The organism is Micromonospora sp. NPDC050276 (assembly GCF_044459545.1).
Classification (GTDB): domain Bacteria; phylum Actinomycetota; class Actinomycetes; order Mycobacteriales; family Micromonosporaceae; genus Micromonospora.
This window is the reverse complement of record NZ_JBITJA010000006.1, coordinates 55899-110171: the sequence shown is the minus strand read 5'-3', so window position 1 is coordinate 110171 and position 54273 is coordinate 55899. Positions and strand designations below refer to the sequence as shown.

Sequence of the window (54273 nt, the reverse complement as noted above, 5' to 3'; positions counted from 1 at the left end):
TGGGGGCCAAGCGCACTCCGGACCTGATCCCGCTCTGCCACCCGATCGCCCTGCACGGGGTCACCGTCGACTTACGGCTGACCGCCGACACCGTGGAGATCACTGCCACGGCCCGCACGGCGGACCGGACGGGGGTGGAGATGGAAGCCCTCACGGCGGTCGCCGTCGCCGGTCTCGCCCTGATCGACATGGTCAAGGCGGTCGACCCGGCAGCCTCGGTGGAGGCGGTCCGGGTGCTGCGCAAGGAGGGCGGCAAGACCGGTGAGTGGGTCCGTCCGGAGGACCGGCCGTGATCCGGGGCCGGGTGATCGTCGCCTCCAATCGGGCCGCGGCCGGTGTCTACGCCGACACCAGTGGGCCGCTGCTCGTCGCCGGCCTGCGCGAGCTGGGCTGTCAGGTCGACGATCCGGTGGTGGTGCCCGACGGTGAGCCGGTCGGCGACGCGTTGCGGGCCGCCCGCGCCGACGGTGTCGACGTGGTGCTCACCAGCGGTGGCACCGGGGTGACCCCGACGGATCTGACGCCGGACGTGACTCGGCGCCTGCTGGACTACGAGATCCCCGGCATCGCCGAGGCGATCCGCGCACACAGCCGTGACCGGGTGCCCACCTCGGTGCTGTCGCGGGGTCTGGCCGGTGTCGCCGGCCGGATGCTGGTGGTCAACCTGCCCGGCTCGACCGGTGGTGCCCGCGACGGCCTGGCCGTTCTCCGGCCGATCCTCGGGCACACCGTCGACCAACTACGCGGCGGCGACCACTGACCGGTGCACGCCAGGCTGGGGCGAGTGTCGGTCCGTGCCGATAGGCTCGGTCGGTGAGCACGGAAACCGCACCCACCGCGGATCGGGTCACCGCACCGCCGCCGGCCGGCTGGGCGGAAGCACGGTCGCGGGTCTACGCCGTCGGTCTGGCCGCCGCGCTGCCCGCCGTCGTCCGACCACTCGTCGACACCGACGGGTCGACCCTGGCCGAGCCGTTGACGACCCGCACCGACCTGCCTGCGTTCCCGACCTCCAGCGTGGATGGCTGGGCGGTGCGCGGCCGTGGCCCGTGGCGCGTCATCGGCCGGGTCCTGGCCGGCAGCACCCCCGCGCCGCTGACCGAGGACGACACCACCGTCGAGATCGCGACCGGTGCCATGGTGCCCGAGGGCGCGACCGCCGTGCTGCGGGTGGAAGAGTCGACGAGCGCCGACGGCCTGGTCAGCGGCGTTCCCCGGGAGACGCCCGAGTGGCGGGAGCCCGGCGAGGAGGCGTACGCCGATGAGGAGCTGTTGCCGGCCGGCACGCCGGTCGACCCGGCGGTGATCGGCCTGGCTGCCGCCTGCGGGCACGACACGCTGCGGGTCCGACGGGCGCTGCGCGCCGCGCTGCTGGTCTTCGGCGACGAGTTGTTGACGGCGGGTCCGCCCGCGGCCGGGCGCGTCCGCGACGCGTTGGGTCCTTCGGTGCCGGCGTGGCTGCGGCGCTACGGCTGCCAGGTCCGCCCGTCCGACGTGGTCGGCCCGGTGGCCGACACGCTGCCCGCGCACGTGGCGGCCCTGCGTTCGGCGTTGGCCAACGCAGATCTGGTCTGCACCACCGGCGGCACGATGAACGGCCCGGTCGACCACCTGCACCCGACCCTGGAGGCGCTCGGCGCCGACTATGTGGTCAACACGGTGGCGGTTCGCCCGGGGTTCCCGATGCTGCTGGCCCGGCTGACCGGCCACGACGGGCGAGCCCGGTTCGTGGCGGGGCTGCCGGGCAACCCGCAGTCCGCCATCGTCGCGCTGGTGTCGCTGGTGGCCCCGCTGCTCGCCGGCCTCCAGGGTCGCACGATGCCGGTGCTGCCGCAGGCCACGTTGGCCGAGGCGGTGCCCGGCCGCGGTGACCACACCCACCTGGCGTTGGTCCGACTGGACCGGGCGGCCGGCACCGCGTCCCCGGTCCGGCACGTCGGGTCGGCGATGCTGCGTGGCCTGGCCGGCGCGGACGGGTTCGCCGTCATCCGACCCGGCACCAGCGGCGAGCCGGGCGACCGGGTGCCGATCGTGCCACTGCCGTTGTTTCCCGGGGAGCGTGCGTCGTGACCGCACCAACGATCACCTTCGGCGAGGTCACCGACCAGCCGCTCGACCTTGCCGCGCACGAGGCGGCGGTCGCCGACCGCCGGGCCGGGGCCGTGGTGTCCTTCCAGGGCGTGGTCCGCGACCATGACCACGGCCGCCAGGTCACGAGCCTGGAGTACGAGGGTCACCCGAGCGCCGCGCAGGTGCTGCGCGAGGTGGCCGCCGAGATCGCCGCGGAACCTGACGTGTACGCGGTGGCGGTCTCGCACCGCGTCGGCTCCCTGGCGATCGGTGACGTGGCGCTGGTCGCCGCGGTGAGCACCGCGCACCGGGCGGCGGCCTTCGCGGCCTGTGCCCGGCTGGTCGACGAGGTCAAGGCGCGACTGCCGATCTGGAAGCGGCAGGTCTTCACCGACGGCACCGAGGAGTGGGTCAACTGCCCCTGACCGCTCAGCGGTGGCCGTTGACCACCACGGCCCTGGCGAGTCGGTCGCCGTAGAACGCTGGCTCCGCACCCGGACGCCACGGCAGCGCGGCGACCAGCACGATCAGCGCGATCGCGAGCGAGTTCTCCATCAGCGCGCCGAAGAGGCCGTCCTGGTAGTGCGACATCTCCGGCAGTTGGTGTTCGTACGGCCAGATCGGAGAGATCAGGAAGAGCAGATAGAGCCCGATCGCGGCGACGCCGTGGCGGAGCCCGGTCAGCGTCGGGTACCAGATCGGCGGGCGGAGCCCGTTGACCCCGGGCAGTCCGCCGAACACCGGATTCTGGCCGGTGCGCTGCGGCATGCTCCGACTCGCCTCGCGGCGGCGTACGGCGGCGTCGGCCAGCACGATGATCGCCGGGATGACCCAGACCAGGTGGTGCGTCCAGGAGATCGGGCTGATCACGTTCGCGGTGAGACCAACCAGCGTGAACGCGGTCAGCTCGTCGCCGTCGGCGCGGGAACTGGCCGCCCGGGACAGGCCCAGCGCCAGGATCAACACCGAGAAGGCGAACCAGAGCAGTCCGGGGGTCTCGATCGAGTCGTACAGCCGGGCGAGCAGGCCGGCGAGGGACTGGTTGGGCGTCATGTCCGCCGCGCCAACCCGTTCGGTCTGCCAGAGCACGCTGCCGAAGTACGTCCGCGACTCGTCACCGACGATCGCGAAGCTCCCCACCGTCACACCGATCGTGGTGCCGATGGCGGTGGCCGCCACCCGCCACTGACGGGTGATCAGCAGGTAGGCGATGAAGAGCGCCGGGGTGAGCTTGACCGCGGTGGCCAGGCCGATACCGGCACCGGCCCAGGCTCCGCCGTAGACGAAGCGCAGCAGCGGGCCGTCGGACGCGGCGTAGTGGGTGCCTCGGCGGGAGCGCCACCGAAGACCGATCAGGTCGGCCATGATCAAGGCGAACAGCAGGATGTTGACCTGGCCGTAGCCGAGTGTCTCCCGGCCCGGCTCGATGGCGACCGCGAGCGGCACCGCCACAGCCACCGTGAACCACAGCGGCCACCCCAGCCGGTCCACGATGGGTCGGAGCAGCCCGGCGAGCACCAGCGCCAACGCGGCGATGCTGGCGGCGGCGTTGACCATGCCGGCCGCGCCGATCGGGAGCTGCGCCATCGGCAGCATGACCAGCCCGGCGAAGGGTGGGTAGGTGAACCCGAGTGTGGTTCCGGGCGCGATGAACTCGTAGAGCTCGTGACCGCTCGCCCACCACACCACGGCACCGTGGTAGATCTTCATGTCGAAGAAGTTGTACGGCCGCCCGAAGGTGCCGATGGCGAGCCATGCGGCATAGGCGACGGCGGCCACTATGGCGCCCCGTACGACGTTCCTGCGATCGATCCCGCGCGTCACGCGGTCGATCCCGCGTGTCACACGTTGGATTGGGGCGAGGCGGTCCGCCCGTCTACCGACAGCCGTCGGCATGGCGTGGCCACCCCCGTACCAAGGTCGTCCTACCCGTCCAGGTCCTGCACGGAGCCTAGAACGGCGCCTCACGTCAGTGCCTCCCGCGTTATGCGACCGTGTCCGATCCCACACATGTTTTTGACATTTCCACCGCGTTAACGCCTACCGGGTGGTTCAGGTAATTCGTGGCCTTAGCGGGGGTGGGGGTGAGACAAAGACGCATCGACGCAGGTCAGCCGGGGAGTCGACGTGCGGTGGACGCCGACCGGACGGCGATCCGGGCCTCGCGTCGGGCGGTACGGACGGCGCGTTGCACGGAACGTCGAGAGTGGCCGATGCGATGACCGGTCCGCCACCGCAGACCCGGCTTGCCGCCGGTGTCGGCCGCGGCGAGCAGCAGGCCGCCGAAGAGCCCGAGGTTCTTCAGAACGTGAATCTGGTTGTTGTTCTTGGTGGTTGGGTCGTCGTTGTTCCAGAAGGGATGCCCGGCGATGGTCACCGGCACCAGCGTGCCGGCGAGGACCAGCGCCGCAGGTCGGCTGAACCGCCCGCTGGCCAGCATCAGACCGGCGCTGACCTGCACCGCCGCGTTGAGCCGGATCATCGTCTCGGTGTCGGTGGGGAAGCTCGGGTGCGCCTTCTTCAGCAACGGCGCGACCTTGTCGGTCACCGGTTTGGCAGCCACGGTGAGCCGGCCGGGGTTGCGGAGGTTTCGATACCCGCTGACCACGAAGATGCCGCTCAACATGGCACGGGCGAGGGAGCGTACGGGCGTCATGGATCAGTCATACCCCGTCGCGGCGTTTGCTACCCGGGCAACCGCAGGATCGGATCGGTGTTCGTACACGTGCGCCACGCCGAATCGAGCGACCGTCACGGATGGACCGGCGCTGAGGGGTAACGTCGCGCGGGTGACCACGCTGCGGCTACGCCCCGAGGACCCGGCCGACGCCGGCCCGGTCCGCCGTGTGCTGGCCGCGGCCTTCGCCCGCCCGGACGTGGCGACGCCGCCGGAGGTCAGCCTGGTCGACGAGTTGCGCGGCACCACCGCCTGGTTGCCGCAGCTGGCCATGGTCGCCGAGTACGGCGGTGAGGTGGTCGGTTACGCACTGCTCACCCGGGTGCGTCTGCGGCCGGAGTGGGGCTCGGACGTGCCCGTCCTGGCACTCGGCCCGGTCGCGGTCGCGCCGCACCGGCAGCGTGTCGGGCACGGCACGGCGGTCGTGCAGGCCGCTCTGGACGCCTCCACCGAGTTGGGCGAGCGGCTCGTCGTCGTGCTCGGTGACCCGGCCTTCTATCGCCGGTTCGGGTTCGGCCCGGCGAGTGAGTTGGGCCTGACCGGTCCGTGGGCCGGTCTCGGTGAGCCCTGGCAGGCGCTGGTGCTGCCGCCGTCCACCAGCGAGGAGGGGCCTCCGCCCCGCGGCGAGGTGCTCTTTCCGGCACCCTGGTCCAGGGTCTGACCGGTCTCAGGCCGGCTGCGTGCGTAGGTACCGGCCGAAATGCGGGACCGTGAAGGCGACCGTCCCCCGCTCACCGGAGTAGATCAACCCCTTCTTGATCAAAGCGTCCCGGGCCGGGGAGAGGCTGGCCGGTTTGCGGCCGAGGGCGCGGGCGATCTCGGCCGTGGGCACCGCGGCGTCCATGTCGTCGCGGACCACCGCTCCGGACTCGCCGTCGACCGCGGACATCGTGGCCATCGCCCGCATGTACTCGCGCTCGGCGGGAGTGGCCCGTTCGAAGCGGGACCCGAAGAACCCGACGGCCAGCTCGGCTTCCGCCTCTGGCGCGGCGACCTGCACATCGGCGGCGGTGATCGGTGAGCGTGGCGCGTGGTCCCAGGTCGCCTTGCCGTACGCCTGGACGAAGTACGGATAGCCGCCGGACTTCTCGTAGAGCAGGTCGAGTGCCTTCTGCTCGTACTCGACCTCCTCCCGCTCGGCGGGCGCGCAGAGCGCCCGGTCGGCGGCGATCCGGTCGAGCCGGTCGATGCGCTGGTAGCGGAACAACCGTTCGGAGTACGACTTCGCTGCGCTGAGCACCGCCGGCAGGTGTGGAAGGCCGGCACCTACGACGATCAGCGGCGCGCCGAGCTGGGACAGCTCGTGACAGGCGGCGCAGAGCGCCGAGACGTCCTCCGGGCCGAGATCCTGCATCTCGTCGATGAAGATGGCGATGCCGGTGCCGACGTCACTGGCCACGGCGGCGGCGTCACTGAACAGCTCGACCAGGTCGATCTCGATGTCGCCGGAGTCGGCCCGGCCACTCGCCGCCGGCACGTCGATGCCGGGTTGCCACCGGTCGCGCAGCTTCGTGGCGGCACCGGCCCGGCCGGTCGGAGCGGACCGTTGGGCGAACGCCTTGAGGACGCCGAGGAACGCGTCGATCCGGTCGGGCGCGCGGTGGCGGGGGGCGAGCTCCCGGACGGCCATGTGCAGCGCGGCGGCGACCGGGCGACGCAACGACTGATCCGGTCGAGCCTCGATCTTGCCACTGCCCCAGAGGCGGTTGATCGCCTGCGACCGGAGCGTGTTGAGCAGAACCGTCTTGCCGACGCCACGCAGCCCGGTGAGCATCAGGCTGCGCTCGGGTCGGCCCCGCGCGATGCGTTCGAGCACGATGTCGAAGACGTCCAGCTCCCGCCCCCGCCCGGCGAGTTCGGGCGGACGCTGGCCGGCGCCCGGCGCGTACGGGTTGCGGACCGGATCCACGCATCGCAGAGTATCGGGCCATCTAGCTGCGAGGCTAGACATGGATAGATGGGGCTACCGGCGTGTCTCGACCGTCGACAACAAACTAGGGCTGTCTAGCGTCCACGCTAGACAGCCCTAGTTTTGGCAATCGGCTACCGCTTCTTCAGGCAGAGCACGTAGTCGAACAGGTCGATCGAGTTGTCGTGCACGTAGTTCGCGGTCGCCTGCGGCGCGAGCGTCTCGCACCGGTCTCCGTCGGTGGTCGCCGGAATCCGCAGCAACACCTGGTAGGTGTTCGGGCCGCACGGCACCTTGCGCAGCTCCGCGTCGTCCTCGCTGCCGTCGTTCACCACACAGTCGCCCCTCGCGAACTCCTCGTCCGGGGTCGGCGCGGCCGACGGCGGCGCATCGCTCGGCAGGGCGGGAGGAAGGGCCGGCGCACTCGTCGACGGGGTACGCGTGGCGTCGCGGCCGGCGTCGGCGACCCGCCAGACCGCCCAACCGGCCAGGCCGAGGCACGGACAGAGCACCAGCAGCACCACCAGCACGATGATGAGGGCGACCTTGCCGCCGGTCTTCTTCGCTGGGGCGGCGGGCGGCATCCCGTAGCCGCCGGGAGGCTGCTGACCCCACGGCCCGGCGGGCTGACCCGGCATGGGTCCGGCGGGCGGGAACGGCCCGGCGGGCTGACCCGGCATGGGTCCGGCGGGTGGGAACGGCCCGGGCGGCGGGTAACCCGGGCCCGACGTCGGCGGCGGCGCCCACATCGGCGCCGTCGGCGGCTCAGCGCCGGTCGGCGGCGGACCCCACTGCTGCCGGGTCGGGTCCTCGGCGGGCGGCGGGGTGCTCCACTGGGGCACGGTTGAGTCGACCGGCGGCGAGCTGTCGGGCCCGGTGGGCGGGCGCTGGTACGGGTCGTCCGGCTGATCGGATCCCGTAGGTCCGTAGGTCGTCATGTCATCCCCGGGGGTGGGTGGTCTCAGCGTTGCTTGAGGCAGAGGACGAAGTCGAGAGTGTCCAGCTCACTGTCGAAGAAGTACCAGTTGGTGTAACCCTCGACCTTGCCGCACTTGGCCTCGGCGTCCCGCTCGCCGCTGGTCGGACCGTCGATCCGACTCAGCACCTCGTACGATTTCGCGGCGCAGCCGCTGATCAGCAGCTTGGGCTTGCCGCCGGCCGCGCCCTCGTTGCGAACGCACTGGCCGACCTTGGCGAACCGGGGATCGGCCGACGACTCCGGGGCGGCGGCGCTCGGTGCGGGCTCGACCGCGTCCGCGCTGGGCTCACCGGCGGCTGCCGAGCTGCTCGGCGCGGCTGCCGGCGCCGGGTCGCTCTGTCCACGGCTGAACCAGAACGCGCCGGCTACGGCCACCACCAGCAGGACCACGGCCAGGACCGCGATCAGCGGGCCCCGACCACGCCGGCCCGGTGCCGGATCACCGCCGTACGGCTCCTCGGGCCGGTACGGCTGCCCGCCGTACGTCGGGCTCGCCGCAGGCGGCTGATACGCGCCACCGTACGGCGCGGGCTCGTGGCCGTACGGGGTTTGCGCACCTCCACCGTAGGGCGCACCGGGCACCCCACCGTAGGGCGTTCCCGAACCGCCGCCGTAGGGCGCGGCGGGTGGGCCGCCGTACGGGCCGGGTTGGCCCGGCGCGGCGGGCGGATACGACGGGACCGCCGGCGGGTAGGGCGCGGGCGGGTAGGGCTCCTGCACCGGGCGTCCGGGCGTCTCGTCGGGTCGTTGCCCACGCCACGGCCCCGGGTGCCCGCCCCCCGGCTGTCCGTAGTTCGTCATGCCGCCCTCCTGCACGAGTGGTGAGAGGCCGGCCACCAAAGCGCGACGCCGACTCCGAGGTCACCGTAGCGTGGTCCACTGATGAGCTCACCTCCACCGAGCGCCACAGCCCTCGCCGGGCGTCGCGCCAGCAGCACCCCGACCCTGATCTGGACCGCGTTGATCGTGGTGTACCTGCTCTGGGGGTCCACCTACCTGGCCATCCGGATCGCCGTGGAGACGCTGCCCCCGTCGCTGTCGGCCGCTCTCCGGTTCGCCGTGGCCGGCCTCATCCTGGCGGTGGTGCTGCGGCTGCGTCGAGGTCCCGGCGCACTGCGGGTGGACCGACGGCAGCTCGGCTCGGCCGCGCTGGTCGGAGTGCTCCTGCTCGCCGGCGGCAACGGCCTGGTGGTGCTCGCCGAGTCGGGGCCGGCCGGCGTGGCCGTGCCGTCCGGGATCGCCGCGCTGCTGGTGGCCACGGTGCCGCTGCTGGTGGTGCTGTTGCGCTCGGCCACCGGGGACCGGCCGCCGCTCTGGACGTTCGCCGGGGTAACCCTGGGCTTCGTCGGCCTCATCCTGCTGGTGCTGCCCGGCGGCGGTTCGGCCGCGGTGCCGCTGCTCGGGGCGTTGACCGTGGTGGCCGGGGCCGTCTCCTGGTCGGCCGGGTCGTTCCTGTCCGGACGGATCCGGATGCCCGCCGACCCCTTCGTGGCCACCGTGTACGAGATGGTGGCCGGTGCCCTGGTGTTGGCCGTCATCGCCGCCGGCCGGGGCGAGTTGGCCGACTTCCACCCGGCGGCGGTCAGCACCCGGTCCTGGCTGGCACTGGGTTACCTCATGGTGGCTGGCTCGCTGGTGGCCTTCACCGCGTACGTCTGGCTGCTGCAGGCCGCACCCATCTCGCTGGTGTCGACGTACGCCTACGTCAACCCGGCGGTCGCGGTGGCGCTCGGTGCGCTGCTGGTGGCCGAGCCGATCACCCCGCAGGTGCTGCTCGGCGGTGCCGTCATCGTCGCCGGGGTCGCTCTGGTGGTGAGCACCGAACGGCCCCGTCGGGCGGGCACGGGATCGCGATCGGGGGCCACGCTGGTGAGCGACCGCCAGTAACGTCCGGCGGATGTCCGCCGCCGCGCTGGTGCCGCTCACGCTGCTCGGTGCGCTGGTCGGCCTCGTCGTACCCCGGTTGGCCCGGTGTTTCACCGCCGTGCCGGTCCGGTCGCGACCCCGACGCGACCCCCGGGCGTTACTCGGTCCGCTGCTGGCGGCGAGCGTGTTCGCCGGGCTCGCGCTCGCTCAGGCCGACGACCCGGCGCTGCCGGTCTTCCTCGTGGTCGCGGCGGTCGGGCTGGTGCTGGCTCGGGTCGATCTCGTCTGCCTGCGGCTGCCCGACCCGCTGGTCCTCGGTGCCGGTTTGCTGGCCCTCGGGGGTCTGACCGCTGCGGCGCTGCTGTCCGGCACTCCCGGGCGGCTGGTGGGCGCGCTGGGCGGTGCGACCGTCGCGGGCGTTACGCACGTGCTGCTGGCCCTGCTGCCGGGCTCACGACTGGGCTTCGGGGACGTGAAACTCGCCGCGGTCCTCGGCCTACCGCTCGGCTGGCTGGGCCGGGACGCCCTGCTGGCCGGGCTGCTCCTGCCGCATGTGCTGCACGGCGGACTGGTGCTCGGCCTGCTCGCCGCCCGAAAGGTACACCGGAACACCCTGCTGCCCCTCGGCCCAGCCCTGCTAACCGGCGCCTGGCTAGCCGCCCTCCTCAACTAGCCCCCACACCCGCCCCCCAACCCCGCGCCCCCCAACCCCGCGCCGATCTTGCACTTTCTGTGGCGACATAAGGCGCATTCCCCGCAAAACGGCAACCGAAAGTGCAAGATCGCCGGAGCTGGAGCTGGAGCTGGAGCTGGAGCTGGAGCTGGGGCTGGGGCCGGGGCCGGGGGTTGAGGTGGGGGCCGGGGCCGGGGGTTGGGGTTGGGGCTAGATCAGGCGGAGTTGGCGGTCCTTGGGGCGGCGGGGTTCGGTTTCGCCGAAGCGTTCGAACAGGCCGGCGTCGATGGCGCTGAGGAACGGCGAGGGGGCGCACTCCCGCTCTGCGCCGTGGCGGGTGCGGCGGGCGGCGTGACTGACGTACAGCCGGTCTTGGGCCCGGGTCAGACCGACGAAGAAGAGCCGGCGTTCCTCGGCGACCGCGTCCTCGTCGGGCGTCGCGCCCGGCCAGCGCAGCGGCAGCAACCCGTCTTCGACGCCGACCAGGAAGACCACCGGAAACTCCAGGCCCTTCGCGGCGTGCAGGGTGAGCAGCGTGACCGCCTCGGCGCGCGGGTCGAGCGCGTCCACCTCTGCGCCGGTGGCCAACTGGGACAGGAAGGTCTCCAGGTCGTCGCCGCAGCGGCGGGCCAGCGGGGTCAGCAGGTCCACGGCCGAGCGGACGTCCTCGGGACGCACCGCGCTGCCCGTGCCGTCCAGGGTGGGCACGGCGAATCGCTCCGCGACCACCTGACCGGCCAGCCGGACCCGGGCGGCCAGCGCGCCGTCCAGCCCGTCGGCGTGCCGCAGCTCGCGGGCGATGGCCGTCACTCCGGGCCGGTCCCGCAGCCGGTCGTGGGACCGCTTCTGGACAGGGATGTTGGCCCGGGCCAGCGCGTCCACGATCGGGGCGGCCTGGGCGTCGGTGCGGTACAGCACGGCGATGTCGGAGAACGACAGCGAGGTGGACCGACCGTCGATGCGGCCCGAGTCCAGCGAACGGTGTGACAGACCGCCGACCAGGTCGTCGACGGTACGCACCACGAAGTCGGCCTCCTCGGCCACGGACGCCGCCGGGTAGCGCCCGACGAGCGGTGCCTCCGGGTCGAGCCGCGCCGGGTCCAGTCGTCGACCCCGGACCAGCGAGGACGGTGCGATGGCCTGCACGGCGGCGGCCAGGATCGGGGCCGACGAGCGGTAGTTGCGGTTGAGCCGGACCAGGCGGGCGTCGGTGAAGTCCTCAGAGAAGCGCAGGAAGTAGCCGACGTCGGCACCCCGGAACGAGTAGATCGCCTGGTCCGGGTCGCCGATCGCGCAGAGGTTGCCGTCGGCGGGGCTGAGCAGCCGCAGCAGCTCGTACTGCACCTCGTCGACGTCCTGGTATTCGTCCACGAAGATCCACCGCCAGCGGTCCCGGTACCGCTCGACCAGGTGCCGGTCGGCCCGCAGCAGCTCCACGGGCAGGGTCACCAGCTCGTCCAGGTCGACGAGGTCCTGCTTGCGGAGCAGCGTCGTGTAGGCGGTGCTGTCGTCGCCGGCCTCGGACCGGGCCGCCGCCCGCTCGGCGTCGTCGGCGATCCGGAAGTCGGTCGGGAGGCCCGCCGCGTCGGCGTTCTCCCGCAGGATGGTCAACCCCAGCGCGTGGAACGTACCCACTGTGACGTCCTCGGCGACCGGGCCGAGCAGGCCGTCGAGGCGGTGCCGTAGCTCCTCGGCGGCCCGGCGGGTGAACGTGATGGCGAGGCAGTGCTCGGGAAAGACGTTCAGCTCCGCACAGAGGTACGCGATCCGGTGGGTGAGTGTCCTGGTCTTGCCGGTGCCGGGACCGGCCACGATGAGCAGCGGGCCGCCGGGTGCGGAGGCGGCCACCCGCTGCATCGCGTCCAGTCGGTCGAGCAGGCCGGTGCCGACCTCCTCCATGCCGGAGAGCATCGGCTCGAACGGCTCGTGCGGCGATGGCGGCGGCGCGATCGGCGGTGCTGGTGCCGGGGCCGGCTTCCGCTTCGGCTCCGCCTTGGCCGCCGCCGGGCGCTTGGCCGTGGCGCGGGGCGCCGGCTCCGAGGGCCGCCGCTGCGCTGGCACCGGTACGTCGAACAGCGTCTCCTGCGCACCCAGCTCAGCCGGGTCGAAGAGCGTGATCACGCCGTACTCGCCGTCGTAACCGGGCACCCGGCGGACGTCGCCGCGCCGCAGCCGCCCGATGCCCTCCGCGAGCAGTTCACCACCGGCCTGCGCGATGTCACTGAGCGGCGTGGTGGTCAGGATCTCCAGCTCGGGTCCGAGTGCGGCCAGCAGCTCGTTGAACCGCCCCTCGACCTTCTTGGATCGGGCACCCACCTTGTTGATCTCGCCGAGGATCTCGGCCAGCGGCACCAGGTGGGTGACGTCCCGGGCGTGTGCTGGCCGGTGCCCCTCCGGGCGGTCGGCCAGCTCCTCGATCCGGCTGAGGACACCCACGGTGAGCGGCTTGCCGCACTCGGGGCAGCGCCCCTCGGCCGCCCGGGTGCGCTGCGGGGACCAGTTCACCCCGCACAGTCGGTGCCCGTCCGCGTGGTACTTGCCCTCCTCGGGGAAGAACTCGATGGTGCCGGCCAGGCCGTCACCGGTCCGCAGCGCCTCCCGAACCGCGAAGTAGTCCCGTTCGGCGGTCAGCACGGTCGCCTCCCGGCCGAGCGCCGGCGGCGAGTGCGCGTCCGAGTTGGACACCAGTTGGTAGCCGTCCAGGCTGCCGACCCGCCAGTTCATCGCCGGATCGGAGGAGAGCCCGGTCTCCACGGCGAAGATGTGCTCGGCCAGGTCGGCGTAGCAGTCCGCGATCGCGTCGAAGCCGGACTTCGAGCCCAGCGCGGAAAACCAGGGCGTCCAGATGTGCGCCGGCACCAGGTAGCCGTCCGGGCTGGCCTCCAGGGTGATCTCCAGCAGGTCGCGGGAGTCCAGTCCGAGGATCGGCCGGCCGTCGGAGCCGAGGTTGCCGATCCGGCCCAGCGCGGTGTTGAACCGGGCCACCGCGTCCAGATCCGGCAGGTAGATCAGGTGGTGCACCTTGCGGGTCCGGTCGTCCCGCTTGTAGATGGTGGAGATCTCCACGCTCAGCATGAACCGGACCGGGTCCGCCTCCGTCGCTCCGGCCAGCCGGGGTGGCAGCCGGCGGGCGATGTCCCGTTCCGCCTCCGGGTCGAGCCGGTAGAGCCCCGGCTCGGCGGGGCGCAGCGTCTCCCGCAGGTGGTCGTACCAGGCGGGGTGGGTGAAGTCGCCGGTGCCGAGCAGGCCGATGCCCTTACGCCGGGCCCACCACGCGAGGTTCGGCAGCGTGAGGTCGCGGCTGCACGCGCGCGAGTACTTCGAGTGGATGTGCAGGTCCGCGACGAATGGCGGGAGGCCACCGGGGGGTACGGCGCTGAACGGGGGCACGCCGCATCCTGTCACGCCCGCCGCGCCGGTCGCCTGCCGCCACGCGCGGACGTGACGTCCGCTATGCCGAGCGCAGCTCGACCAGACTGATCTGCGGCTCCGCGCCGACCCGGACCGGCGGCCCCCAGAAACCGGCGCCGTTGGTCACGTAGACCTTGGTGCCGTCGACCTCGCCGAGCCCGCTGACCACCGGCTGCGCCAGCCGGACGGCCAGGTTGAACGGCACCATCTGCCCGCCGTGGGTGTGCCCGGACAGTTGCAGGTCGACGCCGTACCGGGCCGCTTCCTTGGCCGCCAGCGGCTGGTGCGCGAGCAGGACCACGGGGCGGCTCGGGTCGCGGTCACCGAGGGCGGCGGCGAAGTCCGGCCCGGCGGCGAGGCCGGTGCCCGCCCCGGTGAGGTCGTTCACGCCGGCCAGGTCGAGCACACCACCGCGGGCCTGAATCTCCTGCCGCTGGTTTTGCAGCACCCGCAGGCCGAGGCGGTCCACCTCCTGGACCCACTCCTCCACGCCGGAGTAGTACTCGTGGTTGCCGGTGACGAAGAAGCTGCCGTAGCGGGAGCGCAGGTCGCGCAGCGGCGCGGCGGCCGAGCCGAGTTCGGCGACGGAGCCGTCGACCAGGTCACCGACGACCGCGACGAGGTCCGCGTCGAGCCGGTTGATCGCGGCGACGATCCGCTCGGTGTGCGCCCGACCGCGCAGCGGGCCGAGGTGGATGTCGGAGACGGTGGCGATGCGCAGACCGTCCATGCTGCGGGGGAGTTTGGCGAGCGGGATCCGCACCCGGTCGAGGTGGGGCGGGCCGAGCGCCGTGCGGATGCCGTACCCCGTGATGCCGGTGGCGGTGAGGCCGGCGAAGATGGCGGCCCCGCGGGCCAGCAGCAGCCGGCGGGCCGGGTCGTGGTCCGGTGCGGCGACGGCGCCGGCGGCCGGCGGCTCGGTCGGCCCGGCGGCACCGACCAGCACCGGCTCGGGCGCGGCGGTGGTCGGCTCCGCGGCAATCACCCGGCGGCGCAGCACCAGCCGGGCGACCAGCATCGGGACTTCCAGCACCACCAGCATGACCAGCAGGTAGAACATCAACGCGAGCCACAGGTAGCCCGGCCAGGCGAGCCAGTAGAGCCCGGCCTGCGTGCCGGCGAGGGTGACCGGCACGAGCAGAGCCAGCACCAGAGCGGCGATGCCACCGATCCGTCGCCAGCGGCCCGGCGTGGTGGTGTCCCGAACGAGGCGCTTCCACAGGTAGAGGTGGATGAGACCGGTGACCAGCGCCAGGACAGCCACGAACCCCAGAACCGCCATCATGTGTGCGCCTCCCTCAGCCGCCCGCGAACGGGGGCAGGACATCGATCGTGGCCCCGGCCGGCAGGGGTGCCTGACGATCATGACAGGTGACGCCGTCTACCAGGAAACTCGCCACCCGCAGCACCGCGGCGAGTCGGTCGCCGTGTCGCTGGGTCAGCTCAGCCGTGAGGTCGTCGAGTGACCGCCCGGCTGGCAGGGCCTCCTCGGCGCGGCCAGCGGCGGCGCGGGCACCCGCGAAGTAGCGGACGGTCAGCGGTGTCGACTCCACGCTCAGCCGCCGATCGCGGACATCGGGCGGGTCGGCTGGAGGAAGGTGGGGTCGTCGATGCCGTGCCCGGCACGCTTGCCCCACATCGCGGTGCGCCAGCGCCGGGCCAACTCGTCGTCGTCCGCGCCGCTGCGGAGCGCGGCGCGCAGATCCGACTCCTCGGTGGCGAAGAGGCAGGCACGGACCTGGCCGTCCGCGGTGAGCCGGGTGCGGTCGCAGTCCCCGCAGAAGGGGCGGGTGACGCTGGCGATCACACCGACCCGGGCGGGGCCGCCGTCGACCAGCCAGGTCTCCGCCGGTGCCGCCCCGCGCTCGGCCGGGTCGGGGCTGAGGTCGAAGGTCGTACGCAGGGACGTCAGGATCTCCTCGGCGGTGACCATTGTGTCCCGGGCCCAACCGTGTTGGGCGTCCAACGGCATCTGCTCGATGATCCGCAGTTGGTAGTCGTGGTCGAGGGCGAACCGGAGCAGCGCCGGCGCCTCGTCTTCGTTGACGCCGCGCATCAGCACCGAGTTGATCTTCACGGGGTTGAGCCCGGCGGCGGCCGCCCCGGCGAGCCCGGCCAGCACCGCGCCGAGGCGGGGACGGCGGGTGAGCGTGGTGAACCGGGCCGGGTCCAGGGTGTCCAGTGAGACGTTCACCCGATCGAGGCCGGCCGTGCGCAACGCCGGGGCCAGCCGGTCCAGGCCGATGCCGTTGGTGGTCAGCGAGACCCGGGGGCGGGGGTCGAGGGCGGCGACCGCCGTCACGATGTCGACCAGCCCGGGGCGGATCAGCGGCTCACCGCCGGTGAACCGCACCTCGGTCACACCGAGCCGCTCGACCGCCACCCGGACCAGCCGGACGATCTCCTCGTCGGTCAGCAGCTCGGGGCCGGCCAGCCAGGGCAGCCCTTCCGCCGGCATGCAGTAGGTGCAGCGCAGGTTGCACTTGTCGGTGAGGGACACGCGCAGGTCCCGGGCGACGCGGCCATACCGGTCGACGAGGACGCCGTCGGTCCCCGGGGCGACGCTCACCTGTCGACCGTAGCGCGCTCGACCCGGCCCAGGACGGCACGGGCGGACTGGACGACCGCATCTCGGTAGCTGCCACCGAAGAGCGCCGTGTGCACGAGCAGCAAATGCAGCTGATGCAGGGGGACCCGCTCGCGCCAGCCGTCCGGAAGCGGCCAACTTTCCCGGTAGGCGGCCAGCACCCGATCGAGGTAGGGGATGCCGCCGAAGAGGGCGAGCTGGGCGAGATCCGTCTCCCGGTGCCCACCGTGCGCGGCCGGGTCGACGAGCCAGGCCCGATCGTCGGCCCCCCACAGCACGTTGCCCGGCCACAGGTCGCCGTGGATGCGCGCGGGCGGCTCGTCGCCACCGAGCCCGTCGATCTGGCCGATCACCTGCTCGACCAGAGCGGCGTCGGCGCTGCCCAGTGCGCCCCGGTCGAGCGAGCGTCGCAGGTAGGGGACGAGGCGCCGCTCCGCGAACCACGTCGACCAGGGCCCGTCGGTGGGGGTGTTGTCCTGTGGAAGCGACCCGATGAAACCGGGCCAGGTCGCGCCGAAGGTGGGTGCGCCCGCCCGGTGCAGCCCGGCCAACTCCCGGCCGAGGCGGTCCGCGGCCTCCGGCGTCGGCTCGCCGGGCTCCACCCAGTCGAGCGCCAGCAGCTCCGGCAATTCCACGATCACCTCGGGTACGCCCACCGCGCCGGCTTCCCGCAGCCAGCGCAGGCCGGCGGCCTCGGCGGCGAAGAAGCCCTCCGGCACCGGTCGGTCGGCCCTCTCGGGCCAGGACTTGGCGAAGACGGAGTGCCCGTCGTCCAGGGTGAGTCGGGCAGCGGCGCAGATGTTTCCACCGGCAACCGGCGTCTCCCGGAGCCGCTGATGGGTCCGGAAGGTCGGCAGGTGTGCCGGGTGTGCGCGCAGGTACGCCAGGTCCATCAGCGCACGGTAACCGCTCCTTACGACAGCCAGGTGTCGGCCGACGACATCGGCGCTCTTTTCGCACCCGTAGGTGCGGCCTGAGCAGGGATAACACGCTCAGTAACTGTGGATAAGCCGTGTGTCGTCCACAGGGGCGGCGGAGCCGGGCGTCCCCGCCGCAGGCTTCCGGCATGACCTCGACCGAACGCCCTCAGCTCGCCGTCCGCTCACCCGCCGATCTGATCGCCGCCGTGCCCTACCTGCTCGGCTTCCATCCCACCGACAGCGTGGTCGCCGTGGCGCTGCTCGGCCGACAGATCATCTTCGCCGCCCGTGCGGACCTGCCCGACTCGTCGACCGATCCGGGCGGGCTGGCCGGGCACCTGGCCGGTGTGATCCGCCGGCAGGGCGCGGAGGCCGCCACCGTGGTGGGTTACGGGCAACCGGAACGGGTCACCCCGGCCGTGGACGCGGTACGCGACGCGCTGAGCGTCACCGGGATGCACGTGCTCGACGCGCTGCGGGTGACCGACGGCCGCTGGTGGTCCTATCTCTGCACCGAGCCCGACTGCTGCCCGCCCGAGGGCCGCCGATACGACCCGACCGCCAACCCGGTGACCGCCTCGGCGGTCTTCGCCGGCCAGGTCGCGCTCCCCGACCGGGACGCCCTGGTGGCTCAGGTGGCACCGGTGGACGGCCCGGCCCGGGATGCGGCCCGCGCGGCCACCGCTCGCGCCGAGCGGAGACTGGCCGAGCTGATGGAGCAGGCGCCCGAGGGTGACCTGCTCGGCGGTCGGGCGCTGCGCTCCGCCGGGGTGGCGGCGATCCGCGAGGCCCAGCGTCGACAGCGGCGTGGTGAACGGCTCGACGACGACGAGGTGGCCTGGTTGAGTCTGCTGATGACCCACCTGCCGGTCCGCGATCACGCCTGGGAGCGCACCGACGGTCGGGACCGGGACATCGCCCTCTGGACCGACGTGCTGCGCCGCGCCGAGCCGGAGGTGGCCGCCGCTCCGGGTGCGCTGCTGGCGTTCGCCGCCTGGCGCGCGGGGCAGGGCGCGCTGGCGGCGGTCGCGATCGAACGCACGCTCAGCCTGCACCCCGACTACTCACTCGCCGTGCTGCTGGACGACCTGCTCCGGCGCGGCGTGCCCCCGTCCGAGCTGGACGGCTGGCCGTCGGTCGGTATGCCCGGGGTGATCCGGCCCCGCAAGCGGAGCCGACGTGGCCGCCGCTGACCGACCCCACCCACGCGGTAATACCGTCGGTGCTACCAGAATTGGTAGGCTGGAGGGCATGACCGTGAAGCGCTCCGTGAGCCTCCCCGACGACGTGGCGGAGTGGCTCGACCAGCAGCCCAACGTCTCGGCCGCGATCACTGCGGCGGTCCGGGTCCAGATGGCCCGCGTGCACCTCGACGAGGTGCTGCGGCGAGCCGGCATCGAGGCGACCGAGGCGGGCCGGGCGAGGTGGCGGGAACGGCTGGCCACACCCATTCCGGCGGACGCCCTGGCCGAGGGGCGCCGGATGTTGGGACGCGCCGGATGAGCGAGCGGATCGCGGCCGTGTTCGACGCCTCGGCGTTGACGGCCTACGTCGAGGGCAACGTCTCGGTGGGGGAGCTGATGCTGGAGGTCGCCGAGGAGGGTCGGCAGGTGGCCGTCCCGGCGACCTGTCTGGCGGTCGCCTTCGCGCGTGTGGGCGACGAGATCGAAGCCGCGCTACTGGCCCTGATGATGACTGCCCCGATGATTCGCCTGCTGCCGCTCGACGCCGACGACGTCCGGGACACCGGCATGCTGGCTCGCGGCGCAGACGGAGACATCTCGTTCGGCCATGCCGCCAGTGCGGCGCTCATTCATGAGGCGCACTACGCGACAGTGCGACCCAAGACGGCGGCGAAGGTGCTCCCCACCAACTGGAGCATCCTCGACCTGACCTGACATGGGCAGAATGCGGCCGACACGTCCGGCACCGGCTGACGCCGACACCGTCGCCGCCGCGCGTCGGTCAGGGAGTGGAGAGCGGTAGGCGGACGGCTGGCGGCAGTGGCGTTCGCGTGGTACTTGTCTGGAATGACTGAATCATGAATGCCGCGAAACGACGGGCGGCTGCCAGGCGCTTGGCAGTTGACTCGGCTCGGATGCCTTCGTTTGCCATCAGCGCCAGGATCAGGTCCTCGAGAACGAAGTCGCCCCGAAGCTCTCCTGTCGCGCGTGCGCGATCGACGAGTTCGGCCAGCATGCGCAGTGTTCGGGTGCGATCGGCGGCGAAGCCGGCTTCCTGGGGCAGTTGACTGATGAAGGCGCGGGCGAAGCCTCGATCGTGGGCGTGCGTCTCCATGAGCTTCTCCACCACCAGGCGGAAACCCAGCCAGGCGTCGGGCTGAGCGAGTCCCTCCTCGACTATTACCGAGCACGCGGTCATCTGTTCGGCGAATGCCTCGGCGAGCAGCGCGTCCTTGGTGGGGAAATGCCGGTAGATCGTGGCGGCGCCGACGCGTGCCCGCCGTGCGATCTCCCGGATCGGCACGTCTAGGCCGTTGGTCGCGAACGCCAGTCGAGCGACGGCCAGAATCCGATCCCGGTTGTCGCGCGCATCCGACCGCTGGGCTTGTCTCACTTCGACCGTCACCGGTCTCACTTTAGCTAACCGGACGGGGTGCTCCGTTACGGTTCGGCTCATGAGAGCTGTCGTATTCACCGAGTTCGGGCCGCCCAGCGTTGTGCACGTCACCGAGGTCGTGGCCCCGCACGCCGGGCCGGGTGAGGTCCGCATCGCTGTCCGGGCGTCCGGGATCTCGACGGGGGAGGTACGCATTCGCTCCGGGAAGCTGGCCGACGTGGTTCCCGTGACGTTCCCGTACCGAACCGGCTTCGAGGCGGCTGGCGTGGTCGACGAGGTGGGTGACGCCGTTACCGGCGTCACCGTCGGCGATCAGGTGTTCGGCATGGCCTCGCCGGCCACCCGTGGCGCGAACGCCGACCACGTGGTGCTGAGCGCATGGGCCGGTAAGCCCGCCGCGTGGAGTTGGGCGGAGGCGGGCGGCGCTGCCGGCAGCGTCGAGACGGCCACTCGCGTTCTCGATCGGCTCGGGGTCGCGGCGGGGCACACGGTGCTGGTGCATGGCGCGGCTGGCGCGGTCGGCAGCGTCGCCGTGCAGGTCGCAGCCACCCGTGGCGCGGTTGTCATCGGCACGGCGAGTGAGCGCAATCACGAGTTCCTGCGGTCGCTCGGCACGGTCCCGACGACGTATGGCCCAGGGTTGCCCGGGCGGATCCGCAGGTTGGCGACGGGCGGGGTCGACGCGGTGTTCGACTGCGCCGGAGGAGCACTGCCCGACCTGATCGACATCGCCGGAGATGCGGCACGCGTGGTGACGATCGCCGATTTCGAGGCCGCCGCCCACGGCGTCCACCTGTCGCATGGCGCACCTGCGGATCGGACTGGCAAGGCAGTGGGGGCCGGTGCCGATGTGCTAGCGGTACACGGCCTCGACATCGCCGTGCGCCTTGCCGAATCCGGTCGGCTGCACATTCCCGTCGCGGCCACGTTTCCGCTCGACCAGGCCGCGGCGGCACACGAGTTGAGCGAGGCGCGCCACGCACCCGGAAGGATCGTCCTGGTCAACTGACGTCGTCGCCCGCCGCAGAGATCGCCGGCTGCGTCACTCACCGTCGGCGACCAGACCTCTGGAAGCTGGGACGGGTCAGCCGGCGCGGCCGATCTTCTTGGCCAGCTCGACGAAGCCCGCCCAGGCGGCTGGCCCGAAGGTCAGCGTGCCGCCGTCCCGGTCTTTGGTGTCGCGGACGAGCACGACACCCGGCAGGTTGTCGGCCACCTCGACGCACGCGCCACCGTTCGAGCTGCTGCGGGTGCTCTTGCGCCAACGGGCGCCGCTCAGGTCATCCATGCTCGCGCTCTCATCAGGTCGATGGTCAGGTCTCGCGGTAGCGCTAACGACCTGATGCTATCCCAGACCGCCCACAGCGGAGCAACGTCATTACTGATGCGGCCGGCCGCCTGGTCGTCGAGGTAGCCGACGTCGCCGCCATCCGGTGTGCTGGCGATGACGAACGGCCCGGCCTGGCCGGGGTGGAACCCCGCCGTCAGGGGCAGGACGTGGATCATCACCGCCGGCCGATCGGCGAGCGTCATCAGGTGGTCGAGCTGGTCGGCCATGATGTCGGGCCGTCCCCGACGCAGCGCCGCCTCGTCGATGACGAAGACGCTCAACGGAGGCCGAGGTCGATCGAACACGGCGGCCTGCCGGCGGAGACGGGTCTCCACGTGTGCCTCCAGGTCGTCGTCGGCCCAGAGCCCGCTGCTCAGCACGGCGCGCGCGTACGCCTCGGTCTGGAGGAGACCGGGCAACACGGCGGACTCGTACCACCGGAGCCCCACCGCCTCGCGCTCGATGTCCGTCCACGGCCGGAGCCACGCCGGCTCGCGCCGCTTGTACAGGTCGGGCCAGAGGTCTTCCTCGTCGCGGCCCAGGACCTCGGCGACCTTCGACCGGTGGCGCGTCTGCGGAATCCGTCCCGGGTTCGCCCACTTGGCCGCCGTCTTGGGATCGACCCCGATCTGGGCGGCGAGGCGGTCGGCGGTCAGGCCGGACTTCGACATGGCTTCGGCGACAGCGCGGTTCATCCGCTTCTCCTCCAGTACGTCCGGGACGTCCACAGGAGATATTCCTACGCAGTGTATTCGGCTGGCAACCCTTGGAAGTCTTCTGCGGAGACGGCGTGACCGGCAGGGACCATCCGAGACCCGGCGGTCACGTTCGTGCCGGGGCCGCCTCGTGGGCGAGCACTCAGGGGCGGCCCTCCCAACGAGGAGGGGGAAGCCATGCCGGACAAGCCGAAGCCCACGAACCCGCCCCACCGTGGCGGTGCCGCGATGACCGGGACGATGAGGGCCGGCGACCTCGTACGTCTGTCCCGGGCGGCAAGCCCGCAGTTCGTCAGGCCCATCACGGTACGAGTCATCCGCGAGTTGACCGACCGGCACACCTACCACGGCTGGACCTGGATCGAGGCGTACGAGCTGGGACCGGACGGCAGCGCACGGGCGAAGCGGGAGTTGTTCGTGCTTCGTGAAGGGGCCGACCTGTTGGCGTCCGGGCCGACCAGCGCGTCGAGCCCGACCAGCCAGTCCGGCCCGACCAGCCAGTCCGGCCCGACCCGCCCGCCGACGCGGCGCGAACGAGCGCGGCTTGGCCGATGACCGAGAACGCGGAACATCCGCTGCTCAAACCGTCCTGGCGCTGCCGCACGTGCGGGATCGCCTGGCCCTGCTCCGCCGCGAAACTGCGCCTGCTCGGCAAGTACCGCGGTCGACCCGACGAGCTGGTCGAGCACCTGAAGGCGCTGCAAGCCGAGGCGACCGAACACCTGACCGAGCTGTACGGCACGACACCGGATGGCCTGACCGAACGTTTCACCGGCTGGGTCAACCCTCGATAGTCCGTCGAAGGATGTACGCGTTGCTCCTGTCCACGGCCGACGCGGCAGGGCGACCACCGCCGGAGAATGATCTCGTGGCCGCTTCCCGCGTTGGTACGACATGACCCCCGAACTGCTGCTGTCGCTGGCCGGGCTGGCGTTGATCGACAGCACCAGCATCGGCACCCTCTTCATCCCGGTCTGGCTGCTGCTCGCCCCCGGGCCGGTCAACGCCCGGCGGATCCTGGGCTACCTCGCCACGATCGCCGCGTTCTACCTCGCGGTGGGGCTGCTGCTGGTCTGGGGCGGCAGCACGTTGGGTGACGCGCTGGGCGGCGCGTTGGACAACCGGGCCGTCCTCTGGGCGCAACTCGTCCTGGGCGTGGGCATGTTGGCACTCAGCTTCCGCTACGACGGCAAGCGACGTCCCCGTACCGGTGGCGTGCTGCGCTGGCGGGACCGGGCGACCGCCGGCGACTCCTCGGCGCGCTGGCTGGTCGGGCTCGCGCTGCTCGCCGCGCTCGCCGAGGTGGCGACCATGCTCCCGTACCTCGGCGCGGTGGGTCTGCTGGCCACCTCGGGGGTCGGCGCGGCGACCGTGGTGGCGCTGCTCGCCGGGTACTGCCTGGTCATGGTGCTGCCGGCGGTGTTGTTGCTCGGCGCCAGGGTGGCCCGGCCGCAGTTGGTCGAACCGGTACTGGCCCGGCTGAACACCTGGATCGTCACCAAGGCGGGCAGCGCGTTGGGCTGGATCCTCGGCATCGCCGGCTTCCTGATCGCCCGCGACGCCGCCGCCCGGCTGGCCCTGTTCGACCTCATCGACCGGATCGGTCGCTGACGGACCACCCGGCGGTCAGGCCGGCTGCTCCAGCGTGATCCGGTGCGGCCCGGTGTAGACGTTCATGGTCCGGCCGCGCAGGAAGCCGACCAGCGTCATCCCCGCCTCGTCGGCCAACTCGGCGGCGAGGGTGCTCGGGGCGGACACCGCGGCCAGCAGCGGCAACCCCGCCATCCACGCCTTCTGGGTCAGCTCGAAACTGGCCCGTCCGGAGACCAGCAGCAGGTGCCCGGCCAGCGGCAGCCGACGTTCCCGTACGGCCCAGCCGATCACCTTGTCCACCGCGTTGTGCCGGCCCACGTCCTCCCGGAGCACCACCAGCTCACCCTCCGGGGTGAACAACCCCGCCGCGTGCAGCCCGCCGGTCCGATCGAAGCCGCGCTGGGCGGCGCGCAACCGGTCGGGCAGCTCGGCGAGCAGCGTGGCCGGCACGCTCAGCGGATCCGTCGAGACCGGAAAGAGTGACCGGGTGCGTACCGCGTCGATGCTGGCCTTGCCGCAGACCCCGCAGGAACTGGTCGTGTAGAAGTTCCGGGACGGGTCGGTGGTCGGCTCGGGCACACCGGGGGCCAGCACCACGTCCACCACGTTGTACGTGTTCGGCGTCTCCGCGCCGGCGCAGAGCTGCGCGGTCAGCACGTCGTCGGTCGACCGGATCAGCCCTTCCGTCAGCAGGAACCCGATGGCCAGATCCAGGTCGTCGCCCGGGGTGCGCATGGTGACGGCGAGCGGCTTCCGCCGGCCGGGGCCGGCCGCGCCGACCCGGATCTCCAGCGGCTCCTCCACCGCGAGCGTGTCCGGTCGGCGGACCGACCCACGCCCGGCGGTCGCAGCGTCCAGGTCGATCCGGAGTACGCCGCGTCGATCAGTTGCCCGTCCCATCCCGCCATCCTCCACCCCGCACCAACCCCACCCACCCCCAACCCCGAGCGTTGATCATGAAGTTGTCCGCGCGTGTCGTCGGCGTGTCGAGCGATAACTTCATGATCACCGGGGCGAGGGGTCGGGCCGGCGCGGACGGGCGCTGGCAGGGCTACGGTGGCCGGATGGAGACGTACGCCGCTGTTGTGCTCGCGGGCGGGGCCGCCCGGCGGATGGGCGGGGTCGACAAGCCCGCGCTTCCGGTCGGCGGCCGGCCGATGCGCGACCGGGTGCTGGCCGCCGTCGCCGACGCGACGCCGCGGGTGCTGGTCGGTGCGGCCGACGTCGTCCCGTCCGGCGTTCGGGTCGTCCGCGAGGATCCGCCCGGCGGGGGCCCGGTCGCCGCCGCCGCTACCGGCCTGGCGTTGCTGGCGCCCGACACCGCCCTGGTCGCGCTGCTCGCCGCCGACCTGCCGCTGCTCACCCGGGCCGCGATCGGCGAGCTGCTGCACCAGCTCGCCGGCCAGGCCTCCGGCGGAACCCCGGCGGCCCCCGGCACGGTCCCGGCGGCCCCCGGCACGGCCCCCGGCACGGTCCCGGCGGCCCCCGGCACGGTCCCGGCGGGCGGTGGCTCTCCCTCCGCACACCCCACCCGCGTCGGCCCCACCGGCAGCGAGCGGCGACCCGACGGGGCGTGCTTCGTCGACGGGGACGGCCGACGGCAGTCGCTCTGCGGTGTCTGGCGGGTCGCGGCGCTGCGGGCGGCGTTGGATCGGTTGACGGTCGAGCGGGGCGACAGCCTGTCCGGTGCTCCGGTCCGGGCGTTGCTGGCCGGTCTCGTCGTGCGGGAGGTGCCCTGGTCCGGCGAGGGCCCGCCGCCCTGGTTCGACTGCGACACTGACGAAGACGTACGCCGGGCGGAGGAGTGGGCGCGATGACGGTGATGGACGACTGGGTCACGGCGGTGTGCGCGGAGTTGGATCTGGACCCGGCCGGGGTTCCCGTGCCCGCGGTGCTGGACCTGGCCCGGGACGTCGCGCACCAGGTGCTGCGGCCGGGTGCGCCGGTCACCGCGTACCTCTTCGGGTTGGCGGTTGGCCGGGGTGCGGACCCGGCGGACGTCGCGGCCCGGCTCAGCGCGCTGGCGGGCAGCTGGCCGGTCGAGCTGGGCGCCGATCCCGCCGATCCGACGGCCCCCTGACCGTCGCTGTCCGATCCCGGTCCGGGCTGATTCGGCCCACCAGTGGCGTGGGTAGGGTGATCGTGACGGACGGAGGCGATCATGACGGCTGACCACCCCTCGGCGCCGCACGGTGAGCTGCCCGGCGCTTCGACTGAGCCGGCGGAATCGATCCTGCTCGACGAGCCCAGCACCACCGACCTGCGGGCGAAGGTGACCGAGGCGTGGCGGGAGTTCGCCCGCGCACTCGCCGTACGGCTGCGGGAACTCCCCGTCGGCGCGCACCTCGACGTGACCCTGGACCCCACCGCGTCCGGCACCGGGGATGCCGTCTATTCGATAAGTGTCGACGTGGACGCGGACGGCGTGTTGTCCGCCCGCGCGGTCGGGAACGCCGCCCTACCGGCCGGCTACCGCCTGGACCGGGGCGCGGTGGCCGACATGATCGCGCTCGGGTGGTCCCCGCCCGGGGTGGTCGCCGGTTCCGGCGGTTCCTTCGGTCTGGACGGTACGACGACCGAGTCGACCCGGATCGCCGCGCTGCTGTCCCGGACGCTGCGTGACGTGTACGGCGCCCCGCACCCGGCCTTCCTCGTCTACTCGGTGCAGGACACCGAGGGCGAACCGCTGGCCGTCGACCCGCTGGGCACCGCCCGCAGCGAGTTCGGCCCGGATGCCGACGTCGAGGCCGACCTGGAGGAGGCGCTGGCCGAGGCCGCCGCCGCGCAGGTCGAGCGGGACGACGTGCTCGACCTGGCCGACCGGGTCCGTACCGTGGTCTCCACGATGTTGAAGTCGGACACCGACCGGTTGCAGATCGACTCGGACGGCGACATCACCATCCGCGCCGGCTCGGCGATGGTCTTCGTGCGGGTACGCGACAATCCGCCGCTGGTGGACGTCTTCTCCCCGGTGCTCACCGAGGTGGAGCCGACCGAACGGCTCTACGTCAAGCTCTCCGAGCTGACGAACCGGATGCCGATCGGCCGCCTCTACTGCGCCGACGACACGGTCTGGGCGTCCATCCCGGTGTTCGGCCGCAACTTCCAGGCCACCCATCTGATGCTGGCGGTGCAGGTGATGACCGGTCTCGCCGACGAGTTGGACGACCGTCTGCACGGCGAGTTCGGCGGCAAGCGGTTCTTCGGTGAGGGCGACAAGCCGGTCCGCCGCGACGAGTCGGAGCATCGCACCGGCATGTACCTCTGAACCCGATCAGGCGACGTCCAGCAGGGTCTTGCCGACCGTTGCGCGCGCCTCGATGGCGGCGTGCGCTTCGGCGGCGCGTTCCAACGGAAATCGCTGGCCGATGAGCGGTCGCAGGCGGCCGGCCGCCGCGTCCGCCAGGGCCTGTTCGGTGTACGCGCGCAGCCGCGCTGGCGGCACGTCCGGCCGGATCAGGGTGACCTGGCGTGCCGTGGCGGCCTCTGCCGACACCGGGGACCACTCCCCGCTCGCCAGCCCGAAGCTGACCATCCGGCCACCCGGGGCGAGCAGGTCGAAAGCGCTTCGGGCCACCGACCCACCGACCCCGTCGAGCACCACGTCCACCCCGCCCACCGCAGCTCGGACGCGCTCGGTCCAGTCGGGTCGGAGGTAGTCGACGGCGAGCTCGGCGCCCAGGCCGGGTAGCAGGTCCACCTTGTCTCGCCCACCGGCCGCGCCGATCACCCGGGCACCGGCTCGGGCCGCGAGCTGCACCAACAGGCTGCCCACGCCGCCCGCCGCGGCTTCCACCAGCACCCGGTCACCGGCTCGGACGCCGACCGCCTCGATCAACATGGTGGCGGTGCGCCCGTCGGCCAGCAGCGCCACCGCCTCGTCCAGCGCCAACCCGTCCGGCACCACGATCGGCGCGGACGCGTCCACAGCCGCGCGTTCGGCGTACCCGCCGGAACCTCCGGTGGCACTGACCACGCGCTGCCCGAGCCGCGCCGGGTCGACGTCCGACCCGACCGCCGCGATCACCCCGCTGACGCCGTTGCCCAGGATCAGCGGCGGGGTGACGCGGAACGGGCCGGGGCGACCGGAGCGCACCTGGGTCTCGACGAACGTGATGTTCGCGTGTGCGACGTCGATCAGCACCTGGCCGGGGCCGGGTGTCGGATCGGGCGCCGGACCGGGCACCAGCACCTCGGGTCCGCCGAACTCACGTAACCAGATCGCCCTCATGACATCCCCTCGGCCGTGCTGGGCGACGCCGCCCACTCGGGGGTCAGTCCATCGCCTCAACCTGGGTTGAGGTCAAGGGGTGCCGGAAGACGGGCCGACGCCTGGGGATTCGACCAGCCGGGAGAGCACGATGGTGCTGCGGGTGGAGGTCACGAAGGATTCGGCACGCAGCCGTTCCAGCGCTGCCTCCAGGTGCGCGATGTCGGCGGCGCGCAGGTGCACGAGGGCGTCCGCCTCACCGGAGACGGTGTACGCGCCGACGACTTCGGGGTGCCGGCGGGCGGCCACGCCAATCTGCGCCGGGGTGGTGCGGCCGGCGCAGAACAGCTCGACGAACGCCTCCGTGGTCCAGCCGACGGCGGCCGGGTCAACGACGGCCGTGAATCCCCTGATCACGCCCGTGGCGCGGAGCCGGTCGACGCGACGCTTGACCGCCGGGGCGGAGAGTGACACCCGAGCCCCGATATCGGCGTAGGACGCGCGGGCGTCCGCGACGAGTAACGCAATGATCCGCTGGTCTACCGCGTCTATCTGCAACGTTCCGCCTCTGGCAAGCAACGGTTGTGGCTGTTTTCAACGTTCCACGGTACCTACTCTTGGTGACCGTGGACCAGCAGCGATTCCCGCGAAAGCGGACATATCTCATGTGCTCGCCGGATTACTTCGCGGTCGAGTATGCGATCAACCCGTGGATGGACGTGACCACCCCGGTGGACCGGGACCTGGCCGTCAAGCAGTGGGACCGACTGCGCGAGACGCTGGTCGGCCTCGGCCACCAGGTGCACCTGCTCACCCCGGAGCAGGGTCTGCCCGACATGGTCTACGCCGCCAACGGCGGGTTCGTGGTGGACGGCAGCGTCTACGGCGCCCGGTTCAAGCACGAGCAGCGGGCCGCCGAGGCCGCCGCCCACCACGCCTTCTACGAGGCGCAGGGCTGGCGGTTCATCGCACCCAGCGAGACCAACGAGGGTGAGGGCGACTTCGCGTACGTGCCGGAGGCGCACGGCGGGCTCATCCTGGCCGGACACGGCTTCCGCACCGAGATCCCGGCGCACGCCGAGGCGCAGGAGGCGTTGGGCCGCCCGGTGGTGTCGCTGCGTCTGATCGACCCCCGCTTCTACCACCTGGACGTGGCGCTCGCCGCCATCGACGACGCGAACGTCGTCTACTTCCCGGGCGCGTTCTCCGCGGCCAGCCAGCGGGTGCTCACCCAACTCTTCCCGGACGCGGTGATCGCCGACGACGAGGACGCGATGGCCTTCGGGCTCAACCTGGTCAGCGACGGCAAGAACGTGGTGCTCAACAGCGAGGCCACCCGCCTGGCCGGCAAGCTCAAGGCCGCCGGATACACGCCGGTCCCCGTCGAGCTGGCCGAGCTGAAGAAGGGCGGCGGCAGCGTCAAGTGCTGCATCGCCGAGCTGCGGCACTGATCCGCGTACGGCCGGGGCCGGCCTCCCACTGGGAGACCGGCCCCGGATCGTGCTGCGGGTGGGGCGTTCAGCCCAGCGTGGCCAGCTCGTTGATCAGCACGTTCGACATGACCTGACCGTCGCGCTGCACCTCGCGCAGGTACCACTTCTGCTGCGGGGTACGCGGCTGGTTGAACTGCCAGATGCCGCGCGGGCTGTCGATCTGGCCGATCTTGCCCAGCGCCAGGTTGACCTGCTGCGGCGTGGGCTCTCCGCCGGCCAGCTGGATGGCCTGGTCCAGCACCTGCGCGGCGTCGTACGACGCCATGGCGTACGTGGTCGGCGTGACCTGGTACTTCTTGCGGTACGCCGAGGCGAAGACCCGGTTCGACGTGTTGTTCAGGTCGGCCGAGTAGTTCAGCGCGGTCTGGATGCCCAGCGCGTTGTCCTTCAGGTTGTCCAGCACGGTGCCCTCGGTGAGGAAGCCGGGCGCGTAGATCGGTCCGGCGAACTTCTCCCGCAACTGCTTGATGAACTCGATCGCGGCCGCCCCGGCGAAGAAGCAGAAGACGGCCGTGGGCCTCTTGGCCAGCGCCTTGGTGATGTCCGAGGCGAACGTCGTCTTGCCCGGGTTGGGGGTGGCGCTGGTGTAGGTCACCGGGTCGGCGATCCGCGGGTCGTTGGCACCGAACTCCTGCCGGAAGCCGCGCACCACGTCCGGGCTGCCGACGTTCTCCGGCACGATGATCGCCACGCGGCCGTTCGCCGGCAGTTGGTCGCGCAGGTAGCGGCCCAGTGCCCGACCGGCCTCGTCCAGCACGTACGACGTCCGCCAGATGTAGAAGACGCTCTGCAGGCTGCTCGGCGAGGCGTTGGAGCCGATCAGCGGGACCCGGGCCTGCTCCACGGTGTCCCGGATGCCGACCATCACCGCCGAGTTGACCACTCCGGTGAGCGCCAGCACGCCCTGCTTGAGCAGGCCGTCGACGGCGGCCTTGCCGGTCTTCGCGGTGTCGCCCTCGTCGGCGGTCAGCAGCTCCACCGGGTGGCCGCCCAGCCGCTGGTCGTGCAGGTCGAGGAAGAGTTGGAAGCCGTTGGTGATGTCGTCGCCGATGCTCTTGAAACCGCCGGCCTGGGGCGTGATCAGTCCGATCTTGACCGGGCTGCGGTTGGCGGTCGGTTCGGCGTCACTGTCCGAGCCACACCCGGCGACGAACCCGGTGGTACCGAGCGCGGCCAACAGTTGGAGCGCCCGCCTGCGATTCATCTGCGACACCGAGTTCCTTTCAAGGAGCATTACCGGGCCGAACACCGCCCCTCGGCGTTCTACCTGGTCCGCGACGCTGCGTCAATGGCTAGTGATCATCGTGCAAGGACCGCAATGCAGCCAGGACCTGAGGCCAGGCAGCGGACTCCGGATCGATCAGCCCGAAATGCTCGCATCCGGGCAGTTCTACAAGGGAAATATCGGATCCTGCGGCACGCGCCGTTGTGACGAAGGTCCGGCTCATCTCCGCCGGAACCTGCTGATCCTCCGAGCCATGTATGACTACCGTCCGTGTTTGTGTCGGTACCAACATCCGTGGATCCGCAGCCGCGTACCGGTCCGGGACCTCCGCCGGGCCACCGCCGAGCAGCGCGGCGACCGCGCCCGAGTCCAGATCACGCCGGTACGCCTCGCCCAGATCGGCCACCGGGGCCAGGGCGAGCACCCCGCCCACCGTCGCCGGGGCGGTGGCCGCCGCGTACAGCGCCAAGTGGCCGCCGGCGGAGTGCCCGAGCAGGAGCGGCGCGGCCAGGCTCACCCGGCCGGGCAGCGCCTCGGCGGCCAGCGCGGGCAGCTCCGCCACCCCGCTCAGTACGTCGGTCAGGGTGCCCGGCCAACCACCCCCCGACTGGCCGGTGCGGCGGTACTCCAGCTGCGCCACCGGGTAGCCGCTGGCGGCGAGCGCTGCGGCCAGCGGGCCGGTGTGCCGTCGGTCGTACTCGGCCCGCCAGAAACCACCGTGCAGGACGACGACCAGCGGCCGCCCCGGACCGCTGCCCGCCGGCCGGCGCAGGTCCACCACCTGATTCGGGTCGTCGCCGTACGCCACGGTCCGGTCGGGCTCCGGTGCGGGCCGGGTCAGCACGGCGCGCGGGTCGGCAGACATGGCGCGACGGTAGCGCGCCCCGCCCGGGTGGTTCGGCCCCGGGGAGTCGGTCCCGGGCGGCATGGCTCGCGCCGGCTGGGTAAAGATGGACCCCATGACCGAAGCGCGCTCCGCTGGACAGAACGACGAGCCCGGCCCCGACGAGTCCGGCCACTCCGGCACCGTTGTGGTGGTCGGCCCGGACGGCCGGCCGATCGGCACGATGCAGACCGACGAGGGCCAGGGCGAGGACCCAACCCGCCTGGTCGAACAGCCGGCCAAGGTGATGCGGATCGGCAGCATGATCAAGCAGTTGCTGGAGGAGGTGAAGGCCGCGCCGCTCGACGACGCCAGCCGCAACCGGATGCGGGAGATCCACGAGCGGTCGATCGTCGAACTCAAGGAGGGCCTCGCCCCAGAGCTGCGCGACGAGTTGGAACGCATCTCGCTGCCCTTCGCCGAGGACAAGGCCCCCAGCGAGGGCGAGTTGCGGATCGCGCACGCCCAGCTCGTCGGCTGGCTGGAGGGGCTGTTCCACGGCATCCAGGCGGCCCTGGTGGCCCAGCAGATGGCCGCCCGGGTGCAGCTGGAGCAGATGCGCGGCGGCCGGCAGGCGCTGCCCAGCGGCCCCGGCGGTGTCGTGCCGGGCATGCCGGGTATCGGCCAGCCCGGCGGTGGTGAGGGCCACAACACCGGGCAGTACCTCTGACCTCAGTCCACCCCGAAGACCTTCTCCAGGTACGCCGCCACGCCGTCCTCGGTGTTCGCCGTCGTCACGTCGTCAGCGACCGCCAGGACGGCGCGGTGCGCGTTGGCCACCGCCACGCCCCGCCCGGCCCAGGTCAGCATCGGCACGTCGTTGGGCATGTCGCCGAAGGCCAGGACGTCCGCCGCGGCCACCCCGAGCTGGTCGCAGTACCAGGCCAGGCCGGCCGCCTTGGTCACCCCCGCCGCGGAAATCTCCACCAGCCCGGAGGACGACGAGTGGGTGGCCTCGGCCAATCCCGCCACCGCCGTGGCGATCAGCTCGGCGAAGGCATCCGGGTCCTGCTCCCCGGCTCGGGCGAGGAGCTTCACCGCCGGCAGCGAAAGCAACTCCTCCGGCGTCTCGATCGGCCGGATGCCGGTGGGGTCGACGTCCCAGCGCAGCGGGTAGTGCGCCTCGTGTCGCATCTCCCGGCTGTCCGCGATCTCCACGGCGAAGCTGATCCCGGGCACCTCGGCGCGTAGCCTCCGGGCCACCTCGGCCAGGTGGTGCGGCGCGAGCGGGTCAGCCCGCACCACCTCGTCCTCGAACGGGTCGTAGACCACAGCCCCATTGGCGCAGACCGCCGGCAGCGGCTCGGCGAGCTGGTCGTACACCGTCTTGAGCCAGCGGACCGGACGGCCCGTGACCAGGACGACCGGCGTGCCCCGCGCGGAGATCCGTGCGAGCAGGCCGGCAGTGCGGGGGCTGACTGTTTGGTCGTCGCGGATCAGCGTGCCGTCGATGTCGGTGGCGATGAGGCGGGGCGTGTCTCCCATTACCGGGACAGTAGCCGGTCCAGATACACCGCCACCCCGTCGTCGTCGTTGCGCAAGGTCACCTCGTCGGCGGCGGCGCGCAGCGTGGGGTGCGCGTTGGCCACGGCCACCCGCGACCAGCCGGCCCACTCGAACATCGGCAGGTCGTTGGGCATGTCACCGAAGACCAGCACGTCGGCCGGGTCGACCCCGAGGGTCTGCGCCACCACGGTCAGCCCGGTCGCCTTGTCCACGCCGGGCGGGCAGATCTCGATGAAGCCCAGCCCGGCCTGGGTGAGCGTGGCGACCTGCGGCGGAACAATCCGGCGGGCCACCGCCAGCAGTTCGTCCACGTGATGGTCGGCGGTCCGGGCGAACGCCTTGATCACGTCACAGGAGAGGCACTCGTCGCGCGTGCGGGCCTCGAAACGGTCCTGGTAGGGCCAGCTCTCGTGATAGTCACCCCACAGCGGGGCGTCGTGCTCGTCGGACGCCTCGACCATCACCGTCAGCGGGCCGACCTCCGCCTCCAGGTCGGCGAGCAGCCGGGCCAACACCTCGGCAGGCAGCCGCTCGTCACGGAGCACCACCGGGCCGCTCGGGTCGCTCTGGTCCACCACTCGGCCGCCGCCGGCCATCACCAGGAAATCGGCGGCCCGGATGTCGTTGCGGGTCAACTCGGTCAACCGAGGGCCGCGTCCAGTCGCGCCGACCACCGGAATTCCGGCGGCGCGCACCCGGTCGAGCACCCCATGGGTGTACGCGGAGACGGTGTCATCGCTGCGGACCAGCGTCCCGTCGAGGTCGGTCGCGATCAACTTGGGCAGTCCCGGGCGGGTCATCGTTCCTCCTTCGCCCGCCGCCGTCGCACCTGCCACGGCCAAGGAAACCGAGGCCCGGCGTGACGGCGGGCAGCAACCGTACCTCGCGGAACGGGTCGCATCCATGGCTTCCAGGCGAATCGGACGCCAACGCCCGCCACCCACAAGATGTCCCCGCACCCCCCCCGCGCCCCGCGTCACACACTCTCCCGTGCCCCACGCCCCGCGCTCTCCCGTGCCCCGCGCCCCGCGTGCTGCCTCGTGCCCCGCGCCCCGCGTGCTGCCTCGTGCCCCGCGCCCCGCGCTCTCCCGTGCCCCGCGCCCCGCGCTCTCCCGTGCCCCGCGCGCTGCCTCGCGCTCCATCACGTCGATCTTGCACTTTCGGTTGCCGATTCGCCCAACATGCCCCTTATGTCGCGACAGAAACTGCAAGATCGCGGCGCGGTGCGGGGTGGTGCGGGGTGGTCGTGCAGGGTTTGGTGCCCGCCCTCGTCGATCATGGAGTTGTGGTGCCCGTTTGATGCGGCGACGGTTGTTTTGTCACCCACCACGACTCCTTGATCGACGGGGCGGGGCAAGGCGAGGCGGGGCGAGCCGGGGCGGGGCGAGCCGGGGTGGGGCGAGGCGGGGTGGGGTTAGCTGGGGTTTTCGGGGTGGGTGAAGGGGGCGGCTGGGGTTACCGTCAGGTCGGCTGGGGCGGGCAGGCCGTCCTCGATCGGGTCGCGGTCTCGACGGCGGCGCCAGGGGCGCGGTGCTGGCGGGTCGGCGGGCCGGTCATCGTCCGGTGGTCCGGCGAACGCGCCGGGGGCTGCCGGCGGGGCCAACCGTAGGGCAGCCGCGAACAGCACGCAGGCGGCGAACGCCATCACCAGGCCGCGGCCGTACTCGGCCCGGAAGCCGTCCTGCGGCGAGTAGAAGAAGTTTCGCTGACCGGGGTCGTCGAGGGTGGCCGTGGCGGCAACCAGCAGCGCCAGCAGGGCACCGGCCAGGGTGAGGCCAACCAACCGGGCGTTCGGCCGTACGGACGCCGTGCCGCGCAACGCCAACGCCACCGTGCAGACCAGGGCGAGCAGCCCGACCAGGTAACCGACCCCGAAGCCGCCGACCTCGGACACCCCGGCGGGCACCTCGATCGTCGCGTTCCCCTCGGGCCCGCCGTTCGGCAGGCTCATCACCAGCCACTCGCCAACCAGTGAGGCGACCGCGGCCACCGCGCCCAGACCGGCGAGCAGCAGCGGCAGCCGGGGGTCCTGCGCGAAACCGGCCAGCGACCAACCGAATCGGCGGCGCGGGGTCGGGTCGACGGCACCCCACTCGATCACGGCCGGGGCCTCGGACCGGTCGCCCTGCCGTGGGATCGGAAGCTCCTCGGACATCGGCCATCCTTCCGCCGGTCACGGACCTGGGTCGCATCATGGCACAGTCAGCTGGTGGTGACAGGGATCGCAGGGCTGGCGAGCTCGCCGGTCTGTCGCTCGGCGGTCGCCTTTCCGCTAGCGTTTGCCCCATGCCTATCCGTACCGCTTCAGCACAATGGCAGGGCAATCTGACCGAGGGCGCGGGCACTGTCCGCACCGGTAAGGGCGGCCTGTCCGGCAACTACTCCTTCAAGTCGCGCTTCGAGGAGGGCGAGGGCACCAACCCCGAGGAGCTGATCGCCGCCGCGCACGCCGGCTGCTTCTCGATGGCCTTCTCCAAGGCGCTCGCCGACGCGGGTTCGACGGCCACCTCGGTCGAGACCACCGCCAAGGTTCACCTGGACAAGACCGACGCCGGCATGACCGTGACCCGGATCGATCTGGAGACTGTCGGCCAGGTCCCGGGGATCGACGACGCGGAGTTCCAGAAGCTCGCCGAGGCCGCCAAGGCCAACTGCCCGATCTCCCGCCTGCTCTCGCCGGGTGCCGAGATCACCCTCAGCGCCCGCCTGGCCGCCTGAGCCGCTCGACCCACAACCGCACGTCCACGGATGGAGCCGCCGCCCGGTCCCGGGTGGTCGCTTCCTCCGTGTACGTGCGGATCCTCCCGTCACGGTGTCCCGCAGCACCGGGCCGAGTGCTCCCGCGTCGGGCACAATGGGCGAGGTGCCGGTGGAGATGAGCCGTGAGCGCTTCGAGGAGTTGGTCGGCGAAGCCCTCGACGAGGTGCCCGAGGAACTGCTCGGCCTGATGAACAACGTGGTGATCCTGGTCGAGGACGACCCACCACCTGGGGAGACCGAACTGCTCGGCCTCTACGAGGGGCACGCACTCACCACTCGCGGCTGGGATTACTCCGGCGTGCTGCCGGACCGGATCTTCATCTACCGCCGTCCGATCCTGCGGATCTGCGACAGCGACGAGGACGTCATCGACGAGGTGGCGGTCACCGTGGTGCACGAGATCGCCCACCACTTCGGTATCGACGACGCGCGACTGCACGCGCTCGGCTGGGGCTAAGACCAGCCCGCTCGACGACCAGCCACCCGACGACCAGCCAACTGACCGCGCCGCGCCGCACGGCCGATGGCCGGTGGTTGCTGAGGTCGCCTACCGTCGGTTCAGCGAACGCGACCCTATTCAGGAGGCCCTTTCATGCGCAGCGAGCTGTTCTCCGCGGAGAATCTGGAGAAGGAGTCCGCGCAGCCCGGCATGCGGCTGCAGAACTCCAAGATGTTGAAGATCGAGCTCAACGGCGAGGCGATGGCCCGGGTCGGGTCGATGGTCGCCTACCAGGGGAACGTGCAGTTCCAGGCGCTGGGCTCCGGCGGGCTCGGCAAGTTCCTCAAGCAGAAGCTCACCGGCGAGGGCGTCCCGCTGATGAAGGTCTCCGGCCAGGGTGACGTCTTCCTCGCCGAGCTTGCGAAGGACGTGCACATCATCGACCTGGAGCCGGGCGACGCCCTCTCCATCAACGGCTCCAGCGTGCTCGCCTTCGACTCCACCCTGCAGTACGACATCAGGATGGTCGGCGGTGCCGGGATGGCCTCGTCGTCCGGCCTGTTCAACTGTGTGTTCAGCGGCTACGGCCGGATCGCCATCACCACCAAGGGCACCCCGGTTGTGCTCAACGTGGACGCCCCGACGTACGTCGACCCGCAGGCCGCGGTCTGCTGGTCGGCCAACCTCCAGACCGGCTACCACCGCGCCGAGCAGCTCGGCCTCGGCACACTGCTCGGCCGTCGTACCGGTGAGTCGTTCACGATGAGCTTCGCCGGTCAGGGCTTCGTGGTGGTGCAGCCGTCCGAGGAGCCGCCGGTCATGGGCAGCGGCCAGCAGCAGCAGGAGGGCGGCCTGCTCGGTGGTCTGCTGAGCTGACCGCAGCGGCGCGGGGCGCTCCCGATCTTTGGGGCGCCCCCGCCCGGTCAGGTCAATTCACCGGTACGCAGTCGGGCCAGCCAGGCCGCCGCGTCGGCGTAGTCGACGTCGGAGAGTCCCGCCGGCGCGGGCACCGGTCGTTCACCCGCCGCCTCGGCCCACCGGTGTCGGGGGTACGAGCCGAGGAAGCGCACGTCGGCGCAGACTCGGCGGAGCCCCTGCAGCGCCTCGCCCAGGCGTACGTCGGCCACGTGGCCGGTGCAGTCCAGGAAGAAGACGTAGCGGCCGAGCGCCTCGCCGGTCGGACGGGACTCGATCCGGGTCAGGTTGACGCCCCGGACGGCCAACTCCATCAGCACGGACAGCAGCGCGCCGACCCGGTCGTGGGCGATGTAGACCGCGAGCGAGGTGAGGTCGTCACCGGTCGGTGGCGGTGGCGGCCCGGGGCGGGACACCAGCGCGAACCGGGTCACCGCGTCCGGGTGGTCGGCGATCTTGTCGGCGAGTGTCGTGAGCCGGTGCCGGGACGCTCCGATCGGTGCGCAGATCGCCGCGTCGTACTCGCCGGTGCCGGCGCCAGCGGCGGCGGCGCCATTGGACAGCACGTCGACCACCACGGCGTCGGGCAGGTGGTCGCGCAACCAGCCCCGGCACTGGGTGGACGCCTGCGGGTGGGCCGCCACGGTGTGGATCGAGGTCAGCGAGGTGCCGGGCCGCGCGGCGAGCACGAACTCCACCGGCAGGATCACCTCCCGGGTGATCACCAACGGCTCGCCCTCGGCCATCTCGTCGAGCGTGACGCCCACCGCGCCGCCGATCGAGTTTTCCAGTGGGACCAGCGCGGCGTCGGCGTCGCTGGCCCGGACGCTGTCCAGTGCCTCCCCGACGCTGCGGGCGGGCGTGCGGGTGCCACGCTCGGCGGCTGGTACGGAGCGCAGGGCCTGCTCGGCGAAGGTGCCCTCCGGCCCGAGGTAGACGAAACGTGTCGGCGGTGTTCCCGGCATGCCGATCAGCCTACGCACCCGGCCCGGCGGCGGGGCCGGCGTCGCAGGCGAGGGTGCGGATCCCGGCCGGGCTCGTGGCGCGTACCTCGATGGTGCACACGTCCGTGCCGGCGGTGACCAGCACCGGGGCGCTGGGCTCGCCCCGGGTGACCACCTGGAGTTCCTCGTGCCCGGTCACCTCCAGCACGGTGAACTGCCAATCACCGGCGCAGAGCGGCCCGGTGTGGACCTGGACCCGGACGTTCCCCGGCAGCACTCCCGCCCGGCCGCGCAACAGTTGCACCACCCGTTGCCCGCTCGGCCCGTTCCGGCAGGGCGTCGCGACCACACCGGCGTCCGGAGTGGGCGTGATCGTACCGAGAGATGGTGCGGTGGCCGGCGGGGTGACGGGTGCCGTGCTCGGCCCGGATGTCGTCGGGGCCGCGGCGGGGGTGGGCACGCCGGTCGGCTCGCCCAGCCCGGGTGGGGCGCCGCAGCCGGCCAGCGCGGCGACGGCGAGCGACATGAGCGCCATCGGCAGGGTCCGGGCGGCGGTCCGCCGAGCAACGCGGTCTGCTGCCCGGCCACGAGTCGTCGGCGGGACGTGCATCGTCGCCCGCGCGGAGGGGGACGCGGGGAGGGGCGGGGTGAACGGCACGGGCCGATCCTCGGGACATCGGAGAATTCGATCGCGGCCGGGGTGGCCGAGCCCATCGTAGGGTGAGCGGCCGGTCGGGTGAAGGTCAGCCGGTGACGCGGTGCCCGGCCCGCTGGAGCGCGACCGTGCCCTCGGTCAGCCGGACCGTCGGCACGAGCAGGTAGTCGGTGTCGAACGTGGAGAATGTGACGGTGCTGACCCGCGCCTCGGCGAGCGGGTCGACGAGCGCGGCCAGGCTGCCGGTGCCGGGTAGCTCCACCGGGGCGGTGACCCGCAGACAGCGCCAGGTCGTCTCCACCACCGCCTGCGCCGGTGCCCGGTCGGTCGGGCAGATCACCGAGATCCCGTCGGAGGTCCAGCTCACCGTGACCACATCGGCGCCGCGCAGCCCGCTCGACAACGTGTACGGCAGGGTGGTGCCGGCGGCCAACCGGCACACTGCGTATTCCCCTGGCAGCAGAGCGATATCGAGCATGAGGGCACCCTACGGCCTTCGTGGGGGTCCACCCCGGCAACGCCGCGTGCGGCGAAGGACACACTGCGCCGCAGGTCAGACCTCGGAGAAGAAGGTGAGTGAGCCGGCGACATTGCCGTCGGTGAGCACCGGGGTGGAGATCGCGTCGACCGTCGCGTCGGAGCTGTTCGGCGAGGCCGCCTGCACCCGGAGTAGTCCACGGGCGAGTCGGCCGGAGGAGAGCGCCAACAACGGCGGGATCTTGTCGATCTCGGCTTCGGTCAGCTCGCCCCGGTTGGCCGTGAAGTCGAGCAGGCGGAGCCCGCCGTCGAGCAGCGGTCGCCCGATCAGCCCGGCCGGCTCGCCCAGACAGAGCAACTCGCAGCCGGCCGTGGAGATCGCCACCACCCGGGTGTCAGCGTCGATCAGCAGACACGGCTCGTCGGCCCGGGAGACTGTCGAGGACCATTGGCCGACGTTGTCGGACTCCGGCTCTGTCGAGGCCCGCGCCGCCGGCACGAACGCTTCCGAGAGCGAAAGTTCGACGTGGGCCACCGCGCCTCCTATGTGCACCGATCGACTGTCCACGCTAGCGGGTCGCCGACGGTATCACCGAGCGCACCGGGTCACCGGACCGCGCAGCGTGAACCGAGGCGACCGGTGACGGCGCGGAAACCGGTGAGGTGAAGGGGGGACCGGAGCCGCGTGGCGTCGCCGGTGACGTTACCGGCGGTGGGCCGGCTTGTCAGCGGCCGTTCGGCCCTCGTCATACCACCGGTAGTCGGCTGTTGGACGGTACGTGCCGTTCAGCCAGGTGCTGGGGTGCTGGGCGACCCGGGAAAGCTTCTCGGCGGTGGCCGGGCTGATCCGGCTGCCACCGGCCACGAGCAGCCGGTCCAACTCCCGGTGAGTGGCCATCAGGCAGTCCTTCGGAAGGCCGTAGACGCTGATCACGCCAGACCCGACGAAGGTCAGCACCGGCGTCACCGGAACGGGCAGCCCCACCGCGTCGGAGAGCGCCTTGCTGGCCCGCTTGGCGTCCCGGCGGGACTCCGCCACGTACGGGGGTCGCTTGCCGTTGATCTGCACCACGTCTCCGGCGACGAGCACCCGGGCCCGGCCGTGGTCGGCGATGGTCACGGCGAAGAGGCCACTCGGCCCGATGGCGAGGAACCCGGCTCGATCATCCTGACCGTGGTCGAGGACGTCTGTCACGTCGGTGCGGGGCCACTCGATCACGTGCCAGGCAGGCCCGAGGTGATCGAGTTGGCCCAACGCCCGCGCCCCGGCCGCCTCCAGGCGGCGTGCACCCCGCTCGGCCCGACGGCGGCGGGCCCATTCGAGCGGTGTCGGACGGACCGGTTCGAGAACCCCCGGCGACTCGACGCGGGGGTGTGGCACCGCGACGGGCGGCAGTGCCCGAGCGGACGGTACGGCTCGTCGTGCGGGAAAGACAGTCATCGCGACCTCCGGCAAAAGGTCCCTCGAAGTTATGTCCTCACTACCCTACGTTGCCACTACCGGTGTTCGGCAAGCCGGAGCGCCGGAGTGACTGTGGATGAATGCCATATTCATCCACAGTTCTTTTCTCGGATGCCGCTAAACCCTGCCCTACGCTGCGGGAGTGACCCACTACGTCGACAGTGAAGTCGGGCGGCTCGGCACCGTACTGCTGCACCGGCCCGGCCCCGAACTGGCCCGGCTCACCCCACGCAACAACGACTCGCTCCTGTTCGACGCGATCCCTTGGGTGGGGCGCGCCCAGGAGGAGCACGACGCGTTCGCCGCCGCCCTGCGCGAGCGCGGTGTCGAGGTGCTCTACCTGGCCACCCTGCTGGCCGAGACGCTTGCCGTCGCGGACGCCCGGGCCGAACTCACCGAACAGGTGCTGCGTTCCCGACGGCTCGGCGACACCCTCCGCGCCCGCGTCGCCGACCACCTCTCCTACCTGGACCCGGCCGCCCTGGCCGACGTGCTCACCGCCGGGCTGGCCCACGAGGAGTTGCGGATCAGCTCGGAGCGACCGGGCGGACTGGTCTACACGCTGATGGACCGGCACGACTTCGTCATCGACCCGTTGCCCAACCTGCTGTTCACCCGTGACTCGTCGCTGTGGATCGGCGATCGGGTCGGCGTCACCAGCCTGGCCATGCCGGCCCGCCGGCGCGAGACCACCCTGACCGACGCCATCTACCGCCACCACCCTCGATTCGCCGGCACCGAGTTCGTCTACCGCCCCGACCTCGAGCACCTGGAGGGCGGGGACGTGCTGCTGCTCGCACCCGGGGTACTGGCGGTCGGGGTCGGCGAGCGGACCACGCCGGCCGGTGCCGAACGCCTCGGCCGGCAGGTCTTCGCCGCCGGGCTGGCCCACACCATCCTGGTGGTGCCGATCGCCCAGAAACGCGCCACCATGCACCTCGACACCGTGTGCACGATGGTCGACGTGGACGCCGTCCTGATGTATCCCAACATCGCCAGCACGCTGTCCGCGTACACCGTGATCGCCGGCGCGGACGGCGAGGACCCGCGGGTGGACGGCCCAGCGCCGTTCCTGCGGGCCGCCGCCGACGCGATGGACCTCGACCTGCTGCGGGTGATCGACACCGGGCTGGACCCGGTCACCGCGGAACGCGAGCAGTGGGACGACGGCAACAACACTCTCGCGCTGGCCCCTCGGCTCTGCGTCGGCTACGAGCGCAACACCGAGACGAACGCCCAACTGGAGCGGGCCGGCATCGAGGTCATCCCGATCGCCGGCTCCGAGTTGGGCTCCGGCCGGGGCGGCCCGCGCTGCATGTCCTGCCCGATCACCCGCGACCCGCTACCGTCGCCGGCCAGCGGGACGGCTCGGCTCAGCGCAGGGTGAGCTGACGGCCGAGCAGCCCCTGGCGGGCGCGACGGCCGGCGGCGTCCAGCGGGTCGGTGACGGCGAGCGCCTCGGCGTACCGCTTGGCGAACTGCGCCACCGGCTCCTCCCACTCGGCCGCCGGGGTCTCCTCCGGCAGGTCCCAGACCGGCACCAGCCGACCGTGCGCGCGGAACATGCCGGCGAACTTGGTCTGCTCGCCGAGCGTCAGCGTGCCGGCCGCGCCGAGCCGGGCCAGCGTGTCCAGGGCGGCGTCCTCGTCGTCCGGCAGCACCCAGCGCACGTGGGCCTTCTCCGGGACCTGACACCAGTACGCGGCCTTGGCCGCGGTCAGCCGCACCGTCGGGTAGATGGCCGCGTTCGCCCGCTCCAGCGACGCCTGGACGGTCGGATCGTCGGCGGCCCCGGGGTCGAGCCAGAAGTCGAAGCCGTCGTGCATGGTGATGTCCAGCGGACCGTCGACCAGGATGTCCTGCAGACGGGGGCCGGGGCCGGGCAGTGGCGGCACGGTCACCTGGCCACCCGGCTCGGCGCGGAGCGCGCTGAGCAACGCGTCGGCCAGGTCCCGGGAGACGTCGCCGGACTGCTGGTGGCGCTGGAGACCGATGAGCACGCGGCCGTCCGGCTTGGTGATCGCCGGGGCGGCCATCGGCAGCACCGTGGCGAGCGTCGCGGCCCGGTCACCGAACTCCTCGACCAGGGCGGGCGCCAGCCGCAGTGGCGCGGAGGCGGCGGGCACCAACTCGCGCAGCGCGATCCACTCGGACTCGTCGACCAGCCCGTCGAACGGACGCGGCACGAAGACGTCCCGCACCTTGTCGCGGCGGGGGGTGGTGTCGGTGGCGGTGCGCTGGCTCTTTCGACGCTTACTCACGGCGTCACAGCCTAGAGCCCCGACGGACCCCCCGTGGCCGGGACCCGCCCGAGCCGCACTCAGCCCGCCGGCACCAGGGCGGGTCGGGGTGCCGGGACCGGGTCGAACTCGGCCCAGACCCGCTGGCCCATGCCGTCCTGCTCGACGCCCCAGCGGCTGGCCAGGCCGGCCACGATGTGCAGCCCTCGTCCGTCCGCGTCGTCCGGGCTGGCCGTGCGGAGCCGTGGCCCGGTGCTCGCGCCGCCGTCGGTGACGCGCAACTGGATCAGCGCACCATCGGCCGAGGGCCGCAACCACCAGGCAACCCGGATCACGCCGCCGGGCAGAGGTCTGGCGTGTCGCACCGCGTTACCCACCAGCTCGGCGAGCACCGCGATCAGATCCGCGAGGAGCGTCGGGGGAACGACGTCCGCCAACTCCGCGGCGAGCCGATGCCGGGCCAGCCGTGCCCCGCCGGGGTGGTGGGGGACCACCACGCACCACGCCCGATCCCTCGCTGCCGCTGCCGCTGCCACCGTCGCCTCCACGTCGCGCCACCTCGGTCAACCGCGTGGTAGCCGCACCTCTGCGACCGTACCGCCGCCGGTCCTCGGACGTAGGGATACCCATCCATTCTGTTGTTCAACGATCCGGCGGACGAGATAGAGGCCGAGTCCGGCACCCGGATAGCCCCGCCGGTCGCCGGACTCGCCCTGCCAGAACCGGTCGAACGCCCGCTCCACGTGCTCCGGGCGGATGCCGATGCCCCGGTCACTGACCCGGAACGCCACAAGTTGACCGTCGATCGAGGCAGTGATCTCGATCGGCGAATCCGGTGCGGAGTACTTGCCGGCGTTGGTCGTCAACTCGGTCAGGACGGTGGCCAGGCTGGGCCGGTGGCCGAGCGCCTTGGGCAGATCGCTCGGGAGAAGGAGCACCAGTCGGCGACGCAACTCCGCCGGCAGGTCGACGACGGCGGAGCGCAACGCCTCGCCGAGGTCGAACGGGCTGGGCGGGTCGTCGCCCGGCCCCACCTCGGCCGCCGAGCTGAGGAGACGGTCGACCAACCGGGCCAACTCGTTGGCGCGTTGCCCGATCACTCGGGCCGCCTGCCGTCGGTCGACCTCGGTCAGCGACTCCCAGTGGTCGGTGAGGGTGTCCGCGTACCCCTTGATGACGGTGACCGGAGTGCGCAGCTCGTGGCTGGTCACCGCCACGAACAGCTCGCGGTCGTGGTCGCGGCGCTGCTGGTCGGTGATGTCGCGGAAGGTGACCACCCGCAACGTGCCCGGGCCGGGCAGCTCGCCGGAGGTGATCCGCAGCCAACGGCCGTCCGGCATCCGATGGTCCCGAACCTGGCCGGAGGGCGGCAGCGGAAACGGCAACGGGCGGCTCAGCGCCTGCTCGACGGTCCGGCCGGTGACCTGGGCGGCGGCCGGGTTCCAGAGCCGGACGTGCCCGTCCCGGTCGACGACGGCCAGCCCGTCGGCGAGGGCCGCCACCACCGGGCCGTCGCCGTGCACCGGCAGGCCACTCTGGTCGCCGTACATGTGCGCGATGCAGGACGCGAGGTAGGCGACCACCCCCTGCTGCTCGGCGTCCGGCTCGTCATCGCCCGGATAGAGGGCGTGCAGGCTGCCGACGGTGTGACCGCCGATCTCGGCCCGGGAGACGGCCATCCGGCGCAGGCCGCTGCCGGCCAACTCGCCGGCCAGCTTGCCGTTGAGGTCGCTCACCCGCGCCTGGCGGACCCGGGGCCCGGAGAGCAGGCAGACGGTGTCCGGGTCGTCGACCGCCAGTGGTCGACCGAGGGCCCACTCCGCCGCGCCGGTCGCGGCGATCACACGACCACCGGTCGGACCGAACTCGACGAACGCCATCCCGGACGCGCCGAGCGCCGGCTGGGCCACCCGGAGCAGCTGGGCGAGGACCGGCAGGCCCGCGTCCCCAGAGTTGATCATCTCGATCACGACGGTGTGGCCGGCGAGGAGAGCGGGGAAATCGATACGCTCCGGCATGTGCCGAGTCTGCCCCGCCGACCCGGTTTTGGGCACCCCTGCCCGACCGATCAGGTCAGCGGTCCAGCCGGGCGAGGGCGTACGCCGGCCGGTCGGTGATGACCCCGTCCACCCCGGCGGCCAGCACCAGCTCCAGGTCGCTCGGCTCGTTGACCGTCCAGACGTACACCTGGTTGCCGGCCGCGCGCAGTGCGGGCAGCAGCTGCGGGCGGGCCCGGACCAGGCCGATGCCCGGCCCGGCGATCCGGGTGCCGAACGGCAGCCGACCCAACCGCAACCAGCGCGGCAACACCTCCAGCAACAGCACGGTGGGCAGCGTCGGCGCCAGCTCGCGCACCCGGCGGACCGCCAGCGGGGAGAACGACATGACGGTGACCTGCACCGGATCGTCCGGCGCGGGGTCAGCCAGCCCGTACCGGCGCAGCAGACTGACCAGCCGGCGTTCCACGTTCGAGCCGTAGCGGGACGGGTGCTTCGTCTCGACCAGCAGCCGGACCGGCCGGCCGGCGGCGAGCACCGCGTCCAACAGCCGGGCCAGGGTCAGCAGCCGGGTGTGCGACTCGTCCGGCGGCAGGTCACCGCTCGGCGCGCTGCCCGGGTGCCAGGAGCCGAAGTCCAGGGCGTCCAGTTCGGCGAGCGTACGCGCGCTGACCAGACCGCGGCCGTTGCTGGTGCGGTCGAGTCGCCGATCGTGCACGCAGACCAGGTGCCCGTCCCGGGTCAGCCGGACGTCACACTCCAGGCCGTCGGCGCCCTCGTCGAGAGCGCGCAGGTACGCGGCCAGAGTGTGCTCGGGTAGGTCGAACGAGGCGCCGCGGTGCGCGAAGACCAGTGGCCCGCCCATTGCCGGCCTCAGATGACCTGGCCGGGCTGCCCGTTCGCGTCGACCACCGGTCGGCCGACCGCAGCCCACTGGCGCATCCCGCCGTCGGCGTTGCGCACCTGCTCCCAGCCGTTGTTGATCAGGTAGGCGACGACCTGGGCGGAGCGCCCGCCGGAACGGCAGACGACTGCCACCTCCCGGTCGGTGGGCACCTCGGCCAGCCGGGCCGGCAGCTCCATCATCGGCAGGTGGTGGGCGGTGGGCGCATGGCCGGCCGCCCACTCGTCGTCCTCCCGCACATCCAGCAGGTAGATCTCGTCGGCGATCTCGGTCACGGGCACGGTGGGAACCTGGGGTCCGAACACAGGAAGCAACACTAGATCCTCCTGGGCCGGTTCGGCACCGACCGGGCCGTCGACACCGTCACAACCGGGTCACCCAGCGGGGGTTGGCCTGCGCCCAGGCCGGCACCCGTGTGCCGCGAAGCGCCTCGAAGAGCCCGTTGCCCCCGTTGTCCAGCACCACGTACGAAATCTCGTCGATGGTCTGCGGCGAGGAGGGCACCTGCACGCCGCGCATCCCGTCGGGCGGCAGCGCGCGCAGCGCGAGCAGCAGGTCCTCCAGGGGTACGCCGTTGGTGTCGACGGTCAGCGAGCTGCCGACCGCGCGGAGCACCTGGTCCAGTTTGACGGGATCGCTCCGCAGGTCCGCCCGGCCGGCGCTGTCCAGCATCGCTCGGAGCAGTTGCTGCTGGTGGTGTTGTCGGTCGAAGTCGCCGCCGGGCAGGTCGTAGCGCTGTCGGACGTAGTCCAGCGCCTGCGCCCCGTCCATCCGCTGGCAGCCGGTGGGGAAGACCCGGTTGGTGTGGATCGAGCGGACCTCGGTGTCCACGCACATCTCCACCCCACCGAGCAGGTCGATGACCTTCCGGAAGCCGGAGAAGTCGATGAGCGCGGCACCGTCGAACTGGATTCCGGTGAGTCGGTGCAGGGTGGCGGAGAGCAGTTGGGCACCGGCCTGCCCGCCGCCGCCGTGCTCGTACGCGGCATTGATCTTGTCTTGGCCGCCGCCGAAGCCGTTCGCGGGCGGGATGGCGACCAGCAGGTCACGCGGAATGGAGACCAGGTACGCCTCCCGCTGACCAGCGGGAACGTGCACGATGAGGATGGTGTCCGAGCGTTGGTCCGGCCCGCTGTCACCGGGTCGCCGGTCGGAGCCGACCAGGAGGTAGTTGAGCGGCCCGTCCAGATCGGTGCGGTCGGTGCGGGCGTCGGGGTCGAGCAGTTGCTCCTTGGTCACCATGCGGTCGTACCGGTGGCTGAGCGTCTTGAGCCCGGCCACGACGAGCCCGGCCAGCAGGACAAGGGCCAGGCCGACGCCGAGCATGATCCGCGACCCACGGGCACCACGCGATCGGGCCGACGGGGCCACTCCGGCCCGGCCCGCCGCGTTTCGTCCCCACCTGGCCGTGACCGCCTCCCCGCAGCCGATACGTGAAACCTGCTCACGTCAGGCTACGGGCGGTGACTTCAGCGTCGCTGGCTTTCCGCGACTTCCGGCCCTACTTGCGGGTGGAGATCACCTCGGGGTGGGTGAAGACGAACTCGGCGAGTTTGTCCTGCTTGACCGCCCGGAACATCGCCATGGTCTCTTCGTTCAAGCCCTCGGTGTTGTTGCCGTTGGCGTTGAAGGTGCCGTTGTTGGTCTTGAGCATGGTCAGCTCGTTGGCGGTGACCCCACGCATGGTGAAGATGAAGTCCTCGATCGGCACGCCGCCGGTGTCCAGCACGAACGCCTTGCCCGCCGCCTTGATCAGGTTGTTCATCTTGGCCGGGTTGGTCAGCATCCCGCCATCGGTGGCCTTCTTGGCCATCGCCTTGATCAGCTGCTGCTGGTTCGCCTGGCGGTCGTAGTCACCGTTCTTGAGGGATTTGCGCTGCCGGGAGTAGTCGAGCGCGGCCCAACCCTCCATCTCCTGGCAGCCCTTCTTGTGCACCACCGGAGTCCGCGGCTTGCCGGTCTTCTTGGCGTCCGCGTTCCACATCGGCTTGCCGTCGACGTACGACATGTGCAGCGACTTGACTTCCTGGCTGACGCAGATCCGCACCGTGCCCAGGGTGTCGATGACGTTCTTGAAACCACCGAAGTTGATGATCGCCGCACCGTCGAAGCTGATCCCGGTCAGCCGTTTGATCGTCTGCGCCATCAACTGGGCGCCACCCTCCCAGCCCCCGCCGTTGGCGGCGCCGGCCTGGAAGGCGGCATTGATCTTTCCGGTGCCGCCGGCGTAGCCGCTCTTCGAGAAGGGCGGGATCTGCGCCTCGGTGTCCCGGGGAATCGAGATCAGGTACGCCTGGTCGTGGGTGGCCGGGATGTGCAGGATGATGATGCTGTCCGAGCGGACGTCGTCGGCGGCCCAGCGCTCCCGCGCGTCCACCCCGAGCAGCAGCATGTCGATCGGGCCGTCCAGGCTCGCGCCGCCCTCGGCGTCGGACTTGCCGGCCTCACCCAGCAGGTTGCCCTTCGCGATGCCGCCGGTCGCCTGCCCGATCAGCACCTTGCTGCCGACGATGGCCACTCCGCTGCTCAGCATCAGCACGGCACCGAAGACCACGGTCAGCCTGGCCCAGAGCGGGTCCTTGCGCTTCGTCGGCTTCGTCGAGCCACCGCCACCCGGGCGACCACCATCGCCGCCGCCACTGCCGGGCGGGCGGGCTCCCGGCCCGCCGCCCGAGGGGCGTGCCTGCGCCGGAATGGCTGCGGCGACTCGACCGCTGGGAGCGGCGGAACCGGGGGAAGAAGGGCGACGACTGGCCTGAACCGGCATTCGTGCTCCAGCTCGTGATCAGGAGGGGGCGGCACCACTGTACGTACATCAAATCGACTTGGCGAGTTCATCCCGGGTCAATCCGGACGTCGAATTTCATGAACTCAGTCGATCGTCGCCGCTCGATGACCCGAACGGTTGGTGCGCGTCGGACCTCGATCAGCCACACGGGCGGGCCGCCCTCCCGGTGCGTCAGCCGCCGTCGTTGCTCTTCGGTGGGTTGGCCTTGACCCAGTCGGCCATGGTGTCGGCCGACATGGCCTGGTACATCGCGAGCGCCTTCTCTCGGTCCGACACCACCACCGACTCGCCGTTGATCGTCTCGCTGCCCGAGTTCGGGCTGGTCACGAAGGTGAGGTTCTGGCCGCGCAGGTTTCGGAACTGCAGCGCCATGTCTGTAACCGAGAAACCTTGGTCAACGGTTACGGCCGCGGTCACCGACTGGAGGAAGTCATTGAGCTTCTTCGGGTTCGCCAGCGTGCCGGTGCTCGCCGCCTTGTCCATCAGCGCCCGAAGGAACTCCTGCTGGTGTCGCATCCGGGCGAAGTCACCGTCCGGGAACTGCTTGCGCTGCCGGATCCAGTCCAGCGCCTCCGCGCCGTCCATGTGATTGGTGCCCTTGGTGAACGTCCGGTACGGCTTGTGGATCGAGGTGATGGTCCGCTCCACCTTCAGGTCCACCCCGCCGAGGGCGTCGGTGACCTCCTTGAAGCCGCCGAAGTCGATCGCCATCACGTGGTCGATCCGAACGTCGGTGAAGCACTCCACGGTGCGTACCGCCAGCGGCAGACCGCCGAATGCGAACGCCGCGTTGATCTTCGCGCGCGAACCGGAGCCGCAGTCCGCGCCGGCGCTCTCCGGGATCGGCACGTAGAGGTCGCGCGGGATGGAGACGAGGTACGCCTCCTGGTGGTCGGCCGGGATGTGCATGACGATGATCGTGTCGGCACGCCACTGACTCTTGGTGTCGACCGGCGCGTCCGGGTCCCGCGAGTCGCTGCCGACCAGCAGGATGTTCAGCGCGCCGTCGACGGTCTTGGCCGGCCGGCCGCCGGTGATCTCCGCGAACGGGTCGGTGCGGGCCAGGTCGCCGTTGAGGTTGCGGGCGTACAACCAGGCGCCGACGCTGCCGAGCAGGGCCAGCACCAGCACGGCGACCCCGGCCACGAGGGCGATCCGACCCCAGCGCGGTCGCGGACCCCGCCGCCCCGGCTCACCGGCGCCACCGGGGCCGCCCGGTCCGGTGGGCCCCGCCGGACCGCCGGGCCGAGGCTGCTCCTCGTCGTACGACGGGTAGAAGCGCGCCTCGGTCGGACGGGCACGCCCGGAGGCGCCCCGGTCGGGGCCGGGCACCGACGCGCGCCCGGCGCTGCGGTGCAGGTACGGATTCGGAACGCCGGCAGACGAAGTCGCGGACATGTAACTCAGGGTACGTAGCGGGAGCCACCGCCGCCTTCAGGCGACACTCAGCGGCAGGCAGTACGCAAAGATCGGGCTACCCTAGCCGCGTCCGGAAGTACTCGATCGTGCGTCGCAGGCCGTCTTCGGGCGCGACCGTCGGCTCGTATCCGAGCAGTTCACGAGCGAGCGTGAGGTCCGGTCGGCGCATCTCCGGGTCATCCGAACTGCGGGTGACATAGGTCACCTTCGAGGTGCTGTCGGAGAGCGACACGATCAACTCGGCGAGTTGCCGCATGGTCAGCTCGTGCTCGGTGCCGCAGTTGACCGGGCCCGTCTCGGTCGAGTCGAGCAGCAGCAGGATGCCCCGCACCAGGTCCTCGACGAAGCAGATGGACCGGGTCTGGTTGCCGGTGCCGTGCACGGTGATCGGCTCGCCGCGCAGCGCCTGGGAGATGAAGGTCGGGATCGCGCGGCCGTCGTCCGGGCGCATCCGCGGGCCGTAGGTGTTGAAGATCCGGACGATCGCCGCGTCGAGCCCGCGGTAGCGGTGGTACGCCATCGTCGCGGCCTCGGAGAAGCGCTTCGCCTCGTCGTAGACGCTGCGGACCCCGATCGGGTTGACGTTGCCCCAGTAGGTCTCCCGCTGCGGGTGCTCCTTCGGGTCCCCGTACGCCTCGGAGGTGGAGGCCATCAGGAACCGGGCGCCGTCGGCGACCGCGCGCTCCAGCAGGTGCAGGGTGCCTACCGAGCCGACCCGGAGGATCTCCACCGGCAACTGGGCGAAGTCGGTGGGGCTGGCCGGAGAGGCCATGTGCAGGATCGCGTCGAACCGCTCGGCCAGCGCCGGGTGATGGGTCGGCAGACCGTCGGAGATGTCCGCCTCGACGAGGGTGAAGGTTGGCCGGTCCAGCAGGTGCGCGACGTTCTCCTTGGAGCCGGTCACGAAGTTGTCCAGCGCCACCACCGTGCAGCCGCGGGCGATCAGCGAATCCACCAGGTGCGACGGGACGAAGCCAGCTCCGCCGGTGACGAGGACGCGGTGACCGGAACCAAAGCGCTCAGCAACCTTCATACTGCTCAGCCTACCGAGCCCCAAAATCGCGGAAGGGCCCCCTGTTGACGTGGCGCGTCAACAGGGGGCCCCGCGACAGGTGCCGCGATCAGTGGGCGCCGGCGCCGGTCAGGGCGCGCACCTCCAACTCGGCGTACTTGTCCTCGTCGTTCTCCTTCGAGATGACAGTGCCGATCCACCCGCAGAGGAAGCCGAACGGGATGGAGAGGATGCCCGGGTTGGACAACGGGAACCACTGCCAGTCGTGGTTCGGGAACATCGAGGTCGCCGCACCGGAGACCACCGGCGAGAAGAACACCAGCAGCACGGCCGAGAGCAGACCGCCGTAGATCGCCCACACCGCGCCGGAGGTGTTGAACCGCCGCCAGAAGAGGCTGTAGAGGATCGCTGGCAGGTTGCCCGAGGCGGCGACCGCGAAGGCCAGCGCCACCAGGAACGCCACGTTGAGGTTCTGCGCGTAGATCGACAACGCGATCGACACCGCGCCGATCACCAGGGCGGAGATCCGGGCGACCCGCACCTCCTGCCGCTCCGACGCCTCGCCTCTCTTGATGACGTTCGCGTAGAAGTCATGCGCCAGGCTGGACGAGGAGGCCAACGTCAACCCGGCGACCACCGCGAGGATGGTGGCGAAGGCGACCGCCGCGATGATCGCCAGCAACGCCGCCCCGCCCAGTTCGCCGCCGAAGAAGTCGATGCCGAGCGCCTCGGCCAGCTGCGGCGCGGCGGTGTTGCCGGCCTTGTCCTGCGCGGTGATCGCCTCGCCGCCGACCAGCGCCGCCGCACCGAAGCCGAGGGCCAGGGTGAGCAGGTAGAAGGTGCCGATGATGCCGATCGCCCAGAGCACGCTCTTGCGGGCCGCCTTCGCGGTCGGCACCGTGTAGAAGCGGATCAGGATGTGCGGCAGACCGGCGGTGCCGAGCACCAGGGCGATGCCCAGGGACAGCAGATCCACCTTGTTGTAGAAGGTCTGTGTCGAGTTGCCGGCGACCTCGACGCCGTACCGCAGACCGGGTTCGAGGAAGGCGCTGCCCTTGCCGGATGCCTCGGCCGCCTGGCCGAGCAGCGCCGACAGGTTGAAGTTGAACTTCGCCAGCACCAGGATCGTCATCAACAGCGCGCCGCCCATGAGCAGGAACGCCTTGACGATTTGCACGTAGGTGGTGCCCTTCATGCCACCCACGGTGACGTAGATGATCATGAGCGCGCCGACCATGATGATGGTGGCCACCTTCGCGGTGGACGCGTCCATGCCGAGGAAGGTCGTCCCCGGCCGGATGCCGAGCAGCAGCGCGACCAGCGCGCCGGCGCCCACCATCTGGGCGAGCAGGTAGAAGATCGACACCGTGATGGTGGAGACCGCCGCCGCCGTACGCACCGGACGCTGCCGCATCCGGAAGGCCAGCACGTCCGCCATCGTGTACCGGCCGGAGTTTCGCAGCAGCTCGGCGACCAGCAGCAGGGCCACCAGCCAGGCGACCAGGAAGCCGATCGAGTAGAGGAAGCCGTCGTAGCCGTACAACGCGATGATGCCGGCGATACCGAGGAACGAGGCGGCCGACATGTAGTCGCCGCCGATCGCCATGCCGTTCTGGAAGCCGGAGAAGGACCGGCCGCCGGCGTAGAAGTCGGTCGCCGTCTTGGTCTGCCGGCTGGCCCAGATGGTGATGCCCAGGGTCACCGCCACGAAGACCAGGAAGAGCGTGATGGTCAGGTTGCGGGCGGTGTGATTGCCCGCCTCGGCCGCCAGGAACGTCTCAACCGCGAGGACCTTGCTCATGGGTCACCTCCCCGATCTCGGCGCGGATCCGGTCGGCCACGGGGTCGATCTTCCGGTCCGCGTACCGGGAGTAGAGCCAGGCGATCAGGAACGTGGAGACGAACTGGAGCAGGCCGAAGACGAGTGCGACGTTGATGTTGCTGCCGAACAGCTTCGTGCCCATGAAGTCCCGGGCGTACGCGGAGAGAATGACGTAGAGCGCATACCACAGGAAGAACGCGACGGTCATCGGAAAGACGAAGCCGCGCAGCGCACGCCGCAGCCCGGCGAACTCGTCCGACCGTTGTACGGCCAGGTACTTGTCCGACTGGGAAGCGGCCGGAGCGGGTGTGTCCGTGGACATCTGTGGATCACCACCTTCACAGGCGTCAGAGGAGTTTCGCGCACGGTAAAGAGCGCACTCCCCGGCAGGGAAGGCTGAGATTGACGCCGGTCGGCGAGTGCGCCGAGCGGTTGGCTGGCTGCGCCAAGTGACTCAGGTCACTGCGATGATCGGTCGCCCCGGGCGAGGCGCCCGGTCAATCCGGCAGCTCGTGATAGCGACCCCGGTAGTGCAGCAGCGGAGCGGCCTCCTCGGCCAGGTCAACCGCCTCGATCGTGGCCTCCACCAGCAGCGCCCAGCCGTACTCCCGGGCGGTGTCCAGCCGGCACCCGGCCCAGCCGCCGGCGTCCGCCGGCACCGGCCCGTACGGCGTCTCGAGCCACGCGCCGGTGGCGAAGAGCCCGCCCGGGGCCGGGAAGAGGCCAGCGAACCGGTCGGCGAGTTGCCGATGTGGTGGGCCGAGTGGCGTGACCGCGAACCGCCCGGACTCCTCGATGGCAGCCCAGAGGTCGGACTCCGCGTCGATCAGCCCGAGCAGTCGGTCCGGTTCCCCCTCGGCCACCAGGGTGGACGAGACGGTCAGCCCGGCCGGGCCGGGCGCCGTCCAGACGGTCACCGGTGCGGCGAGGCGACCACGCAGCTGACGTGCCGGCGACCGTTGCCCGGCCGGCACCGCGAACGGGTCGGTGTGGTGGATCTCGGCGCCCGGCTCATGATTCACGTGAAACATTGTGCCGCCCCGGCCCCTCGCCCAACCAACGAAGCGCTCGTGCAGGTCGGCGGGTCGCCCGTTGAGGCGGGCGAGTTGATCGCCAGCCTCCGCCATCATCGTGCCCAGGTAGACCAGCAGCGCCACGCGATCGTGTCGGTACTCGGCGAGCAGCGCCAGCCGCGCCGGCTGACACGGCCAGAGTGCGCCGCAGCCCCGACACCGCCAGAGTGGCCGCATCGGCAGGTGCGGCCGGCTCACCGTGGCTCCCCGGCCGTCCGGGGCGGTGGAGTCGCCCGGCTGCGGCACGGTCCGCTCGCCGGAGGGCGGTGCCCCAATGACCGTGATGCCGCTGAGTCATATTGATGCCTCAGAGACATCACGCTTGCGGTGGCAGGCCGATCCCAGGTGCGAGGCGTCCGGTCGCGTGCCTGGTCTGAGGTCCGAGCCGCTGGCCGGGCGGCGGGTTTCACCAGCGACCGCCGTTCGCCCGCCAGGCTTGCGCGGGGGTCAGCCAACCGGCCCGGCCCGGTCGCGGCAAGGCCACCGTCGGCCCGTTCGCCCACGCGGGTGGTCGATTTGGCGGGCCCGCCGAACGCTCCGATCCGGTCGCGCCCGGCGCGGCCGCCGGTGCCGCAGCCTTCCTTTTCCGGTACGACCACCACACCTCGTTCCGGCCACGGATGAACCCGAACATGGCTGATCTCCTTCCGGTCAACGGGGTCGCCCCGATCGGGGGATGACCGGGGCGACCCGAACGCAGGACCGGACGCCGGGACATCGCCTCCACCGACCGGGCCG

60 protein-coding genes and 1 pseudogene (1 of these 61 cut by a window edge) are annotated in these 54273 nt (G+C 71.7%); 23 read left to right on the top strand and 38 right to left on the bottom strand.

From position 1 onward, the window contains the following. The 4 genes in view from moaC to ACIBF8_RS14510 are tightly spaced (at most 53 nt apart) and all read left to right on the top strand, a layout consistent with a single transcriptional unit that may run on beyond the window. Window positions 1-293, top strand: the 3' portion of a protein-coding gene (gene moaC / locus ACIBF8_RS14525; protein ID WP_099856846.1) for a cyclic pyranopterin monophosphate synthase MoaC. Its footprint begins 199 nt before the window's first position; only the last 293 of its 492 coding nucleotides appear in the window; the start codon falls outside the window, past its left edge; the stop codon is at window positions 291-293. Then, the gene (locus ACIBF8_RS14520; protein ID WP_396783275.1) at window positions 290-760 is read left to right on the top strand and encodes a molybdenum cofactor biosynthesis protein B; all 471 of its coding nucleotides are present in this window, start codon (window positions 290-292) and stop codon (window positions 758-760) included. The genes moaC and ACIBF8_RS14520 overlap by 4 nt, the downstream gene beginning before the upstream one ends. Before the next feature lie 53 nt (window positions 761-813). Continuing rightward, window positions 814-2070, top strand: coding sequence for a molybdopterin molybdotransferase MoeA (locus tag ACIBF8_RS14515; RefSeq protein ID WP_396783274.1), 1257 nt, complete (start codon window positions 814-816; stop codon window positions 2068-2070). Further along, a complete protein-coding gene (locus tag ACIBF8_RS14510; RefSeq protein ID WP_396783273.1) occupies window positions 2067-2495 on the top strand; it encodes a molybdenum cofactor biosynthesis protein MoaE in 429 nt (142 codons plus the stop codon). Before ACIBF8_RS14515 ends, ACIBF8_RS14510 begins: the two co-directional genes overlap by 4 nt. A 4-nt stretch (window positions 2496-2499) precedes the next feature. Here the strand turns inward: ACIBF8_RS14510 and ACIBF8_RS14505 are convergent, their stop codons facing one another. Together ACIBF8_RS14505 and ACIBF8_RS14500 are read right to left on the bottom strand one after the other, a co-directional pair. Then, window positions 2500-3966 carry a glycosyltransferase 87 family protein gene (locus ACIBF8_RS14505; RefSeq protein ID WP_396783272.1) on the bottom strand — a complete coding sequence of 489 codons (1467 nt, stop codon included), beginning with the start codon at window positions 3964-3966 and terminating at the stop codon, window positions 2500-2502. A gap of 214 nt (window positions 3967-4180) precedes the next feature. Then, entirely contained in the window at window positions 4181-4726 is a 546-nt protein-coding gene (locus ACIBF8_RS14500; protein ID WP_396783271.1) for a DoxX family protein, read from the bottom strand. Between the two features lie 133 nt (window positions 4727-4859). Here ACIBF8_RS14500 and ACIBF8_RS14495 point away from each other — a divergent pair, with 133 nt between their 5' ends. Continuing rightward, window positions 4860-5408: a GNAT family N-acetyltransferase gene (locus ACIBF8_RS14495; protein ID WP_396783269.1), complete on the top strand. Its 549-nt coding sequence runs from the start codon at window positions 4860-4862 to the stop codon at window positions 5406-5408. A gap of 6 nt (window positions 5409-5414) precedes the next feature. On the opposite strand, the gene ACIBF8_RS14490 is transcribed toward ACIBF8_RS14495, so the two are convergent. The 3 genes and pseudogenes from ACIBF8_RS14490 to ACIBF8_RS14480 form a co-directional block, all read right to left on the bottom strand. After that, window positions 5415-6656, bottom strand: coding sequence for an AAA family ATPase (locus tag ACIBF8_RS14490; protein WP_396783267.1), 1242 nt, complete (start codon window positions 6654-6656; stop codon window positions 5415-5417). 134 nt (window positions 6657-6790) lie between these two features. Then, window positions 6791-7240 (bottom strand): hypothetical protein, encoded by a 450-nt coding sequence (locus ACIBF8_RS14485; RefSeq protein WP_396783755.1) that lies wholly within the window; start codon window positions 7238-7240, stop codon window positions 6791-6793. Window positions 7241-7617: 377 nt separating this feature from the next. Then, window positions 7618-8103: pseudogene (locus tag ACIBF8_RS14480) on the bottom strand (hypothetical protein); the annotation flags it as partial. Between the two features lie 414 nt (window positions 8104-8517). Between ACIBF8_RS14480 and ACIBF8_RS14475 the strand changes: the two are divergent. Next, window positions 8518-9522 (top strand): EamA family transporter, encoded by a 1005-nt coding sequence (locus tag ACIBF8_RS14475; protein ID WP_396783265.1) that lies wholly within the window; start codon window positions 8518-8520, stop codon window positions 9520-9522. 10 nt (window positions 9523-9532) lie between these two features. Further along, window positions 9533-10174, top strand: coding sequence for a prepilin peptidase (locus ACIBF8_RS14470; protein WP_396783263.1), 642 nt, complete (start codon window positions 9533-9535; stop codon window positions 10172-10174). A gap of 210 nt (window positions 10175-10384) precedes the next feature. Here ACIBF8_RS14470 and ACIBF8_RS14465 read toward each other — a convergent pair whose 3' ends face one another. The 5 genes from ACIBF8_RS14465 to ACIBF8_RS14445 all read right to left on the bottom strand — a co-directional run bounded on the left by ACIBF8_RS14465 (window position 10385) and on the right by ACIBF8_RS14445 (window position 17065). Further along, window positions 10385-13564, bottom strand: a complete 3180-nt coding sequence (locus tag ACIBF8_RS14465) for a UvrD-helicase domain-containing protein (RefSeq protein WP_396783262.1) — start codon at window positions 13562-13564, stop codon at window positions 10385-10387. A gap of 61 nt (window positions 13565-13625) precedes the next feature. Further along, entirely contained in the window at window positions 13626-14870 is a 1245-nt protein-coding gene (locus ACIBF8_RS14460; protein ID WP_396783260.1) for a metallophosphoesterase, read from the bottom strand. A 13-nt stretch (window positions 14871-14883) separates the two neighbouring features. Next, on the bottom strand, window positions 14884-15138 hold the full coding sequence (locus ACIBF8_RS14455; protein ID WP_396783259.1) for a MoaD/ThiS family protein: 255 nt from the start codon (window positions 15136-15138) through the stop codon (window positions 14884-14886). A gap of 2 nt (window positions 15139-15140) precedes the next feature. After that, window positions 15141-16154 (bottom strand): GTP 3',8-cyclase MoaA, encoded by a 1014-nt coding sequence (moaA, locus tag ACIBF8_RS14450; RefSeq protein ID WP_396783258.1) that lies wholly within the window; start codon window positions 16152-16154, stop codon window positions 15141-15143. Next, window positions 16151-17065, bottom strand: coding sequence for a fructosamine kinase family protein (locus tag ACIBF8_RS14445; RefSeq protein WP_396783257.1), 915 nt, complete (start codon window positions 17063-17065; stop codon window positions 16151-16153). Before ACIBF8_RS14445 ends, moaA begins: the two co-directional genes overlap by 4 nt. 173 nt (window positions 17066-17238) lie before the next feature. On the opposite strand from ACIBF8_RS14445, the gene ACIBF8_RS14440 reads away from it, so the two are divergent. From ACIBF8_RS14440 to ACIBF8_RS14430, 3 genes are read left to right on the top strand one after another with little or no spacing between them, the layout of a single operon-like run. Then, on the top strand, window positions 17239-18285 hold the full coding sequence (locus ACIBF8_RS14440) for a DUF4192 domain-containing protein (RefSeq protein ID WP_396783256.1): 1047 nt from the start codon (window positions 17239-17241) through the stop codon (window positions 18283-18285). Between the two features lie 58 nt (window positions 18286-18343). Further along, on the top strand, window positions 18344-18595 hold the full coding sequence (locus ACIBF8_RS14435; protein ID WP_282305772.1) for a hypothetical protein: 252 nt from the start codon (window positions 18344-18346) through the stop codon (window positions 18593-18595). Continuing rightward, the gene (locus ACIBF8_RS14430) at window positions 18592-18990 is read left to right on the top strand and encodes a hypothetical protein (RefSeq protein WP_396783255.1); all 399 of its coding nucleotides are present in this window, start codon (window positions 18592-18594) and stop codon (window positions 18988-18990) included. The genes ACIBF8_RS14435 and ACIBF8_RS14430 overlap by 4 nt, the downstream gene beginning before the upstream one ends. Before the next feature lie 67 nt (window positions 18991-19057). Here the strand turns inward: ACIBF8_RS14430 and ACIBF8_RS14425 are convergent, their stop codons facing one another. Beyond that, entirely contained in the window at window positions 19058-19681 is a 624-nt protein-coding gene (locus tag ACIBF8_RS14425) for a TetR/AcrR family transcriptional regulator (protein ID WP_396783254.1), read from the bottom strand. 49 nt (window positions 19682-19730) lie between these two features. Between ACIBF8_RS14425 and ACIBF8_RS14420 the strand changes: the two genes are divergently transcribed. Then, complete coding sequence (locus ACIBF8_RS14420) at window positions 19731-20681, top strand: NADP-dependent oxidoreductase (RefSeq protein ID WP_396783253.1); 951 nt, start codon at window positions 19731-19733, stop codon at window positions 20679-20681. Window positions 20682-20756: 75 nt separating this feature from the next. Here the strand turns inward: ACIBF8_RS14420 and ACIBF8_RS14415 are convergent, their stop codons facing one another. Together ACIBF8_RS14415 and ACIBF8_RS14410 are read right to left on the bottom strand one after the other, a co-directional pair. Continuing rightward, window positions 20757-20951: a DUF397 domain-containing protein gene (locus ACIBF8_RS14415; RefSeq protein ID WP_396783754.1), complete on the bottom strand. Its 195-nt coding sequence runs from the start codon at window positions 20949-20951 to the stop codon at window positions 20757-20759. Continuing rightward, window positions 20948-21697, bottom strand: a complete 750-nt coding sequence (locus ACIBF8_RS14410) for a Scr1 family TA system antitoxin-like transcriptional regulator (RefSeq protein ID WP_396783252.1) — start codon at window positions 21695-21697, stop codon at window positions 20948-20950. Before ACIBF8_RS14410 ends, ACIBF8_RS14415 begins: the two co-directional genes overlap by 4 nt. A gap of 198 nt (window positions 21698-21895) precedes the next feature. Here ACIBF8_RS14410 and ACIBF8_RS14405 point away from each other — a divergent pair, with 198 nt between their 5' ends. The 3 genes from ACIBF8_RS14405 (at window position 21896) to ACIBF8_RS14395 (ending at window position 23329) form a co-directional block, all read left to right on the top strand. Next, on the top strand, window positions 21896-22273 hold the full coding sequence (locus ACIBF8_RS14405) for a hypothetical protein (protein WP_396783251.1): 378 nt from the start codon (window positions 21896-21898) through the stop codon (window positions 22271-22273). Then, window positions 22270-22512, top strand: coding sequence for a flavin reductase (locus ACIBF8_RS14400; RefSeq protein WP_396783249.1), 243 nt, complete (start codon window positions 22270-22272; stop codon window positions 22510-22512). The genes ACIBF8_RS14405 and ACIBF8_RS14400 overlap by 4 nt, the downstream gene beginning before the upstream one ends. A gap of 100 nt (window positions 22513-22612) precedes the next feature. Beyond that, window positions 22613-23329 (top strand): GAP family protein, encoded by a 717-nt coding sequence (locus ACIBF8_RS14395; protein WP_396783247.1) that lies wholly within the window; start codon window positions 22613-22615, stop codon window positions 23327-23329. Window positions 23330-23344: 15 nt separating this feature from the next. Here the strand turns inward: ACIBF8_RS14395 and fdhD are convergent, their stop codons facing one another. Then, window positions 23345-24211 (bottom strand): formate dehydrogenase accessory sulfurtransferase FdhD, encoded by an 867-nt coding sequence (gene fdhD, locus ACIBF8_RS14390; RefSeq protein ID WP_396783245.1) that lies wholly within the window; start codon window positions 24209-24211, stop codon window positions 23345-23347. A gap of 164 nt (window positions 24212-24375) precedes the next feature. Here fdhD and ACIBF8_RS14385 point away from each other — a divergent pair, with 164 nt between their 5' ends. The 3 genes from ACIBF8_RS14385 (at window position 24376) to ACIBF8_RS14375 (ending at window position 26579) form a co-directional block, all read left to right on the top strand. Continuing rightward, complete coding sequence (locus ACIBF8_RS14385; protein ID WP_396783753.1) at window positions 24376-25128, top strand: molybdenum cofactor guanylyltransferase; 753 nt, start codon at window positions 24376-24378, stop codon at window positions 25126-25128. After that, on the top strand, window positions 25125-25391 hold the full coding sequence (locus tag ACIBF8_RS14380) for a DUF6457 domain-containing protein (RefSeq protein WP_396783244.1): 267 nt from the start codon (window positions 25125-25127) through the stop codon (window positions 25389-25391). The genes ACIBF8_RS14385 and ACIBF8_RS14380 overlap by 4 nt, the downstream gene beginning before the upstream one ends. A gap of 81 nt (window positions 25392-25472) precedes the next feature. Further along, the gene (locus tag ACIBF8_RS14375) at window positions 25473-26579 is read left to right on the top strand and encodes a T3SS (YopN, CesT) and YbjN peptide-binding chaperone 1 (RefSeq protein ID WP_396783242.1); all 1107 of its coding nucleotides are present in this window, start codon (window positions 25473-25475) and stop codon (window positions 26577-26579) included. A 6-nt stretch (window positions 26580-26585) separates the two neighbouring features. On the opposite strand, the gene ACIBF8_RS14370 is transcribed toward ACIBF8_RS14375, so the two are convergent. Both ACIBF8_RS14370 and ACIBF8_RS14365 read right to left on the bottom strand, forming a co-directional pair. Beyond that, on the bottom strand, window positions 26586-27542 hold the full coding sequence (locus ACIBF8_RS14370) for a zinc-binding dehydrogenase (protein WP_396783241.1): 957 nt from the start codon (window positions 27540-27542) through the stop codon (window positions 26586-26588). A gap of 72 nt (window positions 27543-27614) precedes the next feature. After that, a complete protein-coding gene (locus ACIBF8_RS14365) occupies window positions 27615-28079 on the bottom strand; it encodes an Lrp/AsnC family transcriptional regulator (RefSeq protein ID WP_124823507.1) in 465 nt (154 codons plus the stop codon). A gap of 59 nt (window positions 28080-28138) precedes the next feature. Between ACIBF8_RS14365 and ddaH the strand changes: the two genes are divergently transcribed. Then, window positions 28139-28972, top strand: coding sequence for a dimethylargininase (gene ddaH / locus ACIBF8_RS14360; protein WP_396783239.1), 834 nt, complete (start codon window positions 28139-28141; stop codon window positions 28970-28972). Between the two features lie 67 nt (window positions 28973-29039). Here the strand turns inward: ddaH and ACIBF8_RS14355 are convergent, their stop codons facing one another. Together ACIBF8_RS14355 and ACIBF8_RS14350 are read right to left on the bottom strand one after the other, a co-directional pair. Further along, window positions 29040-30227: an ABC transporter substrate-binding protein gene (locus ACIBF8_RS14355; RefSeq protein WP_396783237.1), complete on the bottom strand. Its 1188-nt coding sequence runs from the start codon at window positions 30225-30227 to the stop codon at window positions 29040-29042. A 79-nt stretch (window positions 30228-30306) separates the two neighbouring features. Further along, window positions 30307-31104, bottom strand: coding sequence for an alpha/beta hydrolase family protein (locus tag ACIBF8_RS14350; protein WP_396783235.1), 798 nt, complete (start codon window positions 31102-31104; stop codon window positions 30307-30309). Between the two features lie 85 nt (window positions 31105-31189). On the opposite strand from ACIBF8_RS14350, the gene ACIBF8_RS14345 reads away from it, so the two are divergent. Then, window positions 31190-31792, top strand: coding sequence for a bacterial proteasome activator family protein (locus ACIBF8_RS14345; protein WP_124823513.1), 603 nt, complete (start codon window positions 31190-31192; stop codon window positions 31790-31792). A gap of 2 nt (window positions 31793-31794) precedes the next feature. Here ACIBF8_RS14345 and ACIBF8_RS14340 read toward each other — a convergent pair whose 3' ends face one another. The 3 genes from ACIBF8_RS14340 to ACIBF8_RS14330 all read right to left on the bottom strand — a co-directional run bounded on the left by ACIBF8_RS14340 (window position 31795) and on the right by ACIBF8_RS14330 (window position 34783). Next, entirely contained in the window at window positions 31795-32607 is an 813-nt protein-coding gene (locus ACIBF8_RS14340; RefSeq protein ID WP_396783233.1) for an HAD family hydrolase, read from the bottom strand. Further along, entirely contained in the window at window positions 32607-33428 is an 822-nt protein-coding gene (locus ACIBF8_RS14335; RefSeq protein WP_396783232.1) for an HAD family hydrolase, read from the bottom strand. Before ACIBF8_RS14335 ends, ACIBF8_RS14340 begins: the two co-directional genes overlap by 1 nt. Before the next feature lie 614 nt (window positions 33429-34042). Further along, window positions 34043-34783: a hypothetical protein gene (locus tag ACIBF8_RS14330; protein WP_396783230.1), complete on the bottom strand. Its 741-nt coding sequence runs from the start codon at window positions 34781-34783 to the stop codon at window positions 34043-34045. A gap of 131 nt (window positions 34784-34914) precedes the next feature. On the opposite strand from ACIBF8_RS14330, the gene ACIBF8_RS14325 reads away from it, so the two are divergent. The 3 genes from ACIBF8_RS14325 to ACIBF8_RS14315 all read left to right on the top strand — a co-directional run bounded on the left by ACIBF8_RS14325 (window position 34915) and on the right by ACIBF8_RS14315 (window position 36703). Then, window positions 34915-35346 carry an OsmC family protein gene (locus ACIBF8_RS14325; RefSeq protein WP_130405704.1) on the top strand — a complete coding sequence of 144 codons (432 nt, stop codon included), beginning with the start codon at window positions 34915-34917 and terminating at the stop codon, window positions 35344-35346. A 151-nt stretch (window positions 35347-35497) separates the two neighbouring features. Further along, window positions 35498-35845 (top strand): metallopeptidase family protein, encoded by a 348-nt coding sequence (locus ACIBF8_RS14320; protein ID WP_396783752.1) that lies wholly within the window; start codon window positions 35498-35500, stop codon window positions 35843-35845. A 135-nt stretch (window positions 35846-35980) separates the two neighbouring features. Beyond that, on the top strand, window positions 35981-36703 hold the full coding sequence (locus ACIBF8_RS14315) for an AIM24 family protein (RefSeq protein ID WP_030487734.1): 723 nt from the start codon (window positions 35981-35983) through the stop codon (window positions 36701-36703). Window positions 36704-36750: 47 nt separating this feature from the next. Here the strand turns inward: ACIBF8_RS14315 and pheA are convergent, their stop codons facing one another. From pheA to ACIBF8_RS14290, 5 genes are all read right to left on the bottom strand, one after another. Then, complete coding sequence (gene pheA / locus ACIBF8_RS14310) at window positions 36751-37707, bottom strand: prephenate dehydratase (protein WP_396783228.1); 957 nt, start codon at window positions 37705-37707, stop codon at window positions 36751-36753. 10 nt (window positions 37708-37717) lie between these two features. Continuing rightward, window positions 37718-38221, bottom strand: coding sequence for a hypothetical protein (locus ACIBF8_RS14305; RefSeq protein ID WP_396783227.1), 504 nt, complete (start codon window positions 38219-38221; stop codon window positions 37718-37720). 208 nt (window positions 38222-38429) lie between these two features. Next, a complete protein-coding gene (locus ACIBF8_RS14300; RefSeq protein ID WP_396783226.1) occupies window positions 38430-38819 on the bottom strand; it encodes an ACT domain-containing protein in 390 nt (129 codons plus the stop codon). 75 nt (window positions 38820-38894) lie between these two features. After that, a complete protein-coding gene (locus ACIBF8_RS14295; protein ID WP_396783225.1) occupies window positions 38895-39353 on the bottom strand; it encodes a hypothetical protein in 459 nt (152 codons plus the stop codon). A 168-nt stretch (window positions 39354-39521) separates the two neighbouring features. Further along, a complete protein-coding gene (locus ACIBF8_RS14290; RefSeq protein ID WP_396783224.1) occupies window positions 39522-40259 on the bottom strand; it encodes a hypothetical protein in 738 nt (245 codons plus the stop codon). A gap of 163 nt (window positions 40260-40422) precedes the next feature. Here ACIBF8_RS14290 and ACIBF8_RS14285 point away from each other — a divergent pair, with 163 nt between their 5' ends. Further along, window positions 40423-41667 (top strand): arginine deiminase, encoded by a 1245-nt coding sequence (locus ACIBF8_RS14285; protein WP_396783222.1) that lies wholly within the window; start codon window positions 40423-40425, stop codon window positions 41665-41667. Here the strand turns inward: ACIBF8_RS14285 and ACIBF8_RS14280 are convergent. The 12 genes from ACIBF8_RS14280 to ACIBF8_RS14225 all read right to left on the bottom strand — a co-directional run bounded on the left by ACIBF8_RS14280 (window position 41654) and on the right by ACIBF8_RS14225 (window position 53712). Continuing rightward, window positions 41654-42541: a DUF5926 family protein gene (locus ACIBF8_RS14280; RefSeq protein WP_396783221.1), complete on the bottom strand. Its 888-nt coding sequence runs from the start codon at window positions 42539-42541 to the stop codon at window positions 41654-41656. The genes ACIBF8_RS14285 and ACIBF8_RS14280 overlap by 14 nt on opposite strands. Before the next feature lie 59 nt (window positions 42542-42600). After that, window positions 42601-43017, bottom strand: coding sequence for an ATP-binding protein (locus ACIBF8_RS14275; RefSeq protein ID WP_396783751.1), 417 nt, complete (start codon window positions 43015-43017; stop codon window positions 42601-42603). A gap of 66 nt (window positions 43018-43083) precedes the next feature. Then, a complete protein-coding gene (locus ACIBF8_RS14270; protein ID WP_396783220.1) occupies window positions 43084-44538 on the bottom strand; it encodes an ATP-binding protein in 1455 nt (484 codons plus the stop codon). A gap of 55 nt (window positions 44539-44593) precedes the next feature. After that, complete coding sequence (locus ACIBF8_RS14265; protein WP_396783219.1) at window positions 44594-45382, bottom strand: glycerophosphodiester phosphodiesterase; 789 nt, start codon at window positions 45380-45382, stop codon at window positions 44594-44596. 8 nt (window positions 45383-45390) lie between these two features. Next, the gene (locus ACIBF8_RS14260; protein WP_396783750.1) at window positions 45391-45726 is read right to left on the bottom strand and encodes a rhodanese-like domain-containing protein; all 336 of its coding nucleotides are present in this window, start codon (window positions 45724-45726) and stop codon (window positions 45391-45393) included. Window positions 45727-45784: 58 nt separating this feature from the next. Next, a complete protein-coding gene (locus tag ACIBF8_RS14255; RefSeq protein ID WP_396783218.1) occupies window positions 45785-46747 on the bottom strand; it encodes an LCP family protein in 963 nt (320 codons plus the stop codon). A 175-nt stretch (window positions 46748-46922) separates the two neighbouring features. Then, window positions 46923-48188: an LCP family protein gene (locus ACIBF8_RS14250; RefSeq protein ID WP_396783217.1), complete on the bottom strand. Its 1266-nt coding sequence runs from the start codon at window positions 48186-48188 to the stop codon at window positions 46923-46925. A 192-nt stretch (window positions 48189-48380) separates the two neighbouring features. Further along, window positions 48381-49607, bottom strand: coding sequence for an LCP family protein (locus ACIBF8_RS14245; protein WP_396783216.1), 1227 nt, complete (start codon window positions 49605-49607; stop codon window positions 48381-48383). 76 nt (window positions 49608-49683) lie between these two features. Beyond that, window positions 49684-50661: an NAD-dependent epimerase/dehydratase family protein gene (locus ACIBF8_RS14240; protein ID WP_396783214.1), complete on the bottom strand. Its 978-nt coding sequence runs from the start codon at window positions 50659-50661 to the stop codon at window positions 49684-49686. 88 nt (window positions 50662-50749) lie between these two features. After that, the gene (locus tag ACIBF8_RS14235; RefSeq protein ID WP_396783212.1) at window positions 50750-52441 is read right to left on the bottom strand and encodes a cation acetate symporter; all 1692 of its coding nucleotides are present in this window, start codon (window positions 52439-52441) and stop codon (window positions 50750-50752) included. Continuing rightward, on the bottom strand, window positions 52419-52784 hold the full coding sequence (locus tag ACIBF8_RS14230) for a DUF485 domain-containing protein (protein WP_196920279.1): 366 nt from the start codon (window positions 52782-52784) through the stop codon (window positions 52419-52421). Before ACIBF8_RS14230 ends, ACIBF8_RS14235 begins: the two co-directional genes overlap by 23 nt. A 175-nt stretch (window positions 52785-52959) precedes the next feature. Beyond that, window positions 52960-53712 carry a flavin reductase family protein gene (locus tag ACIBF8_RS14225; RefSeq protein ID WP_396783749.1) on the bottom strand — a complete coding sequence of 251 codons (753 nt, stop codon included), beginning with the start codon at window positions 53710-53712 and terminating at the stop codon, window positions 52960-52962. Window positions 53713-54273: the final 561 nt, after the last annotated feature.

Excerpts from the sequence above, each read along its gene's own strand:
- ACIBF8_RS14370 (WP_396783241.1), bottom strand. The coding sequence starts at position 27,542 with ATGAGGGCGATCTGGTTACGTGAGTTCGGCGGACCCGAGGTGCTGGTG.
- ACIBF8_RS14340 (WP_396783233.1), bottom strand. The coding sequence starts at position 32,607 with ATGGGAGACACGCCCCGCCTCATCGCCACCGACATCGACGGCACGCTG.
- ACIBF8_RS14265 (WP_396783219.1), bottom strand. The coding sequence starts at position 45,382 with ATGGGCGGGCCACTGGTCTTCGCGCACCGCGGCGCCTCGTTCGACCTA.
- ACIBF8_RS14235 (WP_396783212.1), bottom strand. The coding sequence starts at position 52,441 with ATGAGCAAGGTCCTCGCGGTTGAGACGTTCCTGGCGGCCGAGGCGGGC.
- ACIBF8_RS14380 (WP_396783244.1), top strand. The coding sequence starts at position 25,125 with ATGACGGTGATGGACGACTGGGTCACGGCGGTGTGCGCGGAGTTGGAT.
- ACIBF8_RS14305 (WP_396783227.1), bottom strand. The coding sequence starts at position 38,221 with ATGGCGCTCATGTCGCTCGCCGTCGCCGCGCTGGCCGGCTGCGGCGCC.
- ACIBF8_RS14335 (WP_396783232.1), bottom strand. The coding sequence starts at position 33,428 with ATGACCCGCCCGGGACTGCCCAAGTTGATCGCGACCGACCTCGACGGG.
- ACIBF8_RS14315 (WP_030487734.1), top strand. The coding sequence starts at position 35,981 with ATGCGCAGCGAGCTGTTCTCCGCGGAGAATCTGGAGAAGGAGTCCGCG.
- ACIBF8_RS14460 (WP_396783260.1), bottom strand. The coding sequence starts at position 14,870 with ATGATGGCGGTTCTGGGGTTCGTGGCTGTCCTGGCGCTGGTCACCGGT.
- ACIBF8_RS14400 (WP_396783249.1), top strand. The coding sequence starts at position 22,270 with ATGACCGAGAACGCGGAACATCCGCTGCTCAAACCGTCCTGGCGCTGC.
- ACIBF8_RS14385 (WP_396783753.1), top strand. The coding sequence starts at position 24,376 with ATGGAGACGTACGCCGCTGTTGTGCTCGCGGGCGGGGCCGCCCGGCGG.
- ACIBF8_RS14290 (WP_396783224.1), bottom strand. The coding sequence starts at position 40,259 with ATGACTGTCTTTCCCGCACGACGAGCCGTACCGTCCGCTCGGGCACTG.
- ACIBF8_RS14250 (WP_396783217.1), bottom strand. The coding sequence starts at position 48,188 with ATGCCGGTTCAGGCCAGTCGTCGCCCTTCTTCCCCCGGTTCCGCCGCT.
- ACIBF8_RS14505 (WP_396783272.1), bottom strand. The coding sequence starts at position 3,966 with ATGCCGACGGCTGTCGGTAGACGGGCGGACCGCCTCGCCCCAATCCAA.
- ACIBF8_RS14325 (WP_130405704.1), top strand. The coding sequence starts at position 34,915 with ATGCCTATCCGTACCGCTTCAGCACAATGGCAGGGCAATCTGACCGAG.
- ACIBF8_RS14420 (WP_396783253.1), top strand. The coding sequence starts at position 19,731 with ATGAGAGCTGTCGTATTCACCGAGTTCGGGCCGCCCAGCGTTGTGCAC.
- ACIBF8_RS14405 (WP_396783251.1), top strand. The coding sequence starts at position 21,896 with ATGCCGGACAAGCCGAAGCCCACGAACCCGCCCCACCGTGGCGGTGCC.
- ACIBF8_RS14430 (WP_396783255.1), top strand. The coding sequence starts at position 18,592 with ATGAGCGAGCGGATCGCGGCCGTGTTCGACGCCTCGGCGTTGACGGCC.
- ACIBF8_RS14245 (WP_396783216.1), bottom strand. The coding sequence starts at position 49,607 with ATGTCCGCGACTTCGTCTGCCGGCGTTCCGAATCCGTACCTGCACCGC.
- ACIBF8_RS14500 (WP_396783271.1), bottom strand. The coding sequence starts at position 4,726 with ATGACGCCCGTACGCTCCCTCGCCCGTGCCATGTTGAGCGGCATCTTC.
- ACIBF8_RS14435 (WP_282305772.1), top strand. The coding sequence starts at position 18,344 with ATGACCGTGAAGCGCTCCGTGAGCCTCCCCGACGACGTGGCGGAGTGG.
- ACIBF8_RS14445 (WP_396783257.1), bottom strand. The coding sequence starts at position 17,065 with ATGGACCTGGCGTACCTGCGCGCACACCCGGCACACCTGCCGACCTTC.
- ACIBF8_RS14345 (WP_124823513.1), top strand. The coding sequence starts at position 31,190 with ATGGACCCCATGACCGAAGCGCGCTCCGCTGGACAGAACGACGAGCCC.
- ACIBF8_RS14485 (WP_396783755.1), bottom strand. The coding sequence starts at position 7,240 with ATGCCGCCCGCCGCCCCAGCGAAGAAGACCGGCGGCAAGGTCGCCCTC.
- ACIBF8_RS14395 (WP_396783247.1), top strand. The coding sequence starts at position 22,613 with ATGACCCCCGAACTGCTGCTGTCGCTGGCCGGGCTGGCGTTGATCGAC.
- ACIBF8_RS14470 (WP_396783263.1), top strand. The coding sequence starts at position 9,533 with ATGTCCGCCGCCGCGCTGGTGCCGCTCACGCTGCTCGGTGCGCTGGTC.
- pheA (WP_396783228.1), bottom strand. The coding sequence starts at position 37,707 with ATGCCGGGAACACCGCCGACACGTTTCGTCTACCTCGGGCCGGAGGGC.
- ACIBF8_RS14225 (WP_396783749.1), bottom strand. The coding sequence starts at position 53,712 with ATGCGGCCACTCTGGCGGTGTCGGGGCTGCGGCGCACTCTGGCCGTGT.
- ACIBF8_RS14440 (WP_396783256.1), top strand. The coding sequence starts at position 17,239 with ATGACCTCGACCGAACGCCCTCAGCTCGCCGTCCGCTCACCCGCCGAT.
- ACIBF8_RS14330 (WP_396783230.1), bottom strand. The coding sequence starts at position 34,783 with ATGTCCGAGGAGCTTCCGATCCCACGGCAGGGCGACCGGTCCGAGGCC.
- ACIBF8_RS14230 (WP_196920279.1), bottom strand. The coding sequence starts at position 52,784 with ATGTCCACGGACACACCCGCTCCGGCCGCTTCCCAGTCGGACAAGTAC.
- ACIBF8_RS14475 (WP_396783265.1), top strand. The coding sequence starts at position 8,518 with ATGAGCTCACCTCCACCGAGCGCCACAGCCCTCGCCGGGCGTCGCGCC.
- ACIBF8_RS14410 (WP_396783252.1), bottom strand. The coding sequence starts at position 21,697 with ATGAACCGCGCTGTCGCCGAAGCCATGTCGAAGTCCGGCCTGACCGCC.
- fdhD (WP_396783245.1), bottom strand. The coding sequence starts at position 24,211 with ATGGGACGGGCAACTGATCGACGCGGCGTACTCCGGATCGACCTGGAC.
- ACIBF8_RS14270 (WP_396783220.1), bottom strand. The coding sequence starts at position 44,538 with ATGCCGGAGCGTATCGATTTCCCCGCTCTCCTCGCCGGCCACACCGTC.
- ACIBF8_RS14255 (WP_396783218.1), bottom strand. The coding sequence starts at position 46,747 with ATGCTCGGCGTCGGCCTGGCCCTTGTCCTGCTGGCCGGGCTCGTCGTG.
- ACIBF8_RS14350 (WP_396783235.1), bottom strand. The coding sequence starts at position 31,104 with ATGTCTGCCGACCCGCGCGCCGTGCTGACCCGGCCCGCACCGGAGCCC.
- ACIBF8_RS14375 (WP_396783242.1), top strand. The coding sequence starts at position 25,473 with ATGACGGCTGACCACCCCTCGGCGCCGCACGGTGAGCTGCCCGGCGCT.
- ACIBF8_RS14300 (WP_396783226.1), bottom strand. The coding sequence starts at position 38,819 with ATGCTCGATATCGCTCTGCTGCCAGGGGAATACGCAGTGTGCCGGTTG.
- ACIBF8_RS14240 (WP_396783214.1), bottom strand. The coding sequence starts at position 50,661 with ATGAAGGTTGCTGAGCGCTTTGGTTCCGGTCACCGCGTCCTCGTCACC.